This is a genomic window from Pseudomonas sp. TWP3-2 (assembly GCF_049897765.1).
Taxonomy (GTDB): Bacteria; Pseudomonadota; Gammaproteobacteria; order Pseudomonadales; family Pseudomonadaceae; genus Aquipseudomonas.
Genome location: NZ_JAFCWW010000003.1, coordinates 19,172 through 74,721 on the forward strand (window position 1 = coordinate 19,172; position 55,550 = coordinate 74,721).

The 55,550-nt window shown below is 56.0% G+C and carries 53 protein-coding genes and 3 pseudogenes; 26 read left to right on the forward strand and 30 right to left on the reverse strand.

Annotation, left to right across the window (positions count from 1 at the left end):
- Nucleotides 1–353: 353 nt before the first annotated feature.
- Nucleotides 354–2,051, forward strand: a complete 1,698-nt coding sequence (fadD1, locus tag ACP7EE_RS05530; RefSeq protein WP_426206224.1) for a long-chain-fatty-acid--CoA ligase FadD1 — start codon at nt 354–356, stop codon at nt 2,049–2,051.
- Between the two features lie 243 nt (nt 2,052–2,294).
- Here the strand turns inward: fadD1 and ACP7EE_RS05535 are convergent, their stop codons facing one another.
- On the reverse strand, nt 2,295–2,672 hold the full coding sequence (locus ACP7EE_RS05535; protein WP_426233849.1) for a hypothetical protein: 378 nt from the start codon (nt 2,670–2,672) through the stop codon (nt 2,295–2,297).
- A 197-nt stretch (nt 2,673–2,869) separates the two neighbouring features.
- On the opposite strand from ACP7EE_RS05535, the gene ACP7EE_RS05540 reads away from it, so the two are divergent.
- The 3 genes from ACP7EE_RS05540 to def all read left to right on the forward strand — a co-directional run bounded on the left by ACP7EE_RS05540 (nt 2,870) and on the right by def (nt 4,730).
- Entirely contained in the window at nt 2,870–3,061 is a 192-nt protein-coding gene (locus tag ACP7EE_RS05540) for a CsbD family protein (protein WP_420646360.1), read from the forward strand.
- A gap of 176 nt (nt 3,062–3,237) precedes the next feature.
- On the forward strand, nt 3,238–4,188 hold the full coding sequence (locus ACP7EE_RS05545; protein WP_426206872.1) for a YihY/virulence factor BrkB family protein: 951 nt from the start codon (nt 3,238–3,240) through the stop codon (nt 4,186–4,188).
- A gap of 2 nt (nt 4,189–4,190) precedes the next feature.
- Nucleotides 4,191–4,730, forward strand: coding sequence for a peptide deformylase (def, locus tag ACP7EE_RS05550; protein WP_426233850.1), 540 nt, complete (start codon nt 4,191–4,193; stop codon nt 4,728–4,730).
- On the opposite strand, the gene ACP7EE_RS05555 is transcribed toward def, so the two are convergent.
- Entirely contained in the window at nt 4,731–5,150 is a 420-nt protein-coding gene (locus ACP7EE_RS05555) for a GNAT family N-acetyltransferase (RefSeq protein WP_426233851.1), read from the reverse strand.
- 753 nt (nt 5,151–5,903) lie between these two features.
- Between ACP7EE_RS05555 and ACP7EE_RS05560 the strand changes: the two are divergent.
- Together ACP7EE_RS05560 and ACP7EE_RS05565 are read left to right on the forward strand one after the other, a co-directional pair.
- A pseudogene (locus ACP7EE_RS05560) lies at nt 5,904–6,680 on the forward strand (PAS domain-containing protein); the annotation flags it as partial.
- A gap of 120 nt (nt 6,681–6,800) precedes the next feature.
- Nucleotides 6,801–7,223, forward strand: a pseudogene (locus ACP7EE_RS05565) (methyl-accepting chemotaxis protein); the annotation flags it as partial.
- Nucleotides 7,224–7,276: 53 nt separating this feature from the next.
- Here ACP7EE_RS05565 and ACP7EE_RS05570 read toward each other — a convergent pair.
- The gene (locus ACP7EE_RS05570) at nt 7,277–7,687 is read right to left on the reverse strand and encodes a hypothetical protein (protein WP_426233852.1); all 411 of its coding nucleotides are present in this window, start codon (nt 7,685–7,687) and stop codon (nt 7,277–7,279) included.
- 150 nt (nt 7,688–7,837) lie between these two features.
- Nucleotides 7,838–8,269 carry a PACE efflux transporter gene (locus ACP7EE_RS05575; protein ID WP_426233853.1) on the reverse strand — a complete coding sequence of 144 codons (432 nt, stop codon included), beginning with the start codon at nt 8,267–8,269 and terminating at the stop codon, nt 7,838–7,840.
- A 120-nt stretch (nt 8,270–8,389) separates the two neighbouring features.
- Here ACP7EE_RS05575 and ACP7EE_RS05580 point away from each other — a divergent pair, with 120 nt between their 5' ends.
- Nucleotides 8,390–9,268 (forward strand): LysR family transcriptional regulator, encoded by an 879-nt coding sequence (locus tag ACP7EE_RS05580; protein WP_426233854.1) that lies wholly within the window; start codon nt 8,390–8,392, stop codon nt 9,266–9,268.
- 86 nt (nt 9,269–9,354) lie between these two features.
- Here the strand turns inward: ACP7EE_RS05580 and ACP7EE_RS05585 are convergent, their stop codons facing one another.
- Nucleotides 9,355–10,386: a LacI family DNA-binding transcriptional regulator gene (locus tag ACP7EE_RS05585; protein WP_426233855.1), complete on the reverse strand. Its 1,032-nt coding sequence runs from the start codon at nt 10,384–10,386 to the stop codon at nt 9,355–9,357.
- 216 nt (nt 10,387–10,602) lie between these two features.
- Here ACP7EE_RS05585 and ACP7EE_RS05590 point away from each other — a divergent pair, with 216 nt between their 5' ends.
- Nucleotides 10,603–11,136, forward strand: a complete 534-nt coding sequence (locus ACP7EE_RS05590) for a gluconokinase (RefSeq protein ID WP_426206879.1) — start codon at nt 10,603–10,605, stop codon at nt 11,134–11,136.
- Nucleotides 11,137–11,218: 82 nt separating this feature from the next.
- On the forward strand, nt 11,219–12,571 hold the full coding sequence (locus ACP7EE_RS05595) for a GntP family permease (RefSeq protein ID WP_420646368.1): 1,353 nt from the start codon (nt 11,219–11,221) through the stop codon (nt 12,569–12,571).
- 65 nt (nt 12,572–12,636) lie between these two features.
- Here ACP7EE_RS05595 and alaC read toward each other — a convergent pair whose 3' ends face one another.
- Complete coding sequence (gene alaC / locus ACP7EE_RS05600) at nt 12,637–13,845, reverse strand: alanine transaminase (protein ID WP_426233856.1); 1,209 nt, start codon at nt 13,843–13,845, stop codon at nt 12,637–12,639.
- Nucleotides 13,846–13,984: 139 nt separating this feature from the next.
- Here alaC and ACP7EE_RS05605 point away from each other — a divergent pair, with 139 nt between their 5' ends.
- The 3 genes from ACP7EE_RS05605 to ACP7EE_RS05615 all read left to right on the forward strand — a co-directional run bounded on the left by ACP7EE_RS05605 (nt 13,985) and on the right by ACP7EE_RS05615 (nt 16,014).
- Nucleotides 13,985–14,647 carry a LysE family translocator gene (locus ACP7EE_RS05605; protein ID WP_426233857.1) on the forward strand — a complete coding sequence of 221 codons (663 nt, stop codon included), beginning with the start codon at nt 13,985–13,987 and terminating at the stop codon, nt 14,645–14,647.
- 67 nt (nt 14,648–14,714) lie between these two features.
- Nucleotides 14,715–15,209 (forward strand): GyrI-like domain-containing protein, encoded by a 495-nt coding sequence (locus ACP7EE_RS05610; protein WP_426233858.1) that lies wholly within the window; start codon nt 14,715–14,717, stop codon nt 15,207–15,209.
- 316 nt (nt 15,210–15,525) lie between these two features.
- Nucleotides 15,526–16,014: a GNAT family N-acetyltransferase gene (locus ACP7EE_RS05615; protein WP_426233859.1), complete on the forward strand. Its 489-nt coding sequence runs from the start codon at nt 15,526–15,528 to the stop codon at nt 16,012–16,014.
- A 122-nt stretch (nt 16,015–16,136) separates the two neighbouring features.
- Here ACP7EE_RS05615 and ACP7EE_RS05620 read toward each other — a convergent pair whose 3' ends face one another.
- Both ACP7EE_RS05620 and ACP7EE_RS05625 read right to left on the reverse strand, forming a co-directional pair.
- Nucleotides 16,137–16,742: a pyridoxamine 5'-phosphate oxidase family protein gene (locus ACP7EE_RS05620; protein ID WP_426233860.1), complete on the reverse strand. Its 606-nt coding sequence runs from the start codon at nt 16,740–16,742 to the stop codon at nt 16,137–16,139.
- An 18-nt stretch (nt 16,743–16,760) separates the two neighbouring features.
- Nucleotides 16,761–17,246, reverse strand: a complete 486-nt coding sequence (locus ACP7EE_RS05625; RefSeq protein WP_426233861.1) for a GNAT family N-acetyltransferase — start codon at nt 17,244–17,246, stop codon at nt 16,761–16,763.
- Between the two features lie 142 nt (nt 17,247–17,388).
- On the opposite strand from ACP7EE_RS05625, the gene ACP7EE_RS05630 reads away from it, so the two are divergent.
- The 3 genes from ACP7EE_RS05630 to ACP7EE_RS05640 all read left to right on the forward strand — a co-directional run bounded on the left by ACP7EE_RS05630 (nt 17,389) and on the right by ACP7EE_RS05640 (nt 19,464).
- Nucleotides 17,389–17,814, forward strand: a complete 426-nt coding sequence (locus ACP7EE_RS05630; RefSeq protein ID WP_426233862.1) for a YybH family protein — start codon at nt 17,389–17,391, stop codon at nt 17,812–17,814.
- 66 nt (nt 17,815–17,880) lie between these two features.
- Nucleotides 17,881–18,225 carry a YciI family protein gene (locus ACP7EE_RS05635; RefSeq protein WP_426233863.1) on the forward strand — a complete coding sequence of 115 codons (345 nt, stop codon included), beginning with the start codon at nt 17,881–17,883 and terminating at the stop codon, nt 18,223–18,225.
- A 3-nt stretch (nt 18,226–18,228) separates the two neighbouring features.
- Nucleotides 18,229–19,464, forward strand: coding sequence for an RNA polymerase sigma factor (locus ACP7EE_RS05640; RefSeq protein ID WP_426233864.1), 1,236 nt, complete (start codon nt 18,229–18,231; stop codon nt 19,462–19,464).
- A gap of 142 nt (nt 19,465–19,606) precedes the next feature.
- Here ACP7EE_RS05640 and ACP7EE_RS05645 read toward each other — a convergent pair whose 3' ends face one another.
- On the reverse strand, nt 19,607–20,461 hold the full coding sequence (locus tag ACP7EE_RS05645; RefSeq protein WP_420646379.1) for a LysR family transcriptional regulator: 855 nt from the start codon (nt 20,459–20,461) through the stop codon (nt 19,607–19,609).
- Between the two features lie 89 nt (nt 20,462–20,550).
- Here ACP7EE_RS05645 and ACP7EE_RS05650 point away from each other — a divergent pair, with 89 nt between their 5' ends.
- On the forward strand, nt 20,551–20,982 hold the full coding sequence (locus tag ACP7EE_RS05650) for a multidrug/biocide efflux PACE transporter (protein ID WP_426233865.1): 432 nt from the start codon (nt 20,551–20,553) through the stop codon (nt 20,980–20,982).
- A gap of 69 nt (nt 20,983–21,051) precedes the next feature.
- On the opposite strand, the gene ACP7EE_RS05655 is transcribed toward ACP7EE_RS05650, so the two are convergent.
- A complete protein-coding gene (locus ACP7EE_RS05655; RefSeq protein WP_426233866.1) occupies nt 21,052–21,807 on the reverse strand; it encodes an SDR family NAD(P)-dependent oxidoreductase in 756 nt (251 codons plus the stop codon).
- A 120-nt stretch (nt 21,808–21,927) separates the two neighbouring features.
- Between ACP7EE_RS05655 and ACP7EE_RS05660 the strand changes: the two genes are divergently transcribed.
- Nucleotides 21,928–22,824 carry a LysR family transcriptional regulator gene (locus ACP7EE_RS05660; RefSeq protein ID WP_426233867.1) on the forward strand — a complete coding sequence of 299 codons (897 nt, stop codon included), beginning with the start codon at nt 21,928–21,930 and terminating at the stop codon, nt 22,822–22,824.
- Here ACP7EE_RS05660 and ACP7EE_RS05665 read toward each other — a convergent pair.
- Nucleotides 22,808–24,421, reverse strand: coding sequence for an inorganic phosphate transporter (locus tag ACP7EE_RS05665; protein WP_426233868.1), 1,614 nt, complete (start codon nt 24,419–24,421; stop codon nt 22,808–22,810). The two genes, ACP7EE_RS05660 and ACP7EE_RS05665, sit on opposite strands and share 17 nt — an antisense overlap.
- A 267-nt stretch (nt 24,422–24,688) precedes the next feature.
- Nucleotides 24,689–25,711 carry a transporter gene (locus tag ACP7EE_RS05670; protein WP_426233869.1) on the reverse strand — a complete coding sequence of 341 codons (1,023 nt, stop codon included), beginning with the start codon at nt 25,709–25,711 and terminating at the stop codon, nt 24,689–24,691.
- Between the two features lie 857 nt (nt 25,712–26,568).
- Here ACP7EE_RS05670 and ACP7EE_RS05675 point away from each other — a divergent pair.
- Nucleotides 26,569–26,679 (forward strand): annotated as a pseudogene (locus tag ACP7EE_RS05675) (hypothetical protein); the annotation flags it as partial.
- A 228-nt stretch (nt 26,680–26,907) separates the two neighbouring features.
- Nucleotides 26,908–27,612 carry a methyl-accepting chemotaxis protein gene (locus tag ACP7EE_RS05680; protein WP_420646680.1) on the forward strand — a complete coding sequence of 235 codons (705 nt, stop codon included), beginning with the start codon at nt 26,908–26,910 and terminating at the stop codon, nt 27,610–27,612.
- A 414-nt stretch (nt 27,613–28,026) separates the two neighbouring features.
- Here ACP7EE_RS05680 and ACP7EE_RS05685 read toward each other — a convergent pair whose 3' ends face one another.
- Nucleotides 28,027–28,332 carry a PepSY domain-containing protein gene (locus ACP7EE_RS05685; RefSeq protein WP_420646384.1) on the reverse strand — a complete coding sequence of 102 codons (306 nt, stop codon included), beginning with the start codon at nt 28,330–28,332 and terminating at the stop codon, nt 28,027–28,029.
- 150 nt (nt 28,333–28,482) lie between these two features.
- On the opposite strand from ACP7EE_RS05685, the gene ACP7EE_RS05690 reads away from it, so the two are divergent.
- The gene (locus ACP7EE_RS05690) at nt 28,483–29,361 is read left to right on the forward strand and encodes a sterol desaturase family protein (RefSeq protein ID WP_426233870.1); all 879 of its coding nucleotides are present in this window, start codon (nt 28,483–28,485) and stop codon (nt 29,359–29,361) included.
- A gap of 1 nt (nt 29,362) precedes the next feature.
- Here ACP7EE_RS05690 and ACP7EE_RS05695 read toward each other — a convergent pair whose 3' ends face one another.
- Together ACP7EE_RS05695 and ACP7EE_RS05700 are read right to left on the reverse strand one after the other, a co-directional pair.
- Nucleotides 29,363–30,046 (reverse strand): helix-turn-helix domain-containing protein, encoded by a 684-nt coding sequence (locus ACP7EE_RS05695; RefSeq protein WP_426233871.1) that lies wholly within the window; start codon nt 30,044–30,046, stop codon nt 29,363–29,365.
- Nucleotides 30,047–31,174 (reverse strand): glycerophosphodiester phosphodiesterase, encoded by a 1,128-nt coding sequence (locus ACP7EE_RS05700; RefSeq protein ID WP_426233872.1) that lies wholly within the window; start codon nt 31,172–31,174, stop codon nt 30,047–30,049.
- Between the two features lie 218 nt (nt 31,175–31,392).
- Between ACP7EE_RS05700 and ACP7EE_RS05705 the strand changes: the two genes are divergently transcribed.
- A complete protein-coding gene (locus ACP7EE_RS05705; RefSeq protein WP_426233873.1) occupies nt 31,393–31,719 on the forward strand; it encodes a DUF2025 family protein in 327 nt (108 codons plus the stop codon).
- 184 nt (nt 31,720–31,903) lie between these two features.
- Here the strand turns inward: ACP7EE_RS05705 and ACP7EE_RS05710 are convergent, their stop codons facing one another.
- Nucleotides 31,904–33,223: a methyl-accepting chemotaxis protein gene (locus ACP7EE_RS05710; protein ID WP_426233874.1), complete on the reverse strand. Its 1,320-nt coding sequence runs from the start codon at nt 33,221–33,223 to the stop codon at nt 31,904–31,906.
- A gap of 216 nt (nt 33,224–33,439) precedes the next feature.
- On the reverse strand, nt 33,440–34,048 hold the full coding sequence (locus tag ACP7EE_RS05715; RefSeq protein WP_426233875.1) for a TetR/AcrR family transcriptional regulator: 609 nt from the start codon (nt 34,046–34,048) through the stop codon (nt 33,440–33,442).
- Between the two features lie 212 nt (nt 34,049–34,260).
- Here ACP7EE_RS05715 and ACP7EE_RS05720 point away from each other — a divergent pair, with 212 nt between their 5' ends.
- Nucleotides 34,261–35,334 carry an MBL fold metallo-hydrolase gene (locus tag ACP7EE_RS05720; protein WP_426233876.1) on the forward strand — a complete coding sequence of 358 codons (1,074 nt, stop codon included), beginning with the start codon at nt 34,261–34,263 and terminating at the stop codon, nt 35,332–35,334.
- Between the two features lie 114 nt (nt 35,335–35,448).
- A complete protein-coding gene (locus ACP7EE_RS05725; RefSeq protein ID WP_426233877.1) occupies nt 35,449–36,966 on the forward strand; it encodes an amidase family protein in 1,518 nt (505 codons plus the stop codon).
- A gap of 56 nt (nt 36,967–37,022) precedes the next feature.
- On the opposite strand, the gene ACP7EE_RS05730 is transcribed toward ACP7EE_RS05725, so the two are convergent.
- Nucleotides 37,023–37,352, reverse strand: coding sequence for an XRE family transcriptional regulator (locus ACP7EE_RS05730; protein WP_426233878.1), 330 nt, complete (start codon nt 37,350–37,352; stop codon nt 37,023–37,025).
- Between the two features lie 94 nt (nt 37,353–37,446).
- Nucleotides 37,447–38,214 carry an AraC family transcriptional regulator gene (locus ACP7EE_RS05735; protein ID WP_426233879.1) on the reverse strand — a complete coding sequence of 256 codons (768 nt, stop codon included), beginning with the start codon at nt 38,212–38,214 and terminating at the stop codon, nt 37,447–37,449.
- 112 nt (nt 38,215–38,326) lie between these two features.
- On the opposite strand from ACP7EE_RS05735, the gene ACP7EE_RS05740 reads away from it, so the two are divergent.
- Nucleotides 38,327–39,142 carry a sulfite exporter TauE/SafE family protein gene (locus ACP7EE_RS05740; RefSeq protein WP_426233880.1) on the forward strand — a complete coding sequence of 272 codons (816 nt, stop codon included), beginning with the start codon at nt 38,327–38,329 and terminating at the stop codon, nt 39,140–39,142.
- A gap of 102 nt (nt 39,143–39,244) precedes the next feature.
- Nucleotides 39,245–40,441: a hypothetical protein gene (locus tag ACP7EE_RS05745; protein ID WP_426233881.1), complete on the forward strand. Its 1,197-nt coding sequence runs from the start codon at nt 39,245–39,247 to the stop codon at nt 40,439–40,441.
- 3 nt (nt 40,442–40,444) lie between these two features.
- Here the strand turns inward: ACP7EE_RS05745 and ACP7EE_RS05750 are convergent, their stop codons facing one another.
- The 8 genes from ACP7EE_RS05750 to ACP7EE_RS05785 form a co-directional block, all read right to left on the reverse strand.
- Complete coding sequence (locus ACP7EE_RS05750; RefSeq protein ID WP_426233882.1) at nt 40,445–41,434, reverse strand: hypothetical protein; 990 nt, start codon at nt 41,432–41,434, stop codon at nt 40,445–40,447.
- Nucleotides 41,435–41,694: 260 nt separating this feature from the next.
- Entirely contained in the window at nt 41,695–42,204 is a 510-nt protein-coding gene (locus ACP7EE_RS05755) for a BRO-N domain-containing protein (protein ID WP_426233883.1), read from the reverse strand.
- 438 nt (nt 42,205–42,642) lie between these two features.
- On the reverse strand, nt 42,643–43,437 hold the full coding sequence (locus ACP7EE_RS05760; RefSeq protein ID WP_426233884.1) for a DUF6339 family protein: 795 nt from the start codon (nt 43,435–43,437) through the stop codon (nt 42,643–42,645).
- Nucleotides 43,434–44,339, reverse strand: coding sequence for a hypothetical protein (locus tag ACP7EE_RS05765; protein WP_426233885.1), 906 nt, complete (start codon nt 44,337–44,339; stop codon nt 43,434–43,436). The genes ACP7EE_RS05760 and ACP7EE_RS05765 overlap by 4 nt, the downstream gene beginning before the upstream one ends.
- Nucleotides 44,336–46,186 carry a hypothetical protein gene (locus tag ACP7EE_RS05770; protein WP_426233886.1) on the reverse strand — a complete coding sequence of 617 codons (1,851 nt, stop codon included), beginning with the start codon at nt 46,184–46,186 and terminating at the stop codon, nt 44,336–44,338. Before ACP7EE_RS05770 ends, ACP7EE_RS05765 begins: the two co-directional genes overlap by 4 nt.
- Nucleotides 46,183–47,181, reverse strand: a complete 999-nt coding sequence (locus ACP7EE_RS05775; protein WP_426233887.1) for a PD-(D/E)XK motif protein — start codon at nt 47,179–47,181, stop codon at nt 46,183–46,185. Before ACP7EE_RS05775 ends, ACP7EE_RS05770 begins: the two co-directional genes overlap by 4 nt.
- The gene (locus ACP7EE_RS05780; RefSeq protein WP_426233888.1) at nt 47,174–49,813 is read right to left on the reverse strand and encodes a Z1 domain-containing protein; all 2,640 of its coding nucleotides are present in this window, start codon (nt 49,811–49,813) and stop codon (nt 47,174–47,176) included. The genes ACP7EE_RS05775 and ACP7EE_RS05780 overlap by 8 nt, the downstream gene beginning before the upstream one ends.
- Nucleotides 49,814–50,024: 211 nt before the next feature.
- Nucleotides 50,025–50,486 (reverse strand): very short patch repair endonuclease, encoded by a 462-nt coding sequence (locus ACP7EE_RS05785; RefSeq protein ID WP_426233889.1) that lies wholly within the window; start codon nt 50,484–50,486, stop codon nt 50,025–50,027.
- Nucleotides 50,487–50,499: 13 nt separating this feature from the next.
- On the opposite strand from ACP7EE_RS05785, the gene ACP7EE_RS05790 reads away from it, so the two are divergent.
- Nucleotides 50,500–52,125 (forward strand): DNA cytosine methyltransferase, encoded by a 1,626-nt coding sequence (locus tag ACP7EE_RS05790; RefSeq protein ID WP_426233890.1) that lies wholly within the window; start codon nt 50,500–50,502, stop codon nt 52,123–52,125.
- A gap of 154 nt (nt 52,126–52,279) precedes the next feature.
- Here ACP7EE_RS05790 and ACP7EE_RS05795 read toward each other — a convergent pair whose 3' ends face one another.
- The 3 genes from ACP7EE_RS05795 to ACP7EE_RS05805 all read right to left on the reverse strand — a co-directional run bounded on the left by ACP7EE_RS05795 (nt 52,280) and on the right by ACP7EE_RS05805 (nt 55,375).
- Nucleotides 52,280–53,143 (reverse strand): HNH endonuclease, encoded by an 864-nt coding sequence (locus ACP7EE_RS05795; protein ID WP_426233891.1) that lies wholly within the window; start codon nt 53,141–53,143, stop codon nt 52,280–52,282.
- Between the two features lie 168 nt (nt 53,144–53,311).
- Nucleotides 53,312–54,562, reverse strand: a complete 1,251-nt coding sequence (locus ACP7EE_RS05800) for a ribonucleotide-diphosphate reductase subunit beta (protein WP_420646401.1) — start codon at nt 54,560–54,562, stop codon at nt 53,312–53,314.
- Between the two features lie 549 nt (nt 54,563–55,111).
- Nucleotides 55,112–55,375, reverse strand: a complete 264-nt coding sequence (locus ACP7EE_RS05805; RefSeq protein ID WP_426233892.1) for a DUF2790 domain-containing protein — start codon at nt 55,373–55,375, stop codon at nt 55,112–55,114.
- Nucleotides 55,376–55,550 lie beyond the last annotated feature (175 nt).

The window sequence follows — 55,550 nt, forward strand, 5'->3', positions numbered from 1 at the left end:
CTAACCAAAAAACCCTAAACTATCGCCGCGGGCCCCCTCCCCTATTTTTTTTTTGTTTTCCCGTGTCGTCGGGGCGCCACGCTGCGATCTTTTGCTTTTGATCCCTTGAAAAATCGTGCTTTCAAGGTGGTCTAGGATTTTTGCTCTAAAATGACTGCCAGCAATTCTTGAGTCATCAATGTGACTGTAGGGGCCACTTTTGGCTCTAGTCGACCCTTTCCAAAGCTGCTACTCTCGGCGCGCTTTGTGACTTCTCGGCCGCTAAAAAGCCAGATTCACCAACACAAAACACACACCAATAATAATCGCATCAAATGCGGTGCTGAATTCGCGTTGCTGAGGAGTGGGCTTCCATGAACGAAGACTTTTGGAAGGATAAGTACCCCGCTGGTATTGCTGCCGACATCAATCCAGACGAGTACCCGAATATTCAGGCAGTGTTGAAGCAATCCTGCCAACGCTTCGCCGACAAACCGGCATTCAGCAACCTGGGCAAGACAATCACCTACGGTGAACTGTACGAATTGTCCGGTGCTTTTGCTGCTTACCTGCAACAGCATACCGATTTGCAGCCCGGTGATCGAATCGCCGTGCAACTGCCCAACGTGTTGCAGTACCCGGTCGCAGTCTTCGGTGCCATCCGCGCCGGGCTGATCGTGGTCAACACCAACCCGCTGTACACCGCGCGGGAAATGGAACACCAATTCAACGACTCCGGCGCAAAAGCCCTGGTGTGCCTGGCGAACATGGCGCATCTGGCTGAAGCCGTAGTGCCGAAAACCGGCGTCAAACACATCATCGTCACCGAAGTTGCCGACCTGTTGCCGCCGCTCAAGCGCCTGCTGATCAACAGCGTCATCAAGTACGTGAAGAAAATGGTGCCGGCCTATCACCTGCCGAAAGCCGTCAAGTTCAACGACGTGATGAGCAAGGGCCACGGCCAGCCAGTCGCCGAAGCCAATCCGCACAGCGGCGACGTCGCGGTGTTGCAATACACCGGCGGCACCACCGGCGTAGCCAAGGGCGCGATGCTGACCCATCGCAACCTCGTCGCCAACATGCTGCAGTGCAAGGCGCTGATGGGTTCCAACCTGAATGAAGGCTGCGAGATCCTGATCACGCCGCTGCCGCTGTACCACATCTATGCGTTCACCTTTCATTGCATGGCGATGATGCTGATCGGCAACCACAACATCCTGATCAGCAACCCGCGCGACCTGCCGGCGATGGTCAAGGAACTGTCGAAGTGGAAGTTCAGCGGTTTCGTCGGCCTCAACACGCTGTTCGTGGCGCTGTGCAACAACGAAGGCTTCCGCAAGCTGGATTTCTCGGCGCTGAAAGTCACCTTGTCCGGCGGCATGGCCCTGCAACTGGCGGCGGCCGAGCGCTGGAAAGAAGTTACCGGTTGCTCCATCTGCGAAGGCTACGGCATGACCGAAACCAGCCCGGTGGCCACGGTCAACCCGATCCAGCATATCCAGATCGGCACCATCGGCATTCCGGTGCCATCGACCGTGTGCAAGGTCATCGACGATGCCGGTGTCGAACAGCCACTGGGTTCGATCGGCGAACTGTGCGTCAAAGGCCCGCAAGTCATGAAGGGCTACTGGCAGCGTCAGGACGCCACCGACGAAATGCTCGACAGCGAAGGCTGGCTGAAAACCGGCGACATCGCGCTGATTCAGCCGGATGGCTACATGCGCATCGTTGATCGCAAGAAAGACATGATTCTGGTTTCTGGTTTCAACGTCTATCCGAATGAACTGGAAGACGTGTTGGCGACCCTGCCAGGCGTATTGCAGTGCGCAGCCATCGGCATTCCGGATGAAAAATCGGGCGAGTCGATCAAGATTTTCATCGTCGCCAAACCGGGTGTCACGCTGACCAAGGAAACCGTGATGGAGCACATGCGCGCCAATGTCACGGGTTACAAGGTGCCGCGTTCGGTGGAATTCCGCGATGCGCTGCCGACGACCAACGTTGGCAAGATCTTGCGTCGTGAGTTGCGCGATGAAGAGCTGAAGAAGATCAAGGCGAAGAACGCCGCTTAAACAAAGAGCCCCGCAGATGCGGGGCTTTTTTATTCGGCATGAGTTATTTGCTGTTAATTAGAACCAGCCCCTCACCCCAGCCCTCTCCCAATGGGAGAGGGGGAAAGGGAGCCGATCTTCATGCTTCAGATCCTGAGTTCGACTCATAACTTTCAGGTCAATGTCTTAAGGCCAGACACTTCGGTCAGTCCCCTCTCCCTCCGGGAGAGGGCTAGGGTGAGGGGAAACGGCCATCCCCCAATCTCACTGACGAAACGGCGCAAAATTCACGTTAGTCCCCGTCGGCCGCATGTCCTGCAGATACGAATCCTTATCCGCACTCAGCTCCAGACTCAAAGCAGCCTTACGCTTGCCCTCGTTACGAATCACCAGCCCTTCAAGCTTCTCACGCAAAAACACCGTCGGCACTTTCAGGTGCAGCAACTCATTGGTATCCGGCGTGTGCATCAGCAGGTGAATCCACTCGTATTGACCGACCGCCAGACGTGTCACCGGCAAATCGAACCACCAGATATTGCGGTTACGGTTCAGTTCGGCGAAGTGGCAGTTGTTGCTGCCGAGCACGGCGCCGCCCAGTTCCTGGTTGCGACGGGCGATGGCCAGTTTTTTATCGAGTTTCATAACATTCCTGCGGGATCGGTTCCTGGCGCGTGGCGCCCATATGCTGCGCATTCTCGTGGGTTGGCAGGCAAACATAAAGCCCAACCTGCATCGCGCTACGAAATGAGCCGCGAAAAAAAAATGAAACTTGGCGCAAATCTGCCCGGTCAATCATTACGTACTGACTTTTCCACCTAATTGCACCAAGGAGAAACACCATGAGTAGCACAGGCGATAAAGTAAAAGGCATGGCCAACGAAGCAGTCGGCAACGTCAAGCAAGGCGTCGGTAAAGCCACCGACAACGACAAGCTGCAAGTAGAAGGCAAGATCCAAGAGAAAAAAGGCGAAGCCCAGCAAGCTGTCGGCAAAGCCAAAGACGCTATCAAAAAAGGCGTCGACAAGGCCTGATCCGGCCTTGAACGAAACACCGAAGCGGCCATCCAAGGATGGCCGTTTTTGTATGTTGTTCACATACAGTCACGGATCACAGTGTTTCAAAGCTGCCATTTAGGCTACTTTGATCAGAGAAAACGGCCCCTGAGTCGCCACGACTTCAACCTGTTCTGCGGCGAAAGGAGACGCGAATGATTTTTCCAGCCATGAAAGGCTTACCCCTGCACCGGGTGATGGTGCGCACGGTCACGGAATTCATCGACGACGAAATGTCGACCTATGCTTCGGCACTGGCCTACCAGATGCTGTTCTCGCTGTTCCCGTTTATTCTGTTTCTGATTGCCCTGATCGGTTTTCTGCACCTGCCGGACTTCTTCTCCTGGCTGCGCCTGCAATCGGAACTGGTCCTGCCCCCGCAAGCGCTGGAACAGGTCAACCCGGTCATCGATCAGTTGCAGCAGTCCAAGGGTGGCTTGCTCTCGGTGGGTATCGTCATCGCCCTGTACACCGCGTCCGCCGGCGTGCGGCTGATGATGAGCGCGATGAACGCCGCTTATGACGTGGTCGAAGGCCGTCCGGTGTGGAAGCGATTCCCGCTGTCGATCATCTACACCGTTGGTATTGCGGGCATGCTGCTGGCCGCCGCCGCGCTGATGGTGCTCGGGCCGCAGGTGATGGGCTGGATTGCCGGGCAGTTTGGTCTGGAAGAATTCATCGTCACGGTCTGGACCATCGCGCGCTGGCCGGTGATCGTGATTCTGATGATGGTCGCCGTGGCACTCATCTACTACGTGATGCCTGATGTGAAACAGGAATTCCGCTTCATCACCCCCGGCTCGGTGCTGGCGGTGGTGGTGTGGATCATCGCCTCGTTGGGTTTCGCGTTTTACGTCAAGACGTTCGCCAACTACAACGCGATGTACGGCAGTATCGGCGCGATCATCGTGCTGTTGCTGTATTTCTACATTTCCGCCGCAGTGCTGTTGCTCGGTGCGGAAATGAATGCGGTGATCGAACACATGTCCAGCGAGGGCAAGGACCCGGGCGAGAAAGTCCCGGGCGAACTCGACGAACACCCCAAACAACACGTTTCCGGCCTTGGACGCGATCACTCGCTCAAGCCCAACACTGACGAAGCCTGATCATGATCCGTGAAATCCTGAAAATGGGCGATGAACGCCTGCTACGCATCGCCCCACCGGTACCGCCGGAAATGTTCGACAGCCCTGAGCTGTGGCAACTGATCGATGACATGTTCCAGACCATGGAAAGTGTCGGCGGCGTCGGTTTGGCCGCACCGCAGATCGGCGTCGATCTGCAACTGGTGATTTTTGGTTTCGAGCACAGCGAGCGTTACCCGGATGCCGAAGCGGTGCCGCAGACGATCCTGATCAATCCGTTGATTACGCCGCTGAATACGCTGACCGAGGAGGGCTTCGAAGGCTGTCTGTCTGTGCCGGGTCTACGCGGGGCGGTGGATCGTTATCAGCAGATTCGCTACGAAGGCTACGATCCGAAGGTAGAGCCGATTGTGCGCGTGGCCTCGGGGTTCCATGCGCGAGTGGTGCAGCATGAATGCGATCACCTGATCGGGCGGTTGTATCCGTCGCGCATTACCGACTTCAGCAAATTCGGATTTACCGAAGTGCTGTTCCCGGATCTTGATCCAGCTGCGGACGACTGATCAGCCGAGGCGCGGCGCCAGTTCCATCGCAATCATCGGCTTGCTCCGCGCATACCGGCTCAGGCGCTCGGCCATCGCTTGCGGCAATTCGGGATCAAAGCTGAAACCGCGCCGCTCGTAAAAACCGCGCAAGTCCGGATGGCAGAACAACCACACCGGCTCCTCCACACCCGACACTGCAGCGTCAATCAACTGCGCAGCGATGCCTTGCTCACGACACGCCGGATCAACAAACAACCCCGTCAGCCAATGCCCGCCTGAAACCTGCCGCAAACACAGCGCCGCAACGATTTCCTCGCGGCGCGCCACCCATAACTGCGCCTCGCGCACGGCTTTCATCGGCGACTGATGGGCGCGGTAGAACTTGTTCAGCAACGGCCAGGACAGGTCGTCGAGCAGGGCATAGCGAGTATCGGTCATGGGTTCAGACTGTCGGTGCAAAGGTCGGCGATTATAAAACAACGCGCGTCCCGCGATAGGTGTATACCTGAGTTCACATCCCCTGTGAGTGGAGTACGCATCATGTCCAAAGGTATGGATTCAAAGAAAGCCGCGAAGAAAAAACCGGCCAAGACCGCCATCGAGAAGCGCCACGAGAAAAAGGCCAAGAAAGTCGACATCTTCGGTCATTGATCACGCCCATCGGGAGCCCGTTTCTGAGCTCCCTTTATTTCCCGTGTAGCTGACCTGTTTCCAAGCCTGTGCGACCGCCCGGTCAACCAAATCTTCGCTGAACCGTTTCACTTCCGATCTTTGTCCTAAGTCACCCCGATACTGGCCGACTAGTGGCCTTGCGCGCGGCTTTGCGCTGGCTATGCTGACACCTGACTAACTATGTCGACCGCAATACCATGCGCCTCGACAGCCAACCGTTAGCTACTGATCAAAGCTGCCAGAGTGCGCGACCCAAGGCACCGGACACTGAACCAACAAGGAGCATGACTTACATGGAAGTTCTTCTGCATGTTAGGAATGGCCCGCTCGCGGGCTATCAAGAGAAGGATGTCTTGATTAGAGCGTTGCTGCACGGACCCTCCGATTGATCATCAGTTATCACCTGACAACTTCCTCCCGTGGAGGAAGGCGTGTGCCTGTTCTTCGGAACGTAGTGGTAGATCTTGAAAGACCTGAACTTTCATCAAATCAAAAGACCGCGCGGAAGGTGATAGAGACATGTTCAACCTACATCACAAGGCTGACCTGCAGGAAATCGAGCGCTTTAGTTGCGCACTGACCGAGGCCAACGCCAAGTTGGCGGCGATCAGCCGTTCGATGGCAATGATCGAATTCACCCCCGACGGCATCGTGCTGGATGCCAACGACAACTTCTGTAAAACCATGGGCTACAGCGCCGAGGAAGTGCGCGGCGAACACCATCGGATCTTCTGCGAAGAGGTGTTTTATCGCAGCGAAGAATACGCAAAACTCTGGCGTGACCTGGCCCGTGGCGAACCGATCAGCGGGACGTTTCTGCGCCTGAACAAAAGCGGTCGGGAGATCTGGCTCGAAGCCAGTTACATGCCGGTGTACGGCCCGGACAAACAAGTTAAAAGCGTGATCAAAGTCGCCTCCGACATCACCGAGAGGGTCAACAGAGAGCATGAAGAAGAAAGTATGCTCGCGGCGATCGGTCGTTCGATGGCGGTGATCGAGTTCACCCCGGATGGCAATGTCATCACCGCCAACGAAAACTTCATCAAGACCATGCAGTACTCGCTCAGCGAAATCGTCGGGCATCACCACAGTCTGTTTTGTCATCGTGCTGAAGCCGAGTCTGCGCAATACAAGGCGTTTTGGGCTTCACTGAATCGCGGCGAATATCACTCGCATCGTTTTGAACGCAAGAACAAGTCCGGGCAAATGGTGTACCTGGAAGCGTCGTACAACCCGTTGTTCGATGCCAAGGGTCGACTGTACAAAGTGGTCAAGTTCGCCAGCGACATCACTCACCAGATGACCACTTTGCAGAACGCGGCGGAATCGGCCCACAGCACTTCGGTACAAAACGACGCCTGTGCGCAAAAAGGCTCACAGGTCGTGCAGCAAACGGTGCAGATCATTCAGGACATTTCCCGCGACCTCAACGAGGCGGCGCAGAGCATCGATGCGGTGAGCAAACAGTCGGACATCATCGGCACCATCGTCCAGACCATTCGCGGCATTGCCGATCAGACCAACCTGCTGGCACTCAACGCGGCCATCGAAGCGGCGCGCGCCGGTGAGCATGGACGGGGTTTTGCCGTGGTCGCGGATGAAGTGCGCAGTCTGGCTGCGCGTACCAGTCAGGCGACGCTGGAAATTGTCGAAGTGGTGCGCAAGAACCACGATCTGTCACTCAGCGCGGTGTCGAGCATGCAGTCGAGCCTGAGCCGCACCGGGTTGGGTGTGGAACTGGCGAACGAGGCGGGGGAGGTGATTCTGGAGATTCAGCAGGGATCGCGGCATGTGGTGGATGCGATCAGCCAGTTTAATGAGACTTTGAAGATCGAGTAGCGATGTGAGGTTTGCCCCTCAGTGATTGAGGGGCAAATCTGGTTAGCTAAAAGTTAGCCAGTGAGAGAGAAGCTGCCGATTACTTTAGCGGAGTTCGGGTTGTGTCGGTCTTCCGCCACAAACTCAAATGTTCCTCTGGCAAATTGTTTCTCGACGTCTACTTCCAACAAGACGATTGCCCCCCCTTTAACTCTCCCGACCCAAGAGCTAGTCTGCCCATGCGGGTTGTAAAAACCAGCGGTGCTGTAATTTTCCGTGAAGGGATGTGTGCCAAGTTTCAACTCGCCGTGAATATCTATTTGAACACCGCGTCGCCCTTGGGGAGTCTCCACAAAGCCTGAGACGGTCAAACGGTCAGTCTGAATATCAAGGCTATGCTCGGTAGTTGGGATCGTTTCCTCCGGGCCGTCGTTCTCACTCACTTTCACGCCAAACAGGCCAGTCGCTTTTTTTTCCGTGCTCATTTTTTCTTCCTTTTTCACTGGAGTGGGCGTCACAGAAAAACTGTGACTGCAGGCCATGCTGTTCCAGTTTTAAGGAGGAGGACAACTGTCAGAAATTACAGGTGTCTGTCGATTTCTCACGTTATCGGATCAGTGGTAATTGGCTTCGCGTCAAACCGGATCCGGCATCGCCGAGGCCGGCAAACCAAGCACTCGATCAAACAGCCAGTTGAACGCGAACGTGTAGCACGGGATAAACACGATCAGTGCCAGATCCAGTAGAAACGCTTGCACCAGGCTGATGTTCATCCACCACGCGATCAACGGAATCAGGAACACAATCAACGTCAGTTGAAACCCGACCGCGTGGGCAATCCGCCGTTTGACGGTACGCGTGCGCGATACCTGGCGGCTTTCCCACTGCTCGAACAGCGTGGTGTAGATGAAATTCCAGGTCACAGCGATGGTGGTGATGATCACCGCCAGCGGCCCGGTGCTGCCCGGGGAAGTGCCGGACAACAACGCCAGACCGAGGGCGGAGAAGGTCATGCCGATCACTTCATAGAGTGAAACGTAGACCAGTTTGCGTTTGACGCCTTGCATGCGGATTGCCTCTTTCTTGCGACTGATTGGCCAGTGGGGCTGGCGAAGGCGACGAAAGATAGCTTCAATAGGTGTGATAGAAAAAGTCAGCAGCTTTCAGTTTAATTGATAGGTCGAGCAGTGAATTTCAACAGCGACAGCATCGAACTGTTTCTCGCCGTGATCGAACGCGGCTCATTTTCCGCCGCAGCCCGCGCGCTGGGTAAAGTCCCGTCGGCGGTGAGCATGGGGATCGGCAACCTTGAAGCCGAACTCGGTTATCCGCTGTTCGATCGCAGCTCCCGCGAACCGCAACCCACGGCGATGGCGCTGTCGCTGGTGCCACAGGCACGGCTGATTGCCGATCAGCTCAAGCAGTTGCGCGTGCATGCGGTGGAGTTGTCGCTGGGGCTTGAGAGCAAGCTGTCGATTGGCGTGGTCGCGGATATCGACCGTCGACGTTTGCTGGCGGCGATCAAAGTGATTGCCGAACGTCATCCGTTGCTTGAAATCGAAGTGCTGACCGCCCCGCAGGATGATGTGCTGGCGATGCTGCACAGCGGTCGCGTCAGTATCTGCTTGGCATTTGCCGGGTTGAGCGTGAATGTACTCGAGCGTTTTCAGTTCGTTGGCAGCGAACGGATGATCGCCACGCTGGCTGCGGACAGCCCGTTGCTGCAGGGGCAGGATTTGTTTCTCGAGGATTTGCTGCATGTGCGACAGATCTTCGTTGCCAGTCGCGACTTGCCGATCAGTGAAACGCGGCCACTGGTGGCGGAATCGTACTGGCGTACCGACAACCTGGAGACGGCGCTGGAGATGGTTGAAGCTGGGTTGGGCTGGGGTAATTTTCCACTGTCGGTGGTGCAGCCGTGGCTGGATGCGGGGCGCTTGAAACGGCTGAATTTCCGCAACATCGAAAACGGTCTGGTGCTGCCGGTGCACGCGGTGTGGCTCAAGAGCCAACCGTTGCGCAAAGGCGCATTGGCGCTGCTCGAGCTACTCGCTCGCCCTTTGTAGGAGCTGCCGAAGGCTGCGATCTTTTGATCTTGTTTTTGATAGATCAAAGTCAAAAGATCGCAGCCTTCGGCAGCTCCTACATGGGATCAGGTGCTCTCGCGGATTTTCAGTTCGAAGCCCATGTCTTCCACCGGCCGCGCCACGCTGTTGCCGGCCATCAACGTCAACATCTGCTCCGCCGCGCGCCGGCCAATTGCCTCACGCGGGGTGTTGATGCTGCTTAAACGCGGCACCATGTGCTCGGACATCGGCAAGTCGTTGAAGCCGAGAATCGCCACCTGCTCGGGGATCTTGATCCCGTTGCGCAACGCTTCCAGCAATGCGCCTTGCGCCAGGTCGTCGTTGCCGAAGAAGATCGCATCGACATCCGGATGCGCCGCCAGCAGTTGCAGAAACAACTCACCGCCCAATCCCACCGAGGATGAGCGTGGCGTCAGCACTTCCAGATCCGGGTCGTAGCGACCGGCCTTCTGCAAGGCCTTGCGGAATCCCTCGCCACGCAACAACGTGCGCTGATCGAGCTGCGCACCGATGTAGGCCAGACGCTTGCGTCCGCGTGACAGCAAGTGTTCCGCAGCGGTTTCGCCGGCGCTGAGTTGGGAGAAACCCACGCAATTCACTCCGGCGGCGCTGTCCAGTTCCATCATGTACACGCAGGGGATGTTGCTGGCTTCGATCATTCGTCGCGAACTTTCGGTGCGATCAAACCCGGTCAGCAGGAAGCCACGCGGCTGATAGGCCATGTAGTTGCGCAGCAGGTTTTCTTCTTCATCGCGCGAGTAGTGGAAGTTGCCGATCAGCACTTCGAAGCCCTTGGGCGTCAGTACCCGATGAATGGCTTCCAGCGTGTCGATAAACAGCAAGTTGGACAATGAAGGCACCAGCACCACCACAGAATGGCTCTGGGCAGAGGCCAAGGCGCGGGCGGCCGGGTTGACCACATAGTTCAGGTCGAGCGCGGCTTTCTGCACTTTTTCCACCAGTTCGGCGGCGACCGTGCTGACCCCGCGCAAGGCACGCGAGGCGGTAATCGGGCTGACGCCGGCCAGGCGGGCAACTTCATTCAGAGTGGGACGGCCGGTGGTGCGGGTATTTTTATCGTTTTTAGAGGTGGTCATCGGGCGGCTTGCCAAACAAAAATCAAGGCACTAAGGTAGCGCTGTCCTGATGCAGCTGCAAATGCGTGAGCGAGATCCTGCCTGATCCTCGCTTTTTGGCGTCGGGAACAAACCTGCTGCAACCCAAAAAAACGACAAGAAGGCGTCGGCAACTTCTACCGCTGCACTAGAGTCATAGCATGCAAAGGTAGCGCTGTCTGCGCGCTGAGGTGTTTCATGAATCATCCCATCACCGCCCTGGTCATCATGGGCGTTGCCGGTTGCGGCAAGACGTGCGTCAGCGAGGCCTTGTGCCATTTGAGCGGCGCCACTGCCATTGAAGGCGATACTTTCCATCCGGCCGCGAACATCGAAAAGATGAGCGCGGGGATTCCCCTGAACGATCAAGACCGCGCCGGCTGGCTCGACAGCCTGTGCGATGAACTGCGCCGCATCGACGCCACGGGCCAGCGCCCGGTGTTGACCTGTTCCGCACTCAAACACAGTTACCGCGAAGTGTTGCGCAGTGCCTTGCCGGGCCTGGGCTTCGTGTTTCTTGAGCTGACCCCTGAAGTGGCCGCCGAACGTGTGTCGCACCGCCCCGGCCATTTCATGCCTGCAACGCTGATCGAAAGCCAGTTCGCCACCCTCGAATCGCCCAAGGGCGAGCCGTTGACCCTGGCGCTGAATGCTTCAATCCACAGCGTCGAAGAGCTGGCCGAGCAGGCCCACCAGTGGTGGCAGGCCAACGGCTTGCAGCAGCCGGTATGAGAGTGATCACGCAGATAGCGCTGTCCTCACGACTTCTGATTAACCCGCTTTAATAACAACAACAAGCCAGGAGACACCCCCTATGTTTGGCATGTCCCACGACGCGTACCTGCTGCTTGATGCAGTGGTTACGGTGATCGGACTCATCGTCCTGATCACCAAGTTCAAGCTGCATCCGTTCATTGCCCTGACCATTGCCGCTGCATTCCTCGGCCTGACGTCGGGCATGCCGATCGGCACCATCATCAAGGCGTTCCAGGACGGCTTTGGTGGCGTGCTCGGTTTCGTCGGCATCATCCTCGCGCTGGGCACCATGCTCGGCAAAATGATGGCCGAATCCGGCGGTGCCGATCAGATTGCCCAAACGCTGATCCGCGCCTTCGGCAAAGACAAAGTCCAATGGGCGATGATGTTTGCCGCGTTCCTGGTGGGCATTCCGCTGTTCTTCGAAATCGGCTTTGTGTTGCTGATTCCGCTGGTGTTCATCGTTGCGCGCCGCACTGGCGTGTCGATCATCAAGATCGGTATCCCGCTGCTCGCCGGTCTGTCCGCGGTGCACGGTCTGGTGCCGCCGCACCCGGGCCCGCTGCTGGCCATCGGCGTGTTTGGCGCAGACATCGGCAAGACCATTCTGTACGGTTTGATCGTGGCGCTGCCGACTGCGATCATTGCCGGCCCGATCTACGGCACGTTCATCGCCAAGTACATTCCGGGTCATCCGAATCAGGAACTGGTCGATCAACTGGCGCGTGAAAACGATTCTGCCGTGCTGCCAAGCTTCAGCATCACCTTGATTACCGTGCTGCTGCCGGTGTTCCTGATGCTACTGAAAACCTTCGCTGACGTTGCGCTGCCGGACGGGCACTTCTTCCGCATCTGGATGGACATGATCGGTCACCCGATCTCGGCGTTGCTGCTGGCATTGCTGCTGTCGCTGTACACCTTCGGCTACAAGCAGGGCATCGGTTCGAACCAGATGCTCAAATGGCTCGACGCGAGCCTTGCGCCAACCGCAGCGATCATTCTGATCATCGGTGCTGGCGGTGGCTTCAAGCAGATGCTGGTGACCAGCGGCGTCGGTGACGTGATCGGCCACATGGCGGTCAGCGCGCAGATCTCGCCGATCCTGCTGGCGTGGCTGGTGGCGGCGGTAATTCGTATCGCCACCGGTTCGGCGACGGTCGCGACCATCACTGGCGCGGGCATTGTGGTGCCGGTGGTCGGGATGATTCCGGGCGTCAACCGTGAGCTGCTGGTGCTGGCCACTGGTGCAGGTTCGTTGATCCTGTCCCACGTTAACGACGCCGGCTTCTGGCTGGTGAAGCAGTACTTCAACATGACCGTGGCCGAAACCTTCAAGACCTGGACCGCGATGGAAACCATCCTGTCGGTGGTGGCGCTGGGCTTCATTCTGCTGTTGTCGATGTTCGTATAAGTCAGCGATCCGCAGGCACAAAAAAACCGCAGCGATGCGGTTTTTTTGTGGGTGAAATTTGCGGGTTATTTGGTGACTAACCCATCCGCCCGGAACATCCCGCGAATCCCGCGTACGGCCTGACGGATCCGGTCCTGGTTTTCGATCAGCGCGAACCGCACATGATCGTCGCCATATTCACCAAAGCCCACACCCGGCGAGACGCAGACCTTGGCCTCGGCCAGCAGTTTCTTGGCAAACTCCAACGAACCGAGATGCGCGTAAGCCTCGGGAATCTTCGCCCAGACGTACATCGAGGCTTTCGGGTTTTCGACCATCCAGCCCAGTTCATGCAGGCCTTTGACCAGCACGTTACGCCGCTGCCGATACTGCTCGGCGATGTCGAGCACGCATTGCTGATCACCTTCCAGCGCAGCAATTGCCGCCACTTGCAGCGGGGTGAAGGTGCCGTAATCGTGGTAGCTCTTGATCCGTGCCAGGGCGTTAACCAGTTCCGGGTTGCCGACCATGAAACCGATGCGCCAACCGGCCATGTTGTAGCTCTTGGACAGGGTGAAAAACTCCACCGCAATGTCCTTGGCACCCGGCACCTGCATGATCGACGGGGCTTTCCAGCCGTCGTAGACGATGTCGGCATAAGCCAGATCGTGCACCACCAGTACGTCGTACTGCTTGGCGAGGGCGATCACCCTTTCGAAGAAATCCAGCTCTACGCACTGCGCGGTCGGGTTCGACGGGAAGCCGAGAATCATCATCTTCGGCTTCGGAATCGAGCCACGAATCGCTCGTTCCAGTTCAGCGAAGAAATCCACACCCGGCACCAGCGGCACCGAACGCACCTGGGCGCCGGCAATCACTGCGCCGTAGATGTGAATCGGATAACTCGGGTTTGGCACCAGCACCGTGTCGCCCTGATCCAGCGTGGCCAGCATCAAATGCGCCAGGCCTTCCTTGGAGCCAATGGTCACGATGGCCTCGCTTTCCGGGTCGATATCGACCTCGTAGCGCTTTTTGTACCAATTGGAAATCGCCCGGCGCAGGCGCGGAATGCCTTTGGACGTGGAGTAACCGTGGGTGTCGTCGCGCTGAGCGACTTGCACGAGCTTTTCGACAATGTGCGGCGGCGTGGCCCCGTCGGGGTTGCCCATGCTCAAGTCGATGATGTCTTCACCACGACGGCGCGCGGCCATCTTCAGCTCGGCGGTGATGTTGAAAACGTAAGGGGGGAGTCGATCTATGCGCGCAAAGCGGCGCGGCGAACCTTGTTCAGCCATGGGTGCCTCGGATAACGTAAGCGCCCGGAACCGTCCGAGCGACGCTGGTCACTGCGGTGACCTGTTGCGCAAGATAAGGGCAGTGACGGCCGACTGTCCAGCCTGTGCACACACAAATTTGCCCCAAGGAAAACGTTAGATGGAATTCACCAGTGGCTTCTTGTTGAGCCTGTCGCTGTGCCTGGATATCGGCGTGGCCAACATCGCGATGATCACCCTGGCGATGCAGCGCGGTTACTTCCAGGGCTTCGCGCTGGGACTGGGCACCTGCGTCGGCGACCTGATCTACGCGGTATTGGCGCTGGCGGGCATGACCGTTTTGCTGCAATACGAAACCGTGCGCTGGGTGCTGTGGATCGGTGGTTCCGCGTTGTTGATCTACTTCGCGGCGAAGATGATCTACTCGGCGATTCACCACGAAGCCATGCTGGCCGCGACCGCCGAAGTGGGGCAGAACTCGCATCGCAAGGAATTCTTGCGCGGGATTTTTCTCGCCATGTCGTCGCCGAGCGCGATTCTGTGGTTTGCGGCGGTCGGTGGCACGTTGATCGCGCGTTCCGGTGGCGGCGGGCCATTGAGTTCGGCGTTGTTCCTCGGCGGGTTCCTGTGTGCCGGACTGCTGTGGTCGGCCGGGCTATGCTTCGCCGCGAGCCATGGCGGCAAGCTTTTGGGTGACAAGTTGCTGCGCTACTCGTACATGGCATCTGCAGCGATCTTCTGTTATTTCGCGGTATACGTGATCGTATCTGGCTACAACGAGTTCATTGGAGCGGCTGCCGTCGAGCAGTTGCACACGCTCTGACCGTGCGAAGTGGCTTTGGCTTTCTATACTCCCAGCCGAACCCCTCTTTTGTTCCAGGAGTCGAGTCATGGATGAGCAAAAACGCGTCGAAGTGGCTGAACCTCGCTTCGAACATGGACACTTCCTGCTGATTGCAGGCTTGGGTGATCGATTTACTCAGGAAACCGCGCACAAAATTCCGGCACTGTGGGAGAAATTCCTGCCGCATCTGGGAAAAATTCCCGGCCAGAAAGGCGAAGTGACCTACGGTGTCTGCTGCAATTTCGACGGCAAGGGCGGCTTCGATTACATCGCCGGGGTGGAAATCACCAAGCTCGATGAGTTGCCGCAGGACGTGTATCGCTGGATCGAAGTGCTGCCTCGTCAGTACGCGGTGTTTGAGCACAAGGGATCACTCGAACATCTGCCGCAGACCCTGCAGTACATCTACAAAACCTGGCTACCGAAGTCGCACTACGTTGAACTCAACGCCCCGGAACTGGAGCGTTATAGCGCGGATTTCAATCCGACGCTCAAGACCGGCAAGCTGGAAATCTGTGTGCCGGTCGAAACCAGAGGCTGAACATCAGCCGGCAGCGTGAGTTACCCCCTCGCTGCCGGTTTATCAGTGCTTGTCTCTGACACGACGCGCCCGCAACAGGTCGACGCCCAAAGTGATGAAGCCAAAGACGCTGATACCAGCCACCATCAACAGACCAATCTCAAAGCTGCTCATACGCTGTTTCCCCCACGGGTGATCAGAGACAAGCGTCAGCAATAACCTGCCGCGAATCCGAAGAAAAGCGCTTATACACAAGCTTTACGCCGCCAGGGCGGATCGATATGAGCGGCTTATTCCTTTATCCTTTGCCGCTTGTTTTCATTGATTTCGAGCCGCCATGAACACCATCATCCGCAACGTCAGCGCCGCCGACCTCGATCGCTGCTACGCCATCGAAACCCTCGCCTACGAAGGCGATGAAGCGGCCACCCGCGAAAAAATCGCCACGCGCATTGCCACCTGGCCGGACGGTTTCATCGTTGCCGAGGTGGACGGGGAGGTTGCCGGTTTCATCAACTCCGGCGCGGCATTCGACGTGCAAATGTCCGACGAAGCCTTCAAGGAACTGATCGGCCACGACCCGGCCGGGCCGAACGTGGTGATCATGTCGGTGGTGGTGCATCCGGATTATCAGAGGCAGGGCCTGGCCAAGCGTTTGCTGGGTGAATTCATCGAACGCATGCGCGGCCTGGGCAAGGCGACGATCCATCTGATGTGCAAGGAGCAACACATTCCGCTGTATGCCGGATTCGGCTTTGCCTACATCAAACCGTCGGCATCCGACCACGGCGGAATGGCGTGGCACGAGATGATCCTGACCTTGTAAGTCATTACGCAAAACCCTGTGGGAGCTGGCTTGCCAGCGATAGCGGTGGTTCAGTCGACATCAATGTTTGCTGTACCGACGCCATCGCTGGCAAGCCAGCTCCCACAGTGGGCAGTGGTACGTCAGTAGAGGCTGTTTTGCACTCTGGCCGGCGCTTCACGGTCGTAGGTCTCGGCATCGAACTGGCCGTCGTTCAGGCGCTTGTGAAAGGCGCCAGCCGTGGGCAATGCCGAACGCGGCAAATGCGTCTCGGGATTCCATGCATCCGAACGCACAAACGCTTTCGAACAATGGAAAAACGCCGCGTCCACCGTCACCAGCAACACCGTGCGCGCCGGTTTGCCGTTCACTGCAAAGCTCTCCAGCAACGCCGGATCCGCACTGATGGTCGCCGTGCCGTTAACGCGCAACGTCTCGCCAATCCCCGGAATAATGAACAGCAGCGACACGCGCGGATCGTGCAGCACATTGCGCAAGGTATCGATGCGGTTGTTGCCCGGTCTATCCGGCAACGCCAAGGTGCGCGAATCAATGATCTGCACAAATCCGGCCACGTCACCGCGCGGTGAACTGTCGAGGCCATCGGCGCCCACGGAGCTGACGATCACCAGCGGCGAGACGCGGACCATCGCCTGATAGTCCTCGTTGAGAAAACCAATCTGCTTGCGCACCGCCCGCTCGTGGGGCAGTCCGTAAATCGCTTCCAGCGCTTCGATTGAGTCGATCATCGTGCATCCCTCGATGATTTAGAAAAACAGGCCCATGCGCCGCTCGTAACCGATCCGGCCCTTGTACGCTTCGCCGCTGTCGACGTAGCCATGTTTGGCGTACAGCGCGATGGCGGCTTCGTTGTCGGCGTCGACCGACAGTTCCAGGCCTTTGATTTCCGGCCAGGCCTGACGCGCAACCTCTGGCAGCGCCTGCAAACAGGCTTTGCCGTAACCCTTGCCCTGCGCCCGGCGATCGACCTGTAACGCATGCAATGTGGCGCTGTTTTCATCGGCCCACGCCGGTAGCACTGGCGGGCGTTTGAGCAGCAAGAACGCCACCGGCACCTCGTCGGCCAGCAGGGCAAAACCCTTCACGCCGGGCGCAGGTTTAGAGAGCAGTGTGTGCAACGCACCGTGGATGTCGCCGGAGAATTTGATCTGCTCGGCGTGGATTTCAATCGCCTCGACCTGCTGCCGCTGGGTGGCATTCAGGCTGTCGTAAGGCACGAGTCGGGCTGACACGGGAATTTCCTTTTTCCTACAAAGAAGAGCCTTGGATTCTAACCAGTTTGGTTACTTCGGAAATTTTTTGTTGCAGCTGTCGATCCATCGATTCGCCAGACGACTAAGGGTGTCTTCACAACAAAAACCAAGGAGAACCCCTATGAGCGCACAAGCACAGATCCAGACCCTGATCGATACCTACCGCCAAGCCGTGATGGCCAAGGACGTGGAAAAAGTCATGGCCCTGTACGCCGACGACATCGTCTCGTTCGACGCGATCAAGGCCCTGCAATTCAAAGGCAAACCGGCCTATCGCGCGCACTGGCTGGCCTGCATGGAAATGTGCCCCGGCCCGCACATTTTCGAATTTCAGGAAATCGCCATTGAGACAGCGGACAACATCGCGTTTGCGCACTGGGTGGCCAACTGTGGTGGCACCAATGAAAAGGGCGAAACCCAGAGTTGCTGGATGCGCGTCACCGCGTGCTACCGGCAGGAGGGCGCGGCGTGGAAGATTGTTCACGAGCACTGGTCGGCACCGTTCGATCCGATGAGCGGCGCGACCTTGTTCGACGTTACGCCGTAAGCCGCGTCCGTTCGCCAAAGTGTCGATCTGCGGCCATAGTTGATCCGTTCCAGTCGGGAGAAAGCCATGAAATATCTATGTCTGGTGTACAGCGACGAGCACCTGCTGCATTCGCAGCCCGACAGCCCGGAGGATGCGGAATGCTGGGCTTATGCCGAGTCGATTCAGGGCAGCGGCCGCATGATTGCCGCCGAAGCTTTGGAGTCGGTGCAGACCGCCACCACCGTGCGTATGCGCAATGGCAAGTTGTCGATCACCGACGGGCCGTTCGCCGAAACCAAGGAGCAACTGGCGGGGTTCTATCTGATCGATGCGCGCGATCTCAACGAGGCGATTCAGGTCGCGGGGAATATCCCTGCAGCGCGGGTCGGCAGTGTCGAAGTGCGTCCCGTGCGCCAGTTGAACGTCTGACCGATGACCGACGCAGCGATCAAGGCGCGGGTCGAGCAGGTCTATCGCGAAGACTCGCGGCGGATTCTCGCGACCTTGATTCGTCTGCTCGGTGATTTCGATCTGGCCGAAGAGGCCTTGCATGAGGCGTTTTTCATCGCGGTCGAGCGCTGGCAGCGCGACGGCGTGCCGGACAATCCGCGCGCCTGGCTGGTGTCCACCGGGCGTTTCAAAGCCATCGATGTGTTGCGCCGTCGCGCGCGGTTCAAGGCTTCGCAACCGCTGTTGCTGGCGCAACTTGAGGAACTGGAGCTGACCGACTGGAGCAATGAAGATGTGGAAGACGATCGCCTGCGGCTGATTTTCACCTGCTGCCACCCGGCGCTGGCGGCGGACGCGCAGGTGCCACTGACTTTGCGTGAAGTCTGCGACCTCACCACCGAAGAAATCGCCCGCGCGTTTCTCTCGGCACCGGCGGCGATTGCCCAGCGCATTGTGCGCGCCAAAGCGAAAATCCGTGACGCAAAAATCCCCTATCAAGTGCCGAGCCTGAGCGAATTGCCCGAGCGCCTCGACAGTGTTTTGCGGGTGGTTTATCTGGTGTTCAACGAAGGATATTCGGCATCGATGGGCGCGCAGGTCACCCGTGAAGACCTGACGCGTGAGGCGATTCGGCTGGGGCGCTTGTTGATGGAATTGTTGCCGGAGCCGGAGGTGATGGGGTTGCTGGCGTTGATGCTGTTGCACGAGTCGCGGCGGCCGGCGCGCTCATCGGCCGAAGGTGAACTGGTGCTATTGGATGATCAGGATCGGCGGTTGTGGGATGGCGCCATGATTGCTGAAGGTTGCGCGCTGGTGGAGCGGTCGCTGAGCACCCGGCGGTTTGGCCCGTATTGCCTGCAAGCGGCGATTGCCGCAGTGCATGCCGAAGCGGCGACGGCGGGGGAGACGGATTGGGAGCAGATTGTCGGGCTGTATGACGTGTTGTTGCGGGCGGTGCCTTCGCCGGTGATCGAGTTGAATCGGGCGGTGGCAGTGGCCAAGCGTGATGGGGCGTTGGCCGGGTTGGTGTTGATTGAGGCGATTCTTGAGCGCAGAGAATTGCAGGATTACCACTTGGCGCATTCAGCGCGAGCGGAGTTTTGTCGGCAGTTGGGTCGGGTGGAGGAGGCGCGGGCGGCGTATCTGCGGGCGTTGGAGCTGACGCGGCAAGAGCCGGAGCGGCGGTTCATCGAGGCGCGGCTGCAAGCGTTGAGCTGATCTGAATGGTGCGCTGACAATACTGGCCTCTTCGCGGGCAAGCCCGCTCCCACAGTATCCGCGTCGTACAGAATATTTTTGAACACTGCAAAAAACTGTGGGAGCGGGCTTGCCCGCGAAGGGGCCCGAAAGACCGGTATATTTATTCCAGCATCTTGCTCAGCAACCAACTCCCCGCCGGCCCCGGCGGATACAGCCGCGACCACAGCGCATCGACAAACACCGGTTTCGGCCAGCCGCGCACTTTCAATTCCACCAGCAAGCCATTGCCGAAACGCCCCACCAGCCAGCGGGGCAACGGTGCCCAGCCGAAACCTTTTTCGGCCATTTCCAGCAGCATCAGATAACTCGGCGCCGACCACACCCGGCCTTTGCCGCGACTGTCATACGGATTGACGATGGTCGCCAGGCGCAATTCGCGATGCTGCGCCAGTTCTGCCTGATCGATGTGTTCGAGCTTAGCCAACGGATGGTCAAGGCCGACGAATAAGCCGATTTCAGTGTTCTCGGCAACTGTCGAGGTCTCCAGATCCGGCGGGTAGCTGTCGCGCATCTCGGCAAATCCCATGTGCGCGCGGCCACGCTGCACCAGTTCGATCATGTCGTCGCACTCGGCGATCAGGCATTCCAGCTCCAGATCCGGGTAACGCTGCTCGAAGCCGACCAAGGCTGCTTCGAATCGATCCGACTGATAAGTGTCGGAAATCACCACCGTCAGCTTCGGCTCGACGCCCTGTGCCAATTGCCGCGCAGTCATTTCCAGGCGATTGGTCGCCGCCAGAATCGCCTCGGCGCGTTGCAGCATGACGTGCCCTTCAGGCGTGAGCGTCGGCTTACGGCTGCTGCGATCAAAGAGGATCAGATCCAGATCAATCTCCAGACTTGCCACCGCCGCACTGATGGTCGACTGACTGCGCCCCAATTTTCGCGCCGCCGCCGAAAACGAGCCTTGCGTGGCCGCTTGCACGAACGCCAGCAACACTTCCTGAGATGCCATGAACTATCGCCTTGATCGATGGTTATTGGTTATGAAGTATCGGGACAAGGCTGGATCATGGCAACCATCTTCACTCAAGGAGTCAGGCCATGACTGCCAACAAATCCATCACTGAACGTATTTTCCAGGCCATCGGTTTCGAGCTGCTGGCGATCCTGATCTGTACGCCGTTGCTGGCATGGATCATGGACAAACCGCTGCTCGACATGGGCCTGGTCACGTTGCTGATCGCCGCATTGGCGTTGGCGTGGAACGTGGTGTTTAACGGCTTTTTCGACCGCGCGTTGAAACGCATGAACGTCGAACACAACGCCTGGGTGCGGGTGGTGCATGCGCTGCTGTTCGAAGGCGGGTTGATCGTGATGGGCGTGCCGCTGATCGCGTGGTGGCTGTCGGTCAGTGTGTGGCAAGCGTTCTTGCTCGATATTGGCGTGCTGCTGTTTTTCCTGCCGTACACCTACGTTTACCACTGGGGTTATGACGTGGTGCGTGCGCGGTTGGTGACTGCTCGCACTGCCTGATTGTTAAACACCAATTTGTGGCGAGGGAGCAAGCTCCCTCGCCACAATGATTGTGCAACTGTCTTGCAATCAGAGAAACATCCCGCCCGACGCTTCGACTCGCTGCCCATTGATCCACTGTGCTCCCGGTGACAGCAACAGCGCCAGCGCTCCGCCAATGTCATCCGGCTGACCGGCACGGCCCAGCGCGGTATTGCTGGCAACCATCGCGTTAATCGCCGAATTATCGCGCACCGCGCCGCCACCGAAATCAGTCTCGATGGCGCCAGGTGCCAGGATATTCACCGAAATCTGCCGCGCTCCAAGCTCTTTCGCCTGATAACGGGTCAGCACTTCCATCGCGCCTTTCATCGCGGCGTAAGCGCCGTAGCCTGGCAGGCTGAAGCGGGTCAGGCCGCTGGAGATGTTGATGATCCGCCCGCCGTCGTTGATCAACGGCAGCAACTGTTGAGTCAGAAAAAACGGCCCTTTGAGCTGGATGTTCATCAGCAGATCAAACTGCTCGACCGTGGTTTCAGCGAAGCTGGCATGTACGCCGATTCCGGCGTTGTTGATCAAAAAATCGAACCGTTCACGATTCAACTGCTGCAACGCTTGCTCAACCCGAACGCCGAACTCTGCAAAACCCTCACTTCGGCTCACGTCCAGCTGCAGCATCACAGCTTGGCCGCCGAGTTTTTCCACTTCTGCCACCAGCGCCTGAGCTTCATCAGCGCGGCTGTTGTAAGTGCCGATGATGTCCACACCTTGCGCGGCGAGGTGCAGTGCTGCGTTCTTGCCCAAGCCACGGCTGGCGCCAGTGATCAATGCGATTTTGCGGTTCATGTGTCGGCCTCGATTGCGGTGAGTGATGATGTGGCCCAGTTTATTTATCCGCTATGGGGTGATAAACAGACTGAAAGCGGAATCACTGGTCGGATTGGCCGAACAATCAACGAGCGCAAAATGAACAAACTGGAACTGCTGCGCACCTTCGCGCGGGTCAGCGAATTGTCGAGTTTCACCCTTGCCGGTGAGAGCCTCGGACTGCCGCGCTCGACTGTCTCCGAGCATGTGCAGGCGCTGGAAATCTTGCTCGGCACGCGCCTGCTGCAACGCACTACGCGCAAAGTGCAGGCGACTCAGGACGGCCTGGTGTTGTACGAGCGCAGCAAGGATCTGCTTTCGCACATGGACGAGATCGAAGGCCTGTTTCGTCAGGACGCCGCCTCGCTGAGTGGGCGTATCCGCATCGACATGCCGAACATCCTCGCCCGCCGCGTGGTGATGCCGCAGCTGCCGCAGTTCATGGATCGTCATCCGCAACTGGAACTGGAAATCAGCAGCACCGACCGCCGGGTGGATTTGCTCAGTGAGGGCTTCGATTGCGTGGTGCGGGTCGGCGCGCAACCGGATCAGTCGGTGGTCGCGCGGCATCTGTGCGACTTCAGCATGATCAACTGCGCCAGCCCGGCGTATCTGGCGCGTTATGGTGTGCCGCAGACGCTGGAAGACCTAGCACAGCATCGGCTGGTGCATTACGTCGGCGTGCTCGGTTCGCGCTCGGAAGGGTTTGTGTATGAAGAGCACGGCCAGATTCGCCACGTGCCGATGGCCGGCAGTGTGACGGTCAACAGCACCGACGCCTACGAGTCGGCAGCGTTGGGTGGTTTTGGTCTGGTGCAGATTCCGCATACCGGAATGAATGGCTATCTGCAGAGCGGCGAACTGGTGGCAGTTTTACCGCAGTTCAACGCCCCGGCGATGGGCGTTTCACTGCTATATGCACGGCAACGGCATTTGCCGTTGCGCGTGCGGGTGTTCATGGATTGGCTGGGGGAGGTGGTCAGAAGATTTGGGTGAACAACCAATACAGGCTGCCGGAAAGCAGGATTGCCGCAGGCAGCGTCAGCACCCACGCCATCAGCAGATTGCGGATGGTCCTCATCTGCAAACCGCCGCCATTGGCGACCATCGTGCCCGCCACGCCGGATGACAACACGTGCGTGGTCGACACCGGCAAACCGAACATGTCAGCGGCGCCAATCGTCAGCATCGCTACGGTTTCTGCCGAGGCACCCTGGGCGTAAGTCAGGTGGGTCTTGCCGATTTTTTCACCGACCGTCACCACGATGCGTTTCCAGCCGACCATGGTGCCCAGCCCCAGCGCGATGGCCACGGCGATCTTCACCCACAGCGGAATGAAGCGTGTGGCGTTGTCGATCTGTTGCTTGAACAGTTGCAGCTTGCCGCTGGTGTCGGCGTCGAAGTTGCCGACCTTGTTCTTGTCCATCAGGCGAATGGTTTCGCTGGCCAGGTACATATCGTTGCGCACGTTGCCCATGGCTTCGGCCGGGACTTTTGCCAGCGAACCGTAGCCTTTGACTTCTTCGCCAATGTGCCCGGTGAGCGCGGCGAGGGCCGGGATCAATTGGGCGGTGGCTTCCTTGGTGCGCATGTAATCCGAGAGCACCGGGCGCGGATCAGCCGGTGCTGGCAGCGGGGTGTTTTTCACCAGTGCCTGCTGAGTGACTTGCGCCACCGCCGCAAATTGCAGTGATTGCTCTTCGGGCATGGTGCGGTTCAAGGCATAGGCCATTGGCAGGGTGCCGACCAGAATCAGCATGATCAGACCCATGCCTTTCTGCCCGTCGTTGGAACCGTGCGCGAACGACACGCCGGTGCAGGTCAAAATCAACAGACCACGAATCCACCACGGCGGCGGCGTGTTGCCTTCAGGCGCCTTGTACAGCGCACGATTCTTGACGAACGCGCGCAGCGCCAGCAGCAACAACGCGGCAAAACCGAAACCCACCAGTGGCGACAGCAACAACGCGTAACCGATCTTGGTCGCCTGTGCCCAATCGACGCCGCTGGTGCCGTCCCGCCCGTGCATCAAGGCATTCGCCACGCCGACGCCGATGATCGAACCGATCAGCGTGTGCGAAGACGAGGCCGGCAGGCCCAGCCACCAGGTGCCGAGGTTCCACAGAATCGCGGCGATCAGCAGTGCGAAGATCATCGCGAAGCCGGCGGACGAACCGACTTGCAGTATCAACTCCACCGGCAGCAACGCGATGATGCCGAACGCCACCGCGCCGCTCGACAGCAGCACCCCGAGGAAATTGAAGAACCCCGACCAGACCACTGCAACATTCGGCGGCAGCGAGTGGGTGTAGATCACCGTGGCCACAGCGTTGGCGGTGTCGTGGAAACCGTTGACGAACTCAAAACCCAGCGCGATCAACAGCGCCACGCCGAGCAGCAGGAAAGGCGTCCAGGTGGTGACCTGCGTGCCCAGTTCATGCATGTCGTGCATCAGGCTGTAGGCGGTGAACAGCATCCCCATCGCCAGCACTGCGAAAAAAATCACGTAGGTGAACGGACTGGTTTTCTTGTCGAGCGCTGGCCTGCTGCTGGGGGCGGACGCTTGGCTGGCGGAGAGCGATGGAGTAGCCATGGGCGGACAATCCTGAGCGGAGAAAGGAATGTCGCCCATGATCGTTGCAAAATGTTACAGAGAGGCTGCGATGGATCAGGGTTTGGTGGATTAACCCCACCACTGATCTGGCGGCGCAAAGATCCCCTGTGGCGAGGGAGCTTGCTCCCGTTCGGCTGCGCAGCAGTCGTAATGCGGCAGATTACATTCTGTCTGATAAATCGCGGTGATTGGTTTTGGGGGGCGCTTCGCACCCCAGCGGGAGCAAGCTCCCTCGCCACAGGGATCTTAATAATCCCGGCGTTTACGGAAGGCCCAGCGCCCGGCAATCACGGTGAACGTCGCCACCAGCGCCACCAGAATCCAGAACCCATGCTCATCCTGCGACAACGGCACGCCCCCGACATTCATCCCGAAAAAACCGGCAATGATGTTGATCGGCAGCGCCAGCACCGTGACCACGGTCAGGGTGAACAGCGTGCGGTTGCTCTGTTCGTTGAGGTTGGCGGCGATCTCTTCCTGCAACAGCTTGATCCGCTCGCCGAGCGCGGTCAGGTCGTTGATGATCAGCGCAAACTCCTCGGTGGATTTGCGCAACTCTTTGACGTCTTCTTTCTGCAGCCATGGAGGAGGGCGATTGAGCAGGCGCAGCAACGAACCCGGTTCCAGCGCCAGCAAGCGTTGCAAACGCACCAGCACCCGCCGGTTGGCACCGAGTTCGGCGCGGTTGGTCGAGAGGCGCGAGGAGAGCAATTCATCTTCGATCTGATCGACGCTGAGGCTGGTCTTGCGCACGATCTGCGTCAGTACTTCGCCCTGATCGCGCAGCAGATGCACCAGCAATTCCAGCGGTGAACGAAAGCATTCGCCGGCCTTGACCGACGAGCGCAACTTGTCCACCGAGTGCAACGGTTGCAGGCGTGCGCTGACAATCAGCTTGCTGCGCACGCACACCCACAACGTCGATACGTCAGACGAAACCATGCTGCTCAGGTTGAACACCACATCGTTGACCACCGCCAGCAGCGCCGAATCGACATGCTCGATGCGCGTCGAACGCGAGCCTTCGTGCAGCGCTTCGAAAAACTCCTCGGGCAATTGCAGATGACTTTTCATCCAGCGTTCGCACGCGGCGTGCGCCAGATTCAGATGCAGCCAGAGGAATTCATCGCCTTCGCTATCGTCTTGCAGGCAGCGCAGGGCGGTCGCGGAATCCACCTCGCGGCCGCGTTCACCGGGGCGAAATTGAAAGCCGTAAAGCAGGCCGAACAGGTCTGGATCGCGGTGACTCAGGTCGAGGCTGTGGTTCATGAAGGCTCGCTGCGAGGAGGGCGTCTGTCGCGGGATTTGCAGATTCACCTGAGCCGCATCATCGCGCCGGTTCATGACGATTTGGTGACAGCCAAATGACGCCAAATCAATGGCTTGCCAGTCGTCGGAAATTTTTCAAGAAGCGCTCTGGTGCGCCGATTACAGCTGAGTTAGCTTGCGCGCCTTTGGCCATGAGCCACGGTTCGCCGACATGGATGTCCGGCCACAATTCACGTCTTGTCGGACGTGCCTCATCCCTGTCATGAGTAGCTGCGATGTCGGTACAAAAATCCCTGAAGGGGCAAATTCTTGCCCTGTTGAGCGGCAGCCTGCTGGCGATCCTGTTGATCGCGCTGGCCTGTTTCCACTTCCTGTCCAACGGCGTGCAGAGTTACGGCCAGTTGATCGAAGGGCCCTTGCGCACTTCGCAACTGATCGACGAAGCCAACCTGCAATTCAAGGTGCAGGTGCAGGAATGGAAAAACGTCTTGCTGCGCGGCAAGCAACCGGCGGATCTGGCCAAATACTGGAGCCAGTTCGAAGACCGTCAGCGTGATGTGCAAGGGATTCTCGGTGAGCTGGCCAACCAGAAAGGCATCGAGCCTGCGCTGAAAACCCGCATCGAACGCCTGCGTGAAGAACACCGTCAACTGGGCACGGCGTATCAGAAGGGCCGCGATGCCTACGTGGCTGCCGGTGCCGATCCGACTGCCGGCGACGTTGCCGTCAAAGGTGTCGACCGCGCCACCAGCGATCAGATGAGCGCACTGGTTTCCGAGTTGCGTAAAGAGGGCGTCGAGCAATCGGCGCAGATCAGTGCCAGCGCCGACCGCACTGTGTGGCTGGGCTTGCTGGTGATGCTCGCGTCGGGCGTTGTAATTGGCGTGTTCAGCCTGTGGCTGGTCAACCGCAACCTGGTCGAACCGATTCGCAAACTGATCGACTACGTCAGCCAGTTGAGCCAGGGGCGTTTTGGCGAACGTGTGGTCAGCACCCGTCAGGACGAGCTGGGTAATCTGGCCGCTGCGGCCAATACCCTGCGTGATTTCCTCGCTGAAACTTTCAGCCACTTGCAACGCAGCGCTCAGGATCTGGACAGCGCCAGCGGCGAGCTGAACTCCATTGCCACGCTGATGGCTGGCGGCACCAACGAGCAGTTCAACCGCACCGATCAAGTGGCCACGGCGATGAACGAAATGTCCGCCACTGCCCAGGAAGTCGCGCGTCACGCCGCTGATGCAGCACGGGCTGCCGACGATGCCGACCAGTCCGCCCAGCAGGGTGAAAAAGTCATGCAGGGCACCATCCACACAATCACGCAGATGCGCGGTGAAATCGCTAACACCGCCTCGGTGATCCGTCGTCTCGAAGCCGACAGCGGTCGCATCGGCAAGGTGCTGGAAGTGATTCGCGGCATCGCCGAGCAGACCAATCTGCTGGCGCTCAACGCCGCGATTGAAGCGGCGCGTGCTGGCGAGGCCGGACGTGGATTTGCGGTGGTTGCCGATGAAGTGCGCAGTTTGGCGCAACGTACCGCGGCGTCGATTATCGAGATCAATCAGATCATCCAGAGCGTGCAGACCGGCGCGGTGGATGCTGCACAAGCCATCGAAAGCGGTCAGTCGAAAAGCGATGAAAGTGTCGAGCAAGTGACGCAAGCCGGCGCGATGCTTGAGCGCATCACCCAAGCAGTGGAAGCAATTCGCGACATGAACCGCCAGATCGCCACCGCCGCCGAAGAGCAGACCTCGGTCGCCGAAGACATCTCGCGCAACCTGACTGAGATCACCTCGATCGCCAGCACCAACCTCGACAACGTGCAACGCACCGAAAGCGCTAGTCAGAACCTGCATGGACTGTCGGGGCGTTTGAACGAAGTCACCGCGCGTCTGAGCGCCTGATATTCGGCGCGATCAGTCAGTGACATGTGCACTGACTGACATGCCGCCATCGCTGGCAAGCCAGCTCCCACAGTTACCGGGTCAGCCACAGATATCGGCAACACCTTTAATCCCTGTGGGAGCGGGCTTGCCCGCGATGGCGATCTGTCAGTCGAATCTTCAGTGAATGTCACCCCGCCATCGCTGGCAAGCCAGCTCCCACAAGTACCGGGCCAGCCGCAGATATTGGTGACACCCTCGATCCCTGTGGGAGCGGGCTTGCCCGCGATTGCGATCTGTCAGGCGAATCTTCAGTGACTGTCCCACCGCCATCGCTGGCAAGCCAGCTCCCACAGGTACCGGGGTCGGCCGACAAACGCCAGACACAAAAAAGCCGCACGATTTTGCAATCGTGCGGCTCGATGACCCGGTTTATCAGGTGTCTTGTTTGTCGCTCAGGACTTTGCCGGTGGTCGCATCAAAGTCAACGTCGAACTCTTTGCCATCAGCGGTCTTCAGCTCAACTTCGTACTCGTAACCGTTGAAGTGGTTGTCCAGATCGGTGTCGGTGATAGTTGCACCTGGATGCAGTTTCAAAGCTTCTGCGTTCATCGACTCCAGCGATTTGATCTTGCCTTCCTTGACCAGTTGCGGGATCTGATCGACGCGAACGTCAGCCTGAGCCAGGCCAGCGGTAAGGGTCAGGGCAGCAGCGGTAAACAGGGCAGTCAAAGTTTTCATCGGTTATTCCTTTGGTTGATTCTGGTTGATTCGTTTAAGTGGCCTCAGGTTAACCAGCGCAACTTAACTCATCCTTAAAACTTGCGTTGTTTGTTCAATCGGCGTTTTCGGCAGGCTTGCATGCTTGACCTTCAATCTATGGAGGTCGACATGAAACGCATCTTTGCGCGGTTGTACGCGCCGTTGTTCTGGGGCTGCTTTATCGGGGCAGCGCTTGTATTGTCAGGCGTCGCGACGCTGTGGTTGTTGCCGCTGTTTCTATTGGCGTTGTTGCTGTCGTTCGCGGCTGAACATTATTTGCCTTACGAATCGAACTGGAATCACCCGGCCGGGGATCGCCGCCGCGACATCCTGCATGCGCTGGTCAACGAAACGTTGAACGCCGTTGGCCTGCTGGCGCTGCCGGGGCTGGTGGCGTTGCTGGCGATTGACGGTGCATGGCCGTCGGGCTGGCCGCTGTGGCTGCAATTGCTGCTGGCGATTTTCATCGCTGATGCCGGTGTGAGCCTGATGCATTACGCCAGCCATCGCCTGCCGTGGTTGTGGCGGTTACATGCGGTGCATCACAGCGTTGAACGACTCTACGGGTTCAACGGTTTGATGAAACATCCATTGCATCAACTGCTGGAGGCTTCGGCAGGTTTGTTGCCATTGGTGCTGCTGGGGATTCCGTCGAATGTGGCGGTGTTGCTGGCGTTCGCCATCGCTATCCAACTGTTGCTGCAACATTCAAATGTCGACATGCGCCTCGGCCCGTTGCGCTGGATCTTCGCCTGGGCGCCGCTGCATCGCTTTCATCATATGAAGTATGGGCGCGCTGGCGACGTCAATTTCGGGCTGTTCTTTAACCTGTGGGACTGGCTGCTGGGCACGGCGTTTTATACCGAGGATTACCGCATTCGCGAGGGCGATCTGGGGATTGGCAGTCGAGCTGATTTTCCACGGGATTATGTAGCGCAGATCGTGGACCCGTTCACCGCGGTGAGGCTCGGCAAGGAGCCGACTGTGCCGGAAGGCTTGCGCCGTTGAGTCAGTCGAGCAAGCGCACTTCCATGTGCTGCAACGCTTGACGGGCGGTGACGCCGAAGAGTTTTTTCAGGCTGCGCGAGAAGTGCGCCGAGTCGGCAAACCCGGCAGCGTGGGCGGCGTCGGTCACGGCGCTGCCGGCGAGGATCGCCGCCATTGCCAACCGCAGGCGCCGCCACAGCACCAATCGGCGGACCGGCAGTCCGACCTGACTGACGAACAAGCGTTGCAACTGGCTGACTGACAAATGTGCCGTAGCGGCCACGGCGTTTGCCGCGACTTTGCCTGACAGTGAGGTATCGATGGCCGCAAGTGCGCGTTCGATCCGTGGATCGCTGAGTGGGCGACGCGGGCAGTGCCGCACAGCTTGCTCTAGAGCATTGAGCGACAGTTGGCTGTTAAACAACGCCGCGCGTAATGCTTCAACGTCAAACAGCAACGGCTCGGCGTACACGGTAAACAACGGGTCCGGCGCCTCAACAATCGCATGGCGGGTTTGCGACGCGATCATCAGGCGAGACGAGGTGACAGGCTCACCCTCAAGCACAACCGTTACCGGCCGCTCAGGCGCAAGAATGATCTGGTGGGCGTAATGCGAGTGGGGCGCAGTGCGCCCCGACACCCCGTGGATCAAGCCATAGTCGTGCCCCAGCCAGAGGCGGCCTGTCCACGCGGTGTCGGGTGCCACTTAGAAACCGTTGTTCTTCAACACCTGATCAACACTGGCCGCCGCCGGGCGTTTATAGAACTTCAACAGCTCGCTGGCGCGGTTGGTGAAGATACCGTCAACGCCAGCGTCCATGACCTTCTGGAAATCCACCGGCTCGTCGGCGGTGTAAACGTGCACCAGCATGCCCTGATCGTGGGTGTACTGGTTCATCCACGGCTGCACCAGATCCGAATAGCTCTGATCGCCGCCATTGGTCAGTTTCGCCGAGGGGCCGGTGCCGATTGCGCCTTGGGCTTTGGCGTAGTCAACCCATTGCTGGAATTCAGCTTTGGATTTCGGTTCCTGCTTGCCGTAGAAGGCGTTCTTGTCCTGCTCGCCGGAGGCCGCGAAAGTTACGTTGGATTTCGGTTCGATGCTGCCTTCGCCAACCCACAGCAACAGGATCTTCGGAACTTGCGGCATTTCCTTCTGCAGCATTTCCAGGCTGCTCTTCTCGAAGGTTTGCAGGATCACTTTGCCTTTGCCCTGGCCGACGCCGATGGCGCTCTTGGCCAGTTTCGAACCGGCCGGGCTCAGCCAGCCGCGATCCTGCAGTTTTTCTTTAAGGTCACGCTCGATCCCGGGAAACTGCTTCGGCTCCTTGGTTTCGATGTACAGGCCAGGCTTGTGCAGCGGATTGGCCTGGGCGATGTCGATGATTTCGTCGAGGGTCAGAATCTTCAGGCCAGCGTAGGCCGGACGCGCGCGATCCGGGTATTTAGCGTTGTACCAGCTACCGGCATCGAGGGTTTTCAGCTCGGCCATGGTGAAGGCATTGGCCGGGCTGTCCTTGCGTTCCGGGAACTTGGTCGCGACGTCAGTGGTGCGTTGCAGATTGTCGTCGTGCAGGGCGAACAGCACGCCGTCCTTGCTGCGTTGCAAATCCATTTCCAGGTAATCGGCGCCCAAGTCACGAGCGAGTTTGTAGGAAGCGGCGGTGGATTCCGGTGCATCGAAGGATGCGCCACGGTGCGCGATCACGGCCGGATGCGGAATGCCTTGGGCGGCGGCCAGTGCAACCGGGCTCAATTGACTGGCAGCGTTGGCCTGACCGAGGCCGAGCAGCAAGCTCAGCAACAAGGCGCTTTTGGTGAAAGTGGCGGGCATTGTCGAGTTCCTTTCGCAGGCATTTTCAAAGACCTACCTTTTAACAATTCAAACGAAAACGTGCCATCGCCAGACCGACATAAACGTACTTAAAGCGAATTTTTTCGCACTTTTGCGCGTTCGTTTGCAGTACGCTTGGCCACGGCAAGCGCCCCGGCAGAGGGCGCGCCACCCATCCGCCCTGCGTGTAGACCATCGATCAATTCGTGAGGTTTACCATGCGCATCACATCCGAACTCATCTGCCAGGCTGCCGACGACCTCAAGGGTTTTGTCGGTCTCAACCGCAAGACCGGCCACTACATCGTGCGCTTCAGCGAAGACTCGTTCGGCATGGACGTCGCCGATGACGGCATCATTGCGTGCAGCGAGTTTGTCTGGGCGCCGACGACCGAGCAGACCATGACGCTCAAGCGCGAGCGAATTCAATTGTTGCTGGATCAGAATATTGATGAGCGCATCAACATCAGCGAGCCGTTGCGGGTGTATATGGCCAAGTTGCAGGTGCCGGAGATTGTGGCGGTGAGGAGTCTGGTGAAGGGCTGATGGATTTGCGGTGACGGAGCGGGCCTCATCGCTGGCAAGCCAGGCTCCCACAGGATTGGGGGTGTTCACAACATGTGTGTCCACCACAAAACCCTGTGGGAGCTGGCTTGCCAGCGATGGTGTCGACTCGGTTCAATGATCCTGCCCCGAGCCTGCACCACGGCAATCCTCGAGTGAACCTACCTCACTCCGCCCCACGCTCGTTGGCAAACATGCTCACTGCGTCGACCGCCTCACTCGCCCCATCACGAATCTGCAAAATCACCGTCCCCGCCTGATCCGCCAGCTCAACGCCTTGCGCCGCCCGGTCGCGGGTGCCATCCATGCTCTTGATCGCCTGCCGGGTTTCGTTCTGGATCAGTCCGATCATGTTGGATATTTCTGCGGTCGAACCACTGGTGCGCGCCGCCAGTTGCCGTACTTCATCGGCCACCACGGCAAACCCGCGACCCTGCTCACCAGCGCGCGCCGCTTCGATCGCAGCATTCAATGCGAGCAAATTGGTTTGATCAGCAATCGCGCGGATGGTGTTAACGATGGCGGTGATCTGCTCGGAGCGCTCGCCGAGTTGCGCGATCAGAGTCGATGACTGGGCAATGTCCTCGGCAATTTCACGCATTTCGCTGGCCGCTTGCTGGATCACTTGCGTGCCTTGCTCGGCAACTTTTCGGGTCGCCACCGAGATGTGATAAGCCGCACTGGCGCTGCGTGCATCTTGTTCATGCTGCTCGACGCGCGCAGTCACGTCGGAGGCGAACTTGACCACTTTGCACAGGCGCCCGCTGGCGTCGTAGACCGGGTTGTAATTGGCTTCGAGCCATACGGTCTGGCCGCGTTTGTCCACACGCTCGAACTGGCCGTTGAACAACTCGCCCTGATTCAGGCGGCGCCAGAAATCCTGATAGGCGCTGCTGTTCGCCAGTTCCTGCTTACAGAACAACCGATGATGTTTGCCCTTCAGTTCCGCAAGTGTGTAACCCATGCGCGTCAGAAAATTCTGATTGGCCGTCAGAATGCTGCCGTCGAGGCTGAACTCGATCACCGCCATGGCCCGGTCAATTGCCTGGAGCTTGGCGTTGGCTTCGCTTTCCTGCTGCACCTTGGTGGTGACGTCCATCGCGTACTTGACCACTTTCACCACCCGACCCGACGCATCCTTGATCGGGTTGTAACTGGCTTCGAGCCAGATCGGCCGGCCCTGGCTGTCGACCCGCTCAAACGTGCCGGACTGGAACTGACCGTTTTTCAACCGCGACCACAGTTCGGTGTATTGGCTGCTGCGCGCGAATTCGGGCGGGCAAAAGCGGCGGTGTGACTGGCCGATCACTTGCTCAGCGGTGTAACCGGTGGTCTTGAGAAAGTTGTCGTTGGCGCGCAATACCACGGCGTCGAGGTCGAATTCGATCACCGCCATCGAACGGTTGATCGCTTCGAGCAGGCCGGATTGCTGGGATACGGTGTTTTGCAGATCGTCGATGACGGCCTGATTGCGATTGAAGAACATGCTGGTGGCACTCGGGAAATTAGGGCGTGAAGGGTTGTCCCTGTTCCGGCGCTGCCAGCCGAACGCGCTGTTGGCGTCGGCGATGGCAGTACAGTGCCAGCATTCCAGGCTGACCGCAGAATCTTATACAAAGCGCTAGTGCTTGTACAAGAAATTGCGAGCGTGGAAGTTGTACGAGTTTTGTAACGCGTCATTGACCAGCAGCGCGTGCTGGATTCAGAGCTGGTAGCAGGCCAGAAACATGTCCAGTGCCGCTTCGACCACAGTGTTTTGCATCGCTTCATCGAGGATCGGTTGGCCCATGGAAATCTGCGGCCAGAAGGCGAAGGATTTCAGCAGCCCATGCACCTGATGCGCGGCGAACTCCGGATCGACAGCTTTCAGCCGACCATCTGCCTGCGCTGCGCGGATCCACACGGTCACGCTTTCCTCGCGTTCGCCCATGCGCGCAACCATGTTCTGCGCGCGTTCCGGGGAATGAATCGTGGCGGCGATGGCGACCCGAGCCAGATCGAGAAAGTTTTCGTCGGCCATCATCTGCAGTTTGGCCAATAACAGCTGCCGCAATTGCTCGCGCAGAGGCTGATCACCGCGGTACGGCATGGCCAACTCAGTGCTGATGCGTGCCCACAACTGGTTGAGGATCTCGGCGAACAGCTCTTCTTTGCTGGGGAAGTGGTTGTACACCGTGCGTTTGGACACCCCAGCTGTGGCGGCGATTTTGTCCATGCTGGTGACTTCGAAACCGTTGACACGAAATTCGCTGATCGCCGCCTGAATAATGGCTGCGCGTTTGCGGTCGGTGAGGCGCTGTGGAGCTGTCATAAATTCGATTCGGCAGTGGCTGGCAGATAATTACACTCGGCAGTTTACTTGGCGCCGAGTTTGATGCAACCTAGAAACTACACCGATCAGTGTAATCCTCACTTAATCGGAACAACCTAAAAACAGATGTCCGGCTAATGCGTGCTTTGGCCATTTATCGTCCCACCGAGGGAAAACCGTTAATTGCGCGGTTTTTCAGGAGTCAGTCTTTGATGGCCAATTCAGTTTCCTCAGCGGGTAACCCGACACCTGAAGCCTCGCGTCAGGCCGAAGGGACATTCCGCAACCACGCGCCGGTGCAACGCGAAGGCCTGCGCAAGATGCTGCGCATCATGTGGAACATGATTTTCCACAAACCGCGCAACACCCGGCCGGCCAACGCGATTCCGGTGCAGCCGCTGAAGCTTGCCGACTTGATGTCCGCACCGAACCAGAGCGTCTGGCGCCTCGGTCACTCGACCCTGCTGCTCAAGCTGCAAGGTAAATTCTTCATCACCGACCCGGTGTTCGCCGAGCGCGCCTCGCCGGTGCAATGGGCCGGGCCGAAACGCTTCCACCAGCCGCCAATCAGCATCGACGAATTGCCGCCGATCGAAGCGGTGATCCTCTCGCACAACCACTACGACCACCTCGACTACGAAGCGGTGCTCAAACTCGCCGACAAGACCAGCGTATTTCTGACTCCGCTGGGCGTCGGCGACACCCTGATCAAATGGGGCATCGATGCCAGCAAAGTCCGCCAGTTTGACTGGTGGCAAGGCACTGAAGTCGCCGGCATCCGTTTCATCGCTACCCCATCGCAACACTTCTCTGGCCGTGGCTTGTTCGACGGCAATCAGACCCTGTGGGCATCGTGGGTAATCATCGACGGCGATACGCGAATATTCTTCAGCGGCGACACCGGCTACTTCGACGGCTTCAAACGCATCGGCGAACAGTACGGCCCGTTCGACCTGACCCTGATGGAAACCGGCGCCTACAACGTCGAATGGCCGCACGTACACATGCAACCGGAAGAAACCCTGCAAGCGCACATCGACCTCAAGGGCCGCTGGCTATTCCCGATTCACAACGGCACCTTCGACCTGGCGATGCACGCGTGGCATGAACCGTTTGACCGGATTCTCGCGCTGGCGTGGGATCGCAGTATTTCGATTACCACACCGCAGATGGGCGAGGTGTTTAACCTGATGCAACCGCAACGAGGGGACGCGTGGTGGTTGGAAATGGAACAGGAGATGTCAGAAAAAGCGCGCGCAGCTTGTAGCGGCTACAAGGTAGGGTGAGTTTTCCTACGGTGCATGGTTCTTGGGGCTGACAGCCGTTTCGTACGGCTTCGGTAAGGCTAGATCGCGAGTGAAATGACTCACTCGTGATTAGCCATAACAAGGACTATCGACATGAACAATCGCTTCAAACCCCAGATGACGACGCTGGCTCCAGCCAATCTGATTTCCCAGAAAAGCATCTGCGCAGCTTTTGCTTCGACCGCAGACACAGCTCTCGAGTACGCAAGCGCCAGTGAACTCAGTGAAATGATGGCCAGCAATGAGCTGACAGCCGTCGCGCTGATTGAGCATCTCACCCAGCGCATCTCAGATATGAACGAGCAGGGGCCGGCCATCCGCGCAATCATTGAACTTAACCCTCAGGCCCTTGATGTCGCCAAGGCCATGGACGAGGAGCGCGCCCAAGGCCAGCTTCGCGGCCCGTTGCATGGTGTTCCCGTCCTGCTTAAGGACAACTTCGACACGGCAGATAGCATGCAAACCAGTGCGGGTTCTTTAGCGTTGGTTGGGGACCCGGCCGCCCAGGACGCCTTCGTGGTTAAACAGTTGCGTGACGCCGGCGCCATCCTGCTTGGCAAAACCAACATGAGCGAAATGTCCGGTGTTCGGGATATGTCCTTGCCGTTTGGTTGGAGTGGCCGAGGCGGTCAGGGGAAAAACCCACACCTGTTGAGCGCCAGTACGTCTGGATCAAGCTCCGGGCCGGCAGCGGCAGTGGCCGCGGGTTTTGCACCGCTGGCAATCGGGACTGAAACCAACGGATCGATCACCGGCCCCGCTTCGGCCAATGGAGTGGTCGGAGTCAAGCCGACGCTGGGACTGTTCAGCCGCTCCGGCGTTGTCCCTATCACCCGTTTGCAAGACACACCTGGCACCCTGACTCGAACGGTTCGGGATGCAGCATTGCTGTTCAACATTCTGCAGGGAACCGATGCAGCGGACGCCGCGACGGCCGATGCGCCCAGCGGAATTGATTACACCGCGTTACTCACCACCGATGCCTTGAACGGCAAACGTATCGGTTATCCGCTCGCCTATGAGGGCGCTAACGGGGGGCCGCTGACCCCAAGCCTGGAAATGCTTGGGGCAATGGCAACACTGGAAGAACAGGGCGCCGCGCTCGTTCCGTTGACCATTCGCTTTCCGAATATGGACCGTTACTTCGATGGCTTGATGGGCGGGATGAAACATGAGTTCCCCGAATATCTCGCCAGCCGCTCAGGGCTGCTGGTCAATTCGTTGCAAGAGCTCATTGACTTCAACTCGCGCAATCCGGGTGAAGAGCAATATGGCCAGAAAATGCTTGAAGCCATCAACGCAGTGGCAATCTCTCATCCAGAAGCGAGCGCACTGATTGCCGAAATCAGTGCCAATTTTAAAGACGCTATTGATCAGCAAATCAATGAGCACAACCTGGACGGTTTGATGGCCGAGGCCGATGGCTACTCTCAGTTCTCTGCCGCCGCGGCGGGCTGTCCAGCCATTACCGTGCCGTCGGGTATGAGTGATGGTGGGGTCCCGACTTCCGTGTTCTTTTATGGCAAGCAATGGAGCGAGCCGCAACTGTTTGCAATGGCTTACAGCTACGAGCAGGCGTCGCAGGAGTTGCAGCATCCGGCGTTCAAGTAATCTCAGTGGCCCTGTCCGTATCGAATGGTTCTGACAGGGCCAGAACATCTGGGAGATCAGGCGAACACCACGTCAATTCTGTCGTCCTCACCACGCCCCATCGGCTCCGGCGTCTCACCCCGGACATTCCCACCACGCCCTGGCGCAAACCCGGGAAAAAACACCAACCCCTGCGACTCCAACCGATACGTCAGCGCCAACCGCGTCGCTTCGGGCACATCCTGCTGGGCTTCAAAGCGCTGGACGTCTTCCACCGGAACCCCGGCTTCCCGCGATAGCTGGTCCACGCTCCAGCCCAACATCGCTCGGGCCTGGACGCAGTGAGTCGGGGTGAATTGGAAAAGGGCGATACGTTCGAGAATGAGGTTCATCGCAGAAGAGGCCATGGGTGTGCTCCGGGCTCGAGAGTGCTGATGGAAAATGTACTGTGTTTTTGTACAGTTGTTTTGAGCCTGGATCAATTGCAATTTTCGATTTGCCCTAGTTCACCGCCTCCAACCAGACGGACGGTGCCTGCCCGAGGATGCGTCGAAACATCGTGGAGAACGCCGCCGGGCTGTCATAACCGAAGTCCAGCGCGATACGCGTCACTGCCTCCCCCGCGATCAAACGCGGCAGCGCCACGACTACGCAGGCGCGTTGACGCCACTGGCTAAAGCTCAACCCGGTTTGCTGGCGGAACAACCGATTGAAAGTACGCAAGCTTACGTGCAACTGATCGGCCCATTGTTGCGGCGGTTGATGGGCGTTTGGCTGATGCAGAAAGTTCTGACACAGCAACAGCAGCTTTCCTTCAGAGGGCAGGGGGATATGCAGCGGGATTGGTGCACTGCGCGCCAGTTCATGCAGCAACAACTCGATCAACACGCCATCACGTCCGGACGCGTCGTAGATCAGCGGGACTTCCACCGCTTCCATCAGCAGATGCCGCATCAACGGCGACACACTGATCACCTGACAACGCTGACCCAGATCCACCGCGCCCGGCTCGATGTACAAACTGCGCGTGCTGACCCCGAGCATCAGCACCTCATGCGCCACCCCCGGCGGAATCCACACTGCGCGTTGCGGTGGCACCACCCAGTTGCCGTCGTGGGTGCTGACCTGCATCACCCCGGTCGCGCCATACAGTAATTGCGCGCGCCGATGCGTATGAAGAGGTAACAGGTGACCGTGGGAATAATCCGTACCCAGCGCCACCACCGGGCGCGGCGTGTCATCCAGCGAATTGATCGAAACATTGCGCATCAAGCGACATCCGGCAGTTGGCGTAAACGCGAACATTATTGGCTGAGTTGCTGAAGCAGGCCAAGCTGCGCTTCTCTATCGTCGACCGCTCCTCAACAGCGGACGCCGCACCATGTTCTATCTGATGCTCACACTTTTCGGCTGCCTGACCGGCGTCACCGCCGTGCTCTTCGGCTTCGGCGGCGGCTTCGTGGTCGTGCCGCTGCTGTACCGCATGCTCAGCGCCAGCCACGGCGCCGACGACCCCATCGGCCAATCGACAATGCACATCGCCGTCGCCACCTCAACCTGCGTGATGATCGTCAACGCCCTGATCGCCACCGCCAAACACCGCCGCGCCGGCAACCTCATTCGCCAATACCTGTGGCCCTTGGGCGGCTTCATCGGGGGCGGTGCGGTCGTCGGTGCCATCGCTGCCGTGTGGGTCAGCGGTGAAGTGATTCGCTACGCATTTATCGCCTACCTCGGCGTGACCATTGTCGACTGCTTGCTGCGACGCGGTTTTCTTACACACTCCGAAGGCGTAATCCCACGCCGATTGAACCGCACGGAAACGTCCGGCGGCGGTGTAGGCATCGGCGCCATCGCGACATTCCTCGGCGTAGGAGGAAGCGTCATGACTGTGCCGCTCTTACGACGTTGTGGATTGAGCATGTCCCAGGCGACGTCGATGGCCAATCCGCTGAGCGTGCCGGTGGCGTTGGCCGGGACGGTCACGTACATGGCGCTGGCGGGGTTTAGCGAGTCGGATTTGGGGACGTGGTTTGTGGGATATGTCGATCTGTTGGCGTTTGCGGCGCTAACGGTTGGATCGCTGGTTGGGATTCGATTGGCGACGCCGTGGATCGGACGGATACCGGATCGGGCGCATGCTTGGGTGTACATCGGTTTGCTAATCATCGTATTGCTGGTGATGGCTTTGAAGTAGCGTCTCGATTCCTGCACGCAACCCCGCCATAATCCGCCGCGTATTTTTCAGCACCGGGACCCAAGTCCCGGCGCGACCTCCGCCTCATTCAGGGATCGATCCATGCTCAAGGGACTGTTGCGCCTGGCGCCGTGCGCCGCTGTGTTGTTTTTAATGTTTTCCACTGCTCAGGCTGAAGATACCCGGCACGTATTCACCGGTACATTGGGCAAAATGCCGATAGTGCTGGAAGTCGATACGAGCGATCCGGAGCAGGTCACCGGTCGCTATTTCTATGAAAAATTTCATCGCGATCTGGAACTCAACGGCACGTTGAAAAATGACGTCCTTGAACTCAAGGAAGGCAGCAATCGCTTTGATCCAGACAAGCCACTCGCCACCCTCAACTTGCAGCAGATTGATGGCGGCTGGAGAGGGGAATGGCAAAACCCTAAAGGCAAAAAACTTCCGGTTCAGGTAACCGCTACACCACTTCCCGACTTGCCACCGAACGCGTTGCCCTTCATCGCCACGCTGCCCAAGAGCGAGCCGTATGAGTACTTGCGTCTTCAGGGACTAAAGCTCAAGCCTCTGAAGAAACAGGACTTCATGGGTTTCACCCTGCAATGGTGGCAGGAACCAGATTCGAAGATCTCCATGTTCAGCATTGAATCCGGCATGTCCAAAGATGATATGCAACGGGTCAACCGACAGTTGCTCGGACGCTTGTGGGACGAGACGATCAGTTACTACGGTTGTCAGTTGCGCGGTGGTGAAAACACCGAATTCCTGCAAGACGTCACTCCAACCTTTATATCTCCCGGCGTCATCAGTCTGAACATTTCCACCAGCTACTACTGTGGCGGCGCGCACCCGGACTTCGGTGATTCCCCGCTCAACATCGACGTGAAAACCGGCCATCCGTTGTCGCTCGAAGACGTACTTTGGGTGGGAGAGGGCGAGCCTATTCTGCACGCCGACCGCTACCGAGGCGGTGATCAGCCGTTGAGCGCGGCAGAAGAAGCGGCGCGCTCAAAGTACCAGCGCGAAGTATTTGTCCCGTGGCTGATCAAACAACTCACCGCGCTGTACCCCGATGAAATGAAGAAGCCTGTAGAGGGCGGGGACGACAATTGCGACTTCACCAATGAAGACAACTGGGGGGCTTCCAACTGGCGCTTCACCGAAAAAGGTTTGTACCTGGGAGCTTACTTTGCGCGCATTGAACGCGCCTGCGATTCGCCGGACTGGTCAGTCCTGCCGTACTCCCTGATCAAACAACACCCCGGCGCCGTCAAACTGCAACTGCCCCAGGGCTAACCCTCACGCCAGACCCGGCGCTTCACGAATGATGAAGTGATCCAGGTTCTCGATATTGGCATTGAAGACCTCGAAAGGCTTTTCGGGGTTCTTCTTGCCGGGCACCTGCTTCAACTCCGGCGTCACGCCATAGAAGAAACAGAACAACTCTTTATCACTATCGGCCGCCTGCTTGATCTCTTCCAGAAACGCCTTGCGCTTGCGGTAGTTGTCGATCAGCTTCTTGTTCAGATAAACACTCACCGGATACGGCTTCTTCTTGCTGTCATCCTGCTTCTTGAACCAGACCTTGTCCTCGAAATCGATACGGAAGCTGGCCCCCTCGTGGAAGTCCTCAATCTTCTTGATCCGGCCCCAGTAGATCAGCCCCTTGTTGTCCGTCAAATACTCAATTTTCTTGAAGAACGAACTGTACGGCGCCGTACGCTCGCCAACCTTCAACGGCATGCGCTTGAGCAACTCCTTGTCGGCGAAGTTCGACACAAAACACTCCACCGGATGCGCAAACACACTGGTCTTGTCCGGCGCCGTGTCACGACTGGCTGACTCCTTCGAATCAATCGCCGCCACCCGCTGCGGATCATCGCGCAAAACATCCGCCGCCACCGCCGGAGCCGCAGGCTTGCGCACATACTCACGTCGCGTCAGCAACAACTCCGATGGGAAATGCTCCTCCCGCCCGTCATCCGCCTCGCCATCCGCCGTCTCAACCCCCGACGCCGAAGCCTTCAAACTCACATAAGCACACCCCGCCACATGCTGAGTAGTTGGCAGATTCTTGAAGTGCGGCGTGCGTACGTAATTCACATTCTTGGCATTGAAAGTGCCCAACTCGTTGGACGCATCAAACGCCGAACGACAGGCATCGTTGGGGCACTGGAACTGCTCTTTCGCCGAATCGAACGCCACCGTCTCATCGAAATTCAAATCACGAACATCATAAATCGACAACTTGTCGTCGAGGCTGAGGCAATAGGCGAGATCGAATTTCATGGCAGGGCTCGGGTCCTTGAGTGGGGGGAGGGGTATTAATAGCGGGACATGGCGCGGGTTGCACCGAATGTTTTCAGAATAATGCAAAACCTGTGGGAGCCAGCCTGCTGGCGATTGGCAGCATCAACTCAATCCCAATGCGCAGCAACAAATTCCCTGTGGCGAGGGGATTTATCCCCGCTGGGCTGCGGAGCAGCCCCAGTATTTCGACTCGCAAAAAAATCCGCTGCCTGAAACTCAAACAGCGGACCTACAAACAATCAGCAACCACGTATCAATCGCGAAGCCTTACGCCACCAGGATTCCCGGTGATTGAACGGATCGTCTGCCAGCAAACAGGGCATATCCCGTAACCGAATCCACGGCTCATCCTGCCAATGCAGCGTGCTCAGCGACATCTGCGGCCAGCTCAGCACACTCAACGTCGGACGCTCAGCGGTACGCGAAGGACGGGCATCACGCAGCGCAGGCAAAACCTGATGCGTCAGCCACTCACGAAGCTGTCGATACTCGGGACAGTAGTGATAGACCAGAAGCGCATACGCGCCGGACTCACTCACCATCAAGCGTTCATCGGCTTCGCCATATGTCTCGACAAGCATCATCTGGCGCTGATCAGAATCAAGCTTGCGCAACATGCGCTCATCAAGCCGCTTGCCCATCAGACGCCCCAGCTCATTGGCGCAAAGCCACGCCTGGTTCTCGACCAGAAGTGCATGCAAGTGCGCTTTATTGCGAGTGAACAGGGTGGGTACGTGTGGTTCAGACATGCAGCACCTCCTGAAGCGGAAGTACGTAAGTCGAACGGCGGGTACAGCGATTCACCTTCATCATGAAGGTTTGATATTCAGGCATTTCCATTTACCTCTGGCTGCTTTCTTAGGGCATTCGTTAGGGTGTCGGGAGCTAAGAAACCCACCAGAGACGGGCCGGACATATTCCCCTTTCGGGTCTTGTATTCGCCCACTCCCGACATAACGGGATTTTTCGCAGACGTAGAGAAACCGCAGACGAAAAAAAGCCGCATTACTGTCGGGTGCGGAAGGCCGCTCTGGTTAGGGCGTTTCTTAGGCGCCGGACACCGAACCTAGGGGCTTAATAAGACCAAGTCAACAACCAAAACTTTTCTAAATTTTTCTACCGAGGAATCGAATCCATATTTAAAATCTTTTTTTTGCCCAGATCTGTGCCGACACGTTTTGTATTTTTCAGATTATGGCCTCAGACTTACCGACGTTGCTAAGCATATGTGCTGCAATATCGAAAACATTTGCAACTTCGCGCCTTAGCTCTTCAGTGGAAAGATATCCGAGATCAATCACTTGATTTTTTACTCTAAGTATTTTTGTAGCAGATCGCATAATACCCTCCATTGGAGCTCTGCCCACTTTAGTGGCCATTTCCAACCAACCCTCTGCAACGGCCCGCGCTAGAGAGGAATTACCCCCTATAGATGCTCGCTCGAATATTTGAACCATGGCATCCTCGGTCAGCTGAGTTATAAGCTCCCATCGCAGCGCATGTTCTTGACCTCTGTCCAGAGTCGTTCCCCGCACCCATAGCCGTTGAAACGAGTTGCGAACGCCCCCTGCAAAACGAGCTACACGCTCTTGTTGTTTATCATTGAAGCGCCACATGACAATGTCTGGACCAAGTACTGTTGTCATGAACGCCCACACGTCATCGCGTAAGGCTTCACCTGACTGCAATGGCTCCAACTGTCCCAAGTAAATAGAAGCGTTTTTGTCAAACTGCGCTCTTGCGGCTTGGGAATTTGAGGTTGGAAATCCGGCATCCTGAGCAATTTTTCGCAACTCAGCTGTTATGTTGACAGCAACCGCATCAGCTTTTGTTCCGCCACTCGCGGCACTACTCTTCAACGCAGAATACTCACTTAGACTATCAATTTCTATTCGCGAAGGTCGAGGCTCGATCTTGAGTTTTTCAAGGAGTGTTGCGACTCCATGAGCTTTAAGGCGTGGCAAAAGTGAAACCCGCATCATTCATCCTCTCCGAAATCGGCCGCTGCGAGAATTAAGGCTTTAAATTTACCAGGAGAATAGCTACGCATTTGGCGAATGGCCTCAATATTTAGTCCACGGAAAGAAATTTCCATCCAAACTCTGGCTTGATGACCTATAGATCCTTCTTCGTATTGATCCAGTTCCGCTGCACAATCTACTTCCAGCGCAGCTTCGATGATCTGAGTCATTACATCGGCGACCATCGCCTGAAGAGTCAAAGAATCACCTTCGATGAATCTTTCACAAATAGCTTCAATGTCAGAATTGACATAAAGCCTTACGTTGCCGCTAAAGTCTGCAGCCAGCTGAATTGGATTCCAGTCAACAAGCCAAGGAGCATATTGTTCGGGTCTTGCTTGGAAACTCTCGGAGAAACTGGCAAGTTCAATAGGAAACCTCGAGTCGCCCCCGTCTTCGATCAAAATATGGTGGTGAGTCTCCCAAAGTCGAGCACCACGCTGCTTGGGGGAAAGAGTACCTCCAGAGTCTATTGGTGAGTCGAGCACAATTCTAACGCAGAGAAAAATTTGTCCGGAAAGTGTGCGCCCTGGAATGATTTCTTCTAACGTAACCGAATGGTTGTCGCTGTCAATAAATGCGGCGCCTAGACGATCTACGCGTCGAGGCAAACTCCCTGCACCTGTACCGGCGAGAAGTATTACTCCTAACTTAAGGTTTTTAGGGGCGATCCCTAATTGAGCAGCGGCGCCTGTAAAGTCCAAGTCGACATGAATATTGACTTGAATGTCTTGTTCATAGTCCCAGTTTTCAAGAATGTCGGCGGCCGGGAATAGGGGCTCGCTTGGCGGCCCAATCATCCAGCCGCTAAAGTTTACAAATTCATTGGAAAGCGTGAGAAAAGGTGTGGCTAAGCGGCTCATTTAATTCCCTCCTTCAGAAACCGAAGACGCACTCCTACAGCCGCTTCTGGTGGGCTCAGAACTTTAATTGTTATGGTTCCGCTTTGATTGCCGACGCTAATAATTGGAAAAAGGGTGATCTCCTCATTAGCATCGAACGACATTTCAAGCACCCGCGTTTCAAAACCAGGCGGTAAATCCGATTCGTCTGTGACGCTACCATCAGCTACTAAATGAGGAGTTGCTAACACCTCAAGCTCAGAGTTTTTTCCGTCATTCAGCACGTTTGCTTCAAAGACTGCGCAACGTCGGCGCCTTTCGTCCAATTCAAGTCGAACAAAATTTGGCTGTGATATAGACAGCTCTTGCTTGACAGACGGTGATCGCTGGGACGGTTTCGGCCGCCCCGGACCTTTGCCTGAAGCGGAGTCAAGTAAGCGTCCTAAACGGCTGGCTGTGCTGGCAAGTGAAGGGCCACGGCCCTGACCTATATTCGGCACTGAGAGAATTGGTGTTGCGAAGCTGTTAGCGGCATGTTCAATTCGTTTGAGAGCAACTCGAACATATGTCCTCGCGTTGCGGCTCGGAAGATTATTAGGAATCCAGTCGTCATGTGCAGGTGGCTCAGACATTGCAAAAGCTGACTCCACCTCATCTTCATCGGAACATATGAAAATGCCCGCCCATTCAAACCGCGCATCGGAATACGGGGTTCCTTCTACGTATTTTACGACTAATTCAACAGGCCGCATTAAAGCGATATGACTCGCTTGTCGCGGGAGCGCGGAATCTTCATGGTTAGCGCAGCCCACTCGGTCGGCGCGAAGACCTTTTTTGATAATTAGCCTACCTAGGTCTTTCTTCGGGCGCTCGCTGCTAACAATTTGCACATCATCTGAATCTTCTCGATATGCTTTCATTGCAGATGCGAACAAGTCGAACGGTGGGAAGTTTTCAGGGGCAGGTAGAATAATTTCGCGGCCCTCAACTTCTACCCTTATAGAAAGTTTTTTATCCTGAGGTGTTGAGTCAGTAAGTCTTGGCCAAAAATTCCATAGAATAGTTTCTTGGATGTAATGATCTATTGGTCTTAATTCTTCTTCCTCTATGTAGGGGTCTATTATCAGAATGGAGGTGCCTGGACTCCTAAAGTCCCTGTCTGGCATTCCTAACGAAGCTGCCAGTTCAGCGGCGCCCAGCCCTGTGAGAGGATCAATGCCACCCTCCCCATCATTTATTCCCCACCAATGTCTACCTGTAAATCTCTTGCGCTTTTTATCTATTGCAGTTGCATTGAACGCTGACCCGAGATGACACCCCATGAATCTACGGACAGGTTCACCGTCCCAGGTTGTTTGACTATCAACGAGAATTGTCGAGCAAACGCTCATCGCATAAAGCGATGTCTTCCCATAACCGTAAGTACCCCCTCCGTGATAGGTATCGCGGGCAACACCGACGTTACGGAGAAAGTTTACGAAGTTGAGAGGCTCTACTCCATCCGATGCAACATCTCCTGAGGTGGGGCCTGCGAGCCCCGAGGAACGGAAGTCACATATTTCGAGCACTTTTAGACCGATTTTTCCAATCGAGCCCGAAATAGCATTTCGTGTAGAGTCGCCCAAAGGAAGCTCGCCCAGCGCAAACTCCCGCAGCGCGCTGCACTGCTGGATTGTAAGAGTGCGAAATCGAATAACCATTGACGGGCCGTGCTCTGGCATAGCCGCGTCAATGCTGTTCTGGATGGACTCGCGAAGGACAGTCTGCAGAAGGTCTTGAGCGGGGCAGCCAAGCAGTCGTTTAAAACCATCTGCTGCTATGTTTCCGGTTTTTGCGAACGGTTCGCTAAATAGCTCGAGTCGTGTCAACCTGCGATCCTCCTAAAGGCGAGTGTGAGCTCTTCAGCCGTAAGCTCAAAGGATTTCGCATGGCTCAGATCGACCTGATACTCCAGTGCGGAAACGCCAGCGGGCAATATAGCTCCCGCAAAGCTGGAACCGATGATTCTTGGGAATCCTTCAGTGACTTCGTAGACTGTTAATTCGCCGAATGTGAAGGAGTGATTGTTCCATTCATATCCATATGGATCCGAGCATCCCACAGCACTTAACCCCTTATCGAGTGTTTCTCTGTTAACCCCAACTTTAAGTAAAGAATCATAGATCATGCCTACTGAAAGTTCGCCACCCTTGACACATTCAAGGCGCATATGAGCAAGGTGGAGCGTACCTCCGACAGGAGCAGCCAGTTGATCGACACCAGTTACGTATATCCGAGTTGCATCAGATCGACGAGATGTTTTCACTTCCAGTGCGTGGTTGCCCTGTCGAAAATCATGCCGGAGTTGAAATGGACCAGTCCATGTTTCGGATGCAGCATGATTATGAGACACCAAGCGCCGCATAATCTCCAGTTCGCCAACTAAACCGAGAATTACGTTTTCCGAAATTTCTTCACGAGGCTTTCCTTTTAATAATTCTCGGAATTCATCGATAGATGCGGACACAGCTTTTGTCGGAGAAAAACCCTCCGATATTCGTCGAAGGATGTCTTCAACAATCTCAGAAAATACCATGTCGAGGGCCCGATCTAAGCACATGATATCTAGGAATAACGTGTTTTTATTGGAGATTTTATAACTTGAGGTCGTTACTAGGAGTTTGGAAGTTGATGTTAATGCTCTCACCCCACTCCGTACCCCAACAGGTACCAAGAGACGAAGTTCTCCTTGAGCACCAATTGCGTAGCGTGCCGTACCGAAGCCTGTTTCTATACCCGTATCAATACTAGGTACCTCGATCACTCCATCTCCGGATTCGGTCGTCTTTAAGCGGCACCAACGTTCCATCGCACGTTTACTCATCGATGGCCTCGTGCAGTGCTTCTGACAACAACTCCTCTTCTGATCCAGTATCTTCCGGAACAGGGGCGTCCAGTTCGACCGAGAAATAGTCGCCAGCTTGATCAGGAGCCCCCGGGAAAACGATACCAATTCCTATCAGATCACCAACGGCATCCAGATCCTTGCGAGACGAAGACTGCGCTTCGGATGTGCCATCAATCACATACAATAAGAGCAGTGGAACGGGCGGGCGCCCAAGCTTGATTTCGGCCCAACTACCATTTTTTCCAACCGCGTCGGAATCAGTCGCATCAATTAAAATGTCGTTCTTCGACATTAGTGCTTTGATGTCTGCATATCCTCTTTCATTATCTTTCAGCTGAGAACGGCAGGCGGTGTTCACCAACCCAAGTGCTCCAAGCGTTTTTTCGGATATCTTGGGCCCTGTAGGCGTGATAATACCGATATTCCAGCTTTGTAGGCTATCTGATTTCTGATCTATGTAACCTAAAAGAAGGTCTTTTTTAAGATCCATGTGATGTTCGCAAATATCATAAGTCAATAGAAATCTACGAACTTCTCGAAGGGGGACGTTTTGGGAAAGATGGCGCTTGCCACCATTTAAAGTTTGGAGTGAGTATTTTTCCGTGAGTTTATCCACGAATTGCTCGGCAGCGCTCCAATTATCATTAACCTTGGTGGTGCTTCTGTGGTCAAACCGAATTGTCTGTATATGCCGGCCTTCGAAGCTGATATTGCTGCGATAAGCATGACGCATTTTGGACGCTGCCGTGATTGCCATTCCAGGAATAGCGCGCACCCGTACCGCGAATTCTGTCGGTGTGACACTATGTTTTCGATAGTTGTTGATGTCGTCCCTTATTTCCTCTTCAATGCGCGATAGTGCTCGAAAGTTTGACGCTAGTTCTGCTGTCGTCCAGAGTCGAGGCAGGTCTTCGTAGCCCTTTCTGTATCCAAACCACCGCCCCATCTGAAGTAAAGTATCATATTGCATCGAAGTGCGAAGGAAGAATGAAACGGACAAACCTTCTAGAGTAAGACCTCGCGCCAGTACCGTGCCGCCGACTACGATATAGGTCTTTGGTTCTTGGGTGTAATCAAGGCGCTCAAAGCTTTCACCGTTTTCAATGGCGAATTCGAGTGCTTCGAGGGTGCTGTTGATGTGGGGGCGCAATTCTGCCAGAGAATAGATGTCGTCGTGCTCCAGCGGGACTTGGGCGGTCTCTTCCTCTAGCACTCTTGCAATTTTTTTCTGGAGCTCGCCAAAGTTTGAAGTTAATTCGGTTAGGTTTGATTCGATCCATTGTTTTATAAGCTTCGCCATTCGTTCGTGTTGGATAATGTAAGGCGAAGTATGAACTAGCATTGTCATATGCTGGTCTTGTTGGTTGCGCGCTCTACGGATTGCACAACTGAGCAAGAACCATATAACTGCGTGCTCCAAGTCGTCGGTCATCTCTGGTTGGAACAAGTCTTTTTCACTGATACGGATAGGGCGTAATAGATTAAGTCTCTCCTCCGGTACGTGACGGATCATATTCCTACCCGCTTCTTCAGGAGATTCCGGACCGTCAGGGTCGGCCGGAGCGTATCCAAATACTTCTCGCGCTCCGAAATAGCCTTCGGTGCGAGGAAGAGTAGTTATAAAATCCTCTGGATACAGGTCATCCAAATCATGTTGGTTCAAGGGGTATGGGTCGATAAAAACATTCGCAAATGGCGTTGCTGTATAACCGACATAAGATACCGCTGGAAGTGCTCTTATGATTTTGCGTATCTCGGCGTTGATCTTCGTCATGTCGTAATCGTTGTTAGACGAGTTGACCGATGCCTGATCACATTCATCATCAATCAAAAGAACTTTTAATTGACGAAGAATGGCTAAGGGGGTTTTCGGTTTTCCTTTGTCGTCCACAATCGTTTTGCGGAAGGTTTCTAGTCGCGAAGTGATTTTTTTCATAACCACAAGCTGTGCACGTCCTTGGACAGGCATAGTGAATGACCCATTCTTCGGATACGTGTAGTCGCCATCATTTTGTTCAGTGGTGTAAAGTTGCCAGAAATGGCGATGGCGATTGACTATGTCGTGTTCGATACGCCTTTGAGTTTGAGCTCGCAGTTTATTAGTCACTCCACCCAGTAGCACGATGAGGTTATAACCAGCGTCTACAGCTTTAGCGATTACTGCTGTCATGTTTGCGGTCTTGCCGGACTGGACATAACCTACCACAAGACCGCGATGGCGAAAGCCTTCGCTATTGGGGTTTGCAAGCAGCGACACAACTTCCGAGGAGCTTTCATCAATCGAATTGATGGTGTCCTTGTCCCATCCCTTACTATTGGCGAGGTATCCCTTTAGCGCTGGCCAATGAACGTCCTTTGATCCCGGCCCTTTGTACCAAGGATCCCTTTTCTTGATTAATGAACTGCGTCGTAGGATCTCGACGTCTTCCAGCGAAGCGATGACATGCCCTAGAGCTAATGACAGATTCTGATCCATCTCAGGAGTAAACGAGACACCAATACTCGTAAAATCTCTCTTTAAAGCCACAGCTGCCTTCTCGGGGGAGTCATGAGTGGGAAGCTTCTCGCGTATCTGGCGGGCGAAGGTATCAATCTGCGGGTTTGTCATCGACGCAATCCTTTACTTGCTATCCATGGGGATCCATGTGGCCGGTTTCGCCAACAGAGCTTCATCGAGCACACGAAGCTTCTACTTTGGGTGGTGTCACTTTGCCATTTTCTGTCTTGTTCTCACAGCGCATTTTGAGTCAGGCCATTCTATTTTTTTCATTTATAGCGGTTGGGCAGTACATCGCGCATGGCTGAGCATCTATCAATTGTCAGCTATGAGTGCCTTGGGTAGGAAAATCGGGCCAGGTGAGACATTTTTGATTACAATCCGGCACGGCTTCCAGAAGCCAGTTCATTTCCGTTTCTGGACCGCGAATGCCACACTCCCAAAGCTCAAAGACACGCCATCCCTGTTGAATCAGCTCGGTTTTATTCCTAAGGTCTCGTTTCACGTTCTGGTCAAACTTTAATTGCCAGAATTCTTCGCGAGTTCGAGGGGTTGTGGCATACCTACAACCGAGGTGTCTGTGCCAGAAGCAACCATGAATAAAAATGCAGAGATTGTAGCGGTTGAGCACTATATCTGGCCGACCGGGAAGCTTCCGAGAATGCAGGCGATACCTGAAGCCATTGCGATGCAAAAGCTTTCGAACCTTCATTTCGGGAGATGTATTGCTGCTGCGAATGCCGGACATCATCCGAGACCTGACTTCTTTACTGACTATGTCCATGAATGAGCCCCAGATGAATTTGCCGTTAGGCCGAGATACCGCTATCGAGTGTGACACCAAGCTTTCGAAGCCAATTCAGATTGTCGATCTCTTTGCAGGTCCTGGAGGCTTGGGCGAGGGCTTTGCTTCCTCGGGAGGCGGATCCAGATTTGAGATTTTAGTCTCTGCGGAAATGAATCCAATTGCCCGCGAAACGCTCAAGTTGAGAGCTTTTTACAGGCTGCTTAAGCACCAGAATCCTGAGCAGTTAACCGATTACTATAATTTTTGTAATGGCCTGAGTCAGAAGCCGTATAGCGATCTGAGTGAGCCTCAGTGGCGGCAAGCGGATGAAGAGGCTAGGTGCATCACGCTGGGATCTAGGGAAGGCGACGCAGAGCTTGATGCGATTCTCGAAGAGAAACTTGAAGATCGGCCTTGGATTCTGATTGGCGGGCCCCCATGCCAAGCCTATTCAATTGTTGGTCGATCGCGTAATCAGGGAAAGGCGGATTACAGCGCTGAAAATGATCATCGCCATTTTCTATACAAGGAATATCTGCGAATCATCAAGGAGAGAAAACCAGCTATCTTCGTAATGGAGAACGTGAAAGGAATTCTCTCTTCAAAGATTGATGGCGAAAGTATTTTTACGCAGATTCTAAAGGATCTCACCGATCCAAATAAGGCTCTTGGTGATCCCTCATTAGGCAAAAAATATCGCATCTATTCTCTTGTTACTGATCAATCCTATGGTCCCGGTGAAGACGTAAGTAAGGTGGATCCTCGCGGCTTTATTATCAGGTCAGAGGAGTATGGAATACCTCAGGCGAGACATCGGGTGATCCTGTTGGGAATTGCTCTGGATGAGCACGGGAGTCTTGAGCAATATGATCGCTTAGAGAAGGCGATTGAGCGAGTAAATACAAAACAAATTCTCGGTGACTTGCCAGAATTGCGCAGTCGCTTGACTAAGCAGGCAGATAGTGGCGAAGCTTGGTACAAGGAAGTCGCAGATCATCTGGATGGACTTGCCTCGGAAGTTAGCAGTAATGTTGATCCGAAACTCAGCTCAGAGATGAAAATTGCCCGTAAATCTCTTCTTTCCTCTTCTCTTGACGTCGGAGCGCTTCGTGTTTCCCGTCGCAAAGGCGATGGGGGAACGAGAGATGAAAATTTAGATCGTTGGTATCGAGATGACATGCTGCACTACTGGTTAAACCACGATGCTCGCGGTCACATGCCATCCGATCTACGTAGGTACATGTTTGCCAGTATTTATGCCAAGGCTTACGGCACTTCCCCGAAAGGTCATCTGCAATTTAGTCTCTCAGGTCTTGCACCTGCTCATAAAAATTGGGAGAGCGGAAAGTTTAGTGATCGCTTTAGGGTTCAAGTCGAGCATCTACCTGCAACAACTATTACGAGCCATATTTCGAAGGACGGTCACTACTTTATTCATTACGATCCGAAGCAATGTCGTAGCTTGACGGTCAGAGAAGCGGCTCGACTCCAAACTTTTCCGGATAACTATTTTTTTCAAGGGAATCGGACTCACCAATTTCATCAAGTCGGCAATGCTGTTCCGCCTTTGCTAGCGAATAAAATAGCTTCGGTCGTCTTTAAAATTATACATAAAAAGTTGCAGTTGGATGAGTAAGCTGATCTGCTGATAACGATGGTCTAGTTTGCTGGAAGTAGTCAGATTCAAGAGCTCTCTGCACATCCAGTGCTTGGTTTTTAGGGCGAGCCACGCACTGGATAAGCGAAAGGGTGTTGGAGTTGGCAACGTTCTGTGGAGTAAAGAGCTGTCACTAGTATGTGTACCACGATTGATATTTCTCAGACGTGACCGCCTCTCCGGCTCCTTTCTCAAGCTGATTGCATTCTTTGCAAAGAAGTTGGATGTTGGATATATCATTAAGTCCGTGTCCAGCTAGCGGTACTATGTGGTCATAATTTTCTTTGTTTTCTAAATTTACTTGGCCGGATAAGTCCTTGTCACATAGTACACATCGGCCTCTATCTCGAAAAAAAACTGCTCTTCGTACCCATTCCGGTATCGCTGCGCGTTTCAATATACCGGGTCGAGTAAATAGATGTTTAATTTCGCTCGGTGTCTCTGATGTGGTTTCGATGTCAAGAGCATTTGCCATCAATATATTGAAGGTTTTCATGAGGTCGCGATTCTGAAATAAAATATGAAAAACCTCCTTGGAAATGTGCTCGATTAACTCGTGAAAAACACCTGTCTCGCGCAGTTCATGGATGAATTCATACACGTCATCTATGTTGCACTCGGTAAACTCTTTATTTTGCTTGTCTAGAAAATCTTCGAAATTTTGATGCGGCATATTGTGGTGTTCGAGTGCTAACTCTATTGGTAGAGTAGCCGGTCTCAGGAGTTTAAAAGCAATAGGTATGTCCTGGTAGTCTTCATACATTTTCTGCTTGTTTGCTAAGGCGGCCTCACTCGACTGATCGTAATAGATGTCATGAACAATAAATTCTACAAACTCATGAAAGACTGAGTATTTGTTGAATGTGCTAAGTCTGTAATAAATCCGCCCGTCTCCGTAAAATTCATTCAATACCCCAAGGTGGTTCTCTGAGTGATAGAGGATGCTTTTTATAACATTGCAGAAATAGTATGTGTCATAAAATTTAGCCTCAAGCATATTCACTCTTTGTCTTTGTCTTTGTCTTGGTATCAGGTGTGGTTGGGTCGGGTTGTTTTTATTGTGCTTGTTCTTTTTCAATAAAAAAAGCCCCGATTAGATCGGGGCTTTTTTCTTTTCGACTTGTTGATTCGAGCAGCAATCGTCAAATCGTGCCGAGCGAGACCATTAATCCCAGCTAAGCGCACCACCAGTTTGGTATTCGATCACGCGAGTCTCAAAGAAATTCTTCTCTTTCTTCAAGTCCATAATCTCGCTCATCCAAGGGAACGGATTCGTAGTCCCTGGATATTCCTCTTTCAACCCAATCTGCGACAAACGACGGTTTGCGATGAACTTCAGATAGTCCTCCATCATCGCCGCATTCATCCCCAACACCCCACGAGGCATGGTGTCGCGGGCGTATTCGATCTCCAGCTGCGTACCCTGCAGAATCATCTGCGAGGCTTCTTCCTTCATTTCGGCGTCCCACAAGTGTGGGTTTTCGATTTTGATCTGGTTGATCACGTCGATGCCGAAGTTCAGGTGCATGGATTCGTCGCGCAGGATGTATTGGAACTGCTCGGCGACGCCGGTCATTTTGTTGCGGCGGCCCATGGAGAGGATTTGGGTGAAGCCGCAGTAGAAGAAGATGCCTTCCAGTACGCAGTAGTAAGCGATCAGGTTGCGCAGCAGCTCTTTGTCGGTTTCGACGGTGCCGGTTTCGAACTTCGGATCGGAGATCGAGCGGGTGTATTTCAGGCCCCAGGTGGCTTTTTTCGCGACCGATGGGATCTCGTGGTACATGTTGAAGATTTCGCCTTCATCCATGGCCAGCGATTCGATGCAGTACTGGTAGGCGTGGGTGTGGATCGCCTCTTCGAAGGCCTGGCGCAGGATGTACTGGCGGCATTCCGGGTTGGTGATCAGGCGGTACACGGCCAGTACCAGGTTGTTGGCAACCAGGGAGTCGGCGGTGGAGAAGAAGCCGAGGTTGCGCATGACGATGCGGCGCTCGTCGTCGGTCAGGCCTTCCGGGTCTTTCCAGAGGGCGATGTCGGCGGTCATGTTGACCTCTTGCGGCATCCAGTGGTTTGCGCAACCGTCCAGATACTTCTGCCAGGCCCAGTCGTACTTGAATGGCACGAGTTGGTTGAGGTCGGCGCGGCAGTTGATCATGCGCTTTTCGTCAACGGCGACACGGGCGGAGGCGCCTTCGAGTTCAGCCAGACCTTCGGCGATGTCGAGGTTGTCCAGAGCAGCCTTGGCACGGGCAATCGCGGCCGAGTCGGAGGCGGTCACGGCACGCGCTTCGAGGGCGGCGACGCCACCGGCGGTGTCGAGGCGGTCCATGTTGGCTTCAGTCGCGTGGCCGGCGTTGGCGCCTTTTACAACCACTTCGCCAGTGTCTTCTTTGTCGAATTCGTCCCAGCTCAGCATGACGTGTCGTCTCCTGCGTGAGGGCCAGATGCCCGTGTGAAAACTGAAAGGTTGGTTTTTCACACGGCCGTACTGGCCGCATTGGATCTAAAGGAATCGTTTTTTGCAGCAGCTATACGCAGGCATCAAACAGAATTTTGTACGGGGTTCCGAGAGCCTCTGATGGGCGCAGGCAACGCTGAACGCTGCTGCGGGGCTTCAGACTGGCTTTTCATCCCTGTAAGGGGATATTGCAGGCCCGCTATAGGGCGGCATTATAGGGAAAAAATTCGGGCCGTGGTGGGGCGAATCCGCGCATGGAGTGCTTGGGAGAGGAGGTTTTTCGGTCGGAGCGAGGGTTTATGGGGCTTTGCCGGGGAAAGATTTTTTTTCGTAAAAATTTCGCGAATGTGGATTTGTTCAAAATTCGAACAAAAAATCGCGTTTTTCACTACATCTAGTGTTTTGCAAGCCTTTTTAGCGCCATCAGACACAACTGAGCCCGACCGAAGTCGGGCTGGAATCGCCGCTCAATCGTACGTTGAATGATCCGATTCGGTGCAGTCTCGATCAACCATTGGAGCAGCCGTTGCCCATGACGCTGTAGCGCAGGATGTGGCGCTGGCCTTTGGAGTCGTCGTATTCCATTTTCATTGGAACAACTTCGCAGACATTCGGGATTTCGCTCATGGAGATAACTTTGGCGACATCCAGGTGGGTCGAGTAATTGTATTCCTCGATGGCCGGTTTTTGCTGTGCGACATCAGTCGGGACCTCGTCTGCCATGGCGGTTGCGCACAGGCTGCTGAGGGCCAGAACCAATAAAGCTTTCATTTAAAATTTACCTTTTTGAGGTCGAAAGGGGTCACGCAACCTTTATGGGGTTGCGTGTGGAACTTCATCGTTTGCGTTTATTACTTGAGATGGATTAACGGCCTTCGTGGGGGCTGTAACGTTGTTAATCACGGTGCCTTGTTGGCGAGGTGGATTTTAGAGAGGCAGGGGCGAG

Excerpts from the sequence above, each read along its gene's own strand:
- ACP7EE_RS05680 (WP_420646680.1), top strand. The coding sequence starts at position 26,908 with ATGTCCGCCACTGCCCAGGAAGTCGCGCGTCACGCCGCTGATGCAGCA.
- ACP7EE_RS05585 (WP_426233855.1), bottom strand. The coding sequence starts at position 10,386 with ATGACCACCTCTAAAAACGATAAAAATACCCGCACCACCGGCCGTCCC.
- ACP7EE_RS05755 (WP_426233883.1), bottom strand. The coding sequence starts at position 42,204 with ATGTCTGAACCACACGTACCCACCCTGTTCACTCGCAATAAAGCGCAC.
- def (WP_426233850.1), top strand. The coding sequence starts at position 4,191 with ATGATCCGTGAAATCCTGAAAATGGGCGATGAACGCCTGCTACGCATC.
- ACP7EE_RS05795 (WP_426233891.1), bottom strand. The coding sequence starts at position 53,143 with ATGCTTGAGGCTAAATTTTATGACACATACTATTTCTGCAATGTTATA.
- ACP7EE_RS05790 (WP_426233890.1), top strand. The coding sequence starts at position 50,500 with ATGAATTTGCCGTTAGGCCGAGATACCGCTATCGAGTGTGACACCAAG.
- ACP7EE_RS05725 (WP_426233877.1), top strand. The coding sequence starts at position 35,449 with ATGAACAATCGCTTCAAACCCCAGATGACGACGCTGGCTCCAGCCAAT.
- ACP7EE_RS05765 (WP_426233885.1), bottom strand. The coding sequence starts at position 44,339 with ATGAGCCGCTTAGCCACACCTTTTCTCACGCTTTCCAATGAATTTGTA.
- ACP7EE_RS05710 (WP_426233874.1), bottom strand. The coding sequence starts at position 33,223 with ATGTTCTTCAATCGCAATCAGGCCGTCATCGACGATCTGCAAAACACC.
- ACP7EE_RS05780 (WP_426233888.1), bottom strand. The coding sequence starts at position 49,813 with ATGACAAACCCGCAGATTGATACCTTCGCCCGCCAGATACGCGAGAAG.
- ACP7EE_RS05650 (WP_426233865.1), top strand. The coding sequence starts at position 20,551 with ATGACTGCCAACAAATCCATCACTGAACGTATTTTCCAGGCCATCGGT.
- ACP7EE_RS05660 (WP_426233867.1), top strand. The coding sequence starts at position 21,928 with ATGAACAAACTGGAACTGCTGCGCACCTTCGCGCGGGTCAGCGAATTG.
- ACP7EE_RS05805 (WP_426233892.1), bottom strand. The coding sequence starts at position 55,375 with ATGAAAGCTTTATTGGTTCTGGCCCTCAGCAGCCTGTGCGCAACCGCC.
- ACP7EE_RS05745 (WP_426233881.1), top strand. The coding sequence starts at position 39,245 with ATGCTCAAGGGACTGTTGCGCCTGGCGCCGTGCGCCGCTGTGTTGTTT.
- ACP7EE_RS05645 (WP_420646379.1), bottom strand. The coding sequence starts at position 20,461 with ATGGCATCTCAGGAAGTGTTGCTGGCGTTCGTGCAAGCGGCCACGCAA.
- ACP7EE_RS05690 (WP_426233870.1), top strand. The coding sequence starts at position 28,483 with ATGAAACGCATCTTTGCGCGGTTGTACGCGCCGTTGTTCTGGGGCTGC.
- ACP7EE_RS05685 (WP_420646384.1), bottom strand. The coding sequence starts at position 28,332 with ATGAAAACTTTGACTGCCCTGTTTACCGCTGCTGCCCTGACCCTTACC.
- fadD1 (WP_426206224.1), top strand. The coding sequence starts at position 354 with ATGAACGAAGACTTTTGGAAGGATAAGTACCCCGCTGGTATTGCTGCC.
- ACP7EE_RS05730 (WP_426233878.1), bottom strand. The coding sequence starts at position 37,352 with ATGGCCTCTTCTGCGATGAACCTCATTCTCGAACGTATCGCCCTTTTC.
- ACP7EE_RS05640 (WP_426233864.1), top strand. The coding sequence starts at position 18,229 with ATGACCGACGCAGCGATCAAGGCGCGGGTCGAGCAGGTCTATCGCGAA.
- ACP7EE_RS05610 (WP_426233858.1), top strand. The coding sequence starts at position 14,715 with ATGGATGAGCAAAAACGCGTCGAAGTGGCTGAACCTCGCTTCGAACAT.
- ACP7EE_RS05720 (WP_426233876.1), top strand. The coding sequence starts at position 34,261 with ATGGCCAATTCAGTTTCCTCAGCGGGTAACCCGACACCTGAAGCCTCG.
- ACP7EE_RS05670 (WP_426233869.1), bottom strand. The coding sequence starts at position 25,711 with ATGAACCACAGCCTCGACCTGAGTCACCGCGATCCAGACCTGTTCGGC.
- ACP7EE_RS05605 (WP_426233857.1), top strand. The coding sequence starts at position 13,985 with ATGGAATTCACCAGTGGCTTCTTGTTGAGCCTGTCGCTGTGCCTGGAT.
- ACP7EE_RS05590 (WP_426206879.1), top strand. The coding sequence starts at position 10,603 with ATGAATCATCCCATCACCGCCCTGGTCATCATGGGCGTTGCCGGTTGC.
- ACP7EE_RS05635 (WP_426233863.1), top strand. The coding sequence starts at position 17,881 with ATGAAATATCTATGTCTGGTGTACAGCGACGAGCACCTGCTGCATTCG.
- ACP7EE_RS05750 (WP_426233882.1), bottom strand. The coding sequence starts at position 41,434 with ATGAAATTCGATCTCGCCTATTGCCTCAGCCTCGACGACAAGTTGTCG.
- ACP7EE_RS05570 (WP_426233852.1), bottom strand. The coding sequence starts at position 7,687 with ATGAGCACGGAAAAAAAAGCGACTGGCCTGTTTGGCGTGAAAGTGAGT.
- ACP7EE_RS05715 (WP_426233875.1), bottom strand. The coding sequence starts at position 34,048 with ATGACAGCTCCACAGCGCCTCACCGACCGCAAACGCGCAGCCATTATT.
- ACP7EE_RS05555 (WP_426233851.1), bottom strand. The coding sequence starts at position 5,150 with ATGACCGATACTCGCTATGCCCTGCTCGACGACCTGTCCTGGCCGTTG.
- ACP7EE_RS05785 (WP_426233889.1), bottom strand. The coding sequence starts at position 50,486 with ATGGACATAGTCAGTAAAGAAGTCAGGTCTCGGATGATGTCCGGCATT.
- ACP7EE_RS05800 (WP_420646401.1), bottom strand. The coding sequence starts at position 54,562 with ATGCTGAGCTGGGACGAATTCGACAAAGAAGACACTGGCGAAGTGGTT.
- ACP7EE_RS05775 (WP_426233887.1), bottom strand. The coding sequence starts at position 47,181 with ATGAGTAAACGTGCGATGGAACGTTGGTGCCGCTTAAAGACGACCGAA.
- alaC (WP_426233856.1), bottom strand. The coding sequence starts at position 13,845 with ATGGCTGAACAAGGTTCGCCGCGCCGCTTTGCGCGCATAGATCGACTC.
- ACP7EE_RS05735 (WP_426233879.1), bottom strand. The coding sequence starts at position 38,214 with ATGCGCAATGTTTCGATCAATTCGCTGGATGACACGCCGCGCCCGGTG.
- ACP7EE_RS05655 (WP_426233866.1), bottom strand. The coding sequence starts at position 21,807 with ATGAACCGCAAAATCGCATTGATCACTGGCGCCAGCCGTGGCTTGGGC.
- ACP7EE_RS05595 (WP_420646368.1), top strand. The coding sequence starts at position 11,219 with ATGTTTGGCATGTCCCACGACGCGTACCTGCTGCTTGATGCAGTGGTT.
- ACP7EE_RS05740 (WP_426233880.1), top strand. The coding sequence starts at position 38,327 with ATGTTCTATCTGATGCTCACACTTTTCGGCTGCCTGACCGGCGTCACC.
- ACP7EE_RS05545 (WP_426206872.1), top strand. The coding sequence starts at position 3,238 with ATGATTTTTCCAGCCATGAAAGGCTTACCCCTGCACCGGGTGATGGTG.
- ACP7EE_RS05700 (WP_426233872.1), bottom strand. The coding sequence starts at position 31,174 with ATGCCCGCCACTTTCACCAAAAGCGCCTTGTTGCTGAGCTTGCTGCTC.
- ACP7EE_RS05575 (WP_426233853.1), bottom strand. The coding sequence starts at position 8,269 with ATGCAAGGCGTCAAACGCAAACTGGTCTACGTTTCACTCTATGAAGTG.
- ACP7EE_RS05535 (WP_426233849.1), bottom strand. The coding sequence starts at position 2,672 with ATGAAACTCGATAAAAAACTGGCCATCGCCCGTCGCAACCAGGAACTG.
- ACP7EE_RS05620 (WP_426233860.1), bottom strand. The coding sequence starts at position 16,742 with ATGATCGACTCAATCGAAGCGCTGGAAGCGATTTACGGACTGCCCCAC.
- ACP7EE_RS05540 (WP_420646360.1), top strand. The coding sequence starts at position 2,870 with ATGAGTAGCACAGGCGATAAAGTAAAAGGCATGGCCAACGAAGCAGTC.
- ACP7EE_RS05705 (WP_426233873.1), top strand. The coding sequence starts at position 31,393 with ATGCGCATCACATCCGAACTCATCTGCCAGGCTGCCGACGACCTCAAG.
- ACP7EE_RS05760 (WP_426233884.1), bottom strand. The coding sequence starts at position 43,437 with ATGATGCGGGTTTCACTTTTGCCACGCCTTAAAGCTCATGGAGTCGCA.
- ACP7EE_RS05665 (WP_426233868.1), bottom strand. The coding sequence starts at position 24,421 with ATGGCTACTCCATCGCTCTCCGCCAGCCAAGCGTCCGCCCCCAGCAGC.
- ACP7EE_RS05615 (WP_426233859.1), top strand. The coding sequence starts at position 15,526 with ATGAACACCATCATCCGCAACGTCAGCGCCGCCGACCTCGATCGCTGC.
- ACP7EE_RS05630 (WP_426233862.1), top strand. The coding sequence starts at position 17,389 with ATGAGCGCACAAGCACAGATCCAGACCCTGATCGATACCTACCGCCAA.